This window comes from Arthrobacter sp. S2(2024) (genome assembly GCF_036662515.1).
Classification (GTDB): domain Bacteria; phylum Actinomycetota; class Actinomycetes; order Actinomycetales; family Micrococcaceae; genus Arthrobacter.
On record NZ_JAYKZI010000003.1, the window covers coordinates 287,036 to 344,706 of the forward strand.

The following is a 57,671-nucleotide window of genomic DNA, read 5'->3' on the forward strand; positions in this document are numbered from 1 at the left end:
TTCGATCGCATCAGCCGCATCGCCTACGCCGAAGAAAAAGCCTTCCTGCGCACCATCGCCTCTGGCACCGCGCGCCTCGAGGAGGCCGTGGTGCTCTCCAAGGCCGCCGGGAAGCCGCTGTCCGGCGAGGATGCCTTCGCCCTTCACGACACCTACGGATTCCCGATCGACCTCACCCTCGAAATGGCCGAGGAGGCCGGCTTGAAGGTTGACGAAACCGAATTCCGCAGCCTCATGCTGGAGCAGCGCCAGCGCGCCCAGGCGGATGCCAAGGCCAAGAAGGGTGGACACGCCGACGTCTCGGCCTTCCAGGAGCTCCTGGCCGAGGGCGAGACGGTCTTCACCGGCTACACCGAACTGGAAGGCGAGGCCCGGGTCCGCGGCATCGTGAGCTCGGGCCGGCGTGTTGCCCACGCCTCCACGGGCGACGAAATCGAGCTCGTGCTCAACGAGACCCCGTTTTACGCAGAGGCGGGTGGCCAGTCGGCCGACAAGGGCCTCATCACCGGTGACGGCTTCGTCGTCGAGGTCCTCGACGTCCAGCGCCCCGTGAAGGGCCTGAGCGTCCACAAGGCTATCGTCCGCGAAGGCGAGATCGCCTCGGACGCTTTGGTGCGTGCCGCCGTCGACCGCGAACGCCGCCACGCCGCCGAGCAGGCCCACACGGGCACCCACATCGTGCACGCCGCCCTGCACCAGATCCTCGGCCCGGAAGCCACCCAGCGTGGCTCTTTCAACAAGGCCGGTTACCTGCGCTTCGACTTCGCCTGGGGCGAGGGATTGAGCGCGGCCACGAAGTCCGAGATCGAAGAGGTCTCGAACATCGCCATCCGCAATAACTTCCGGGTGGACACCAAGGTGATGGGCCTCGCCGAGGCAAAGGCCCTGGGCGCCATGGCCCTCTTCGGCGAAAACTACGGCAGCGAAGTCCGGGTCGTGGAGATCGACGGCGCGTGGTCCCGTGAGCTTTGCGGTGGCACCCATGTGGCCAACACCTCCCTCATCGGGAGCCTGTCGCTGCTCGGCGAGCAATCCGTGGGTTCGGGAAACCGCCGCGTAGAAGCCTTCGTCGGCCTCGACGCCTTCCGGCACCTCGCAGCTGAGCGAGCCTTGGTCACCGAGCTTACGGAGATGCTCAAGGTCCCGTCGGGCCAGTTGGCGGACCGGATCTCCAGCACCTTGGCCAAGCTCAAGGCAACGGAAAAGGAACTCGACCGCCTCCGCAAGGAACAGCTGACCGCAGCCGCTGCGAACCTCGTTGCCACGGCCCAGGATGCCGCAGGCGTCCGGGTAGTGGCGCACGACGCCGGCCAAGTCGGGGGAGCGGACGACCTCCGCAGCCTCGCCATGAACCTGCGAAACCGGCTCGGCTCCGAAGCTTCCACGGTTGCCGTGGCCGGTGTCAGCAACGATCGTCCGGTCATCATCATCGCCACCAACGAGGCAGCGCGTGAAGCGGGCGTCAAGGCAGGCGCCCTTGTCCGCGTGGCCGCAGGAATCCTCGGTGGCGGCGGTGGCGGCAAGGACGACGTCGCCCAAGGCGGCGGAACCGACGCCGCGAAGATCGCACCGGCCCTTGCGGCCGTTGTGGACGCGATCGCCAAGCGCTGATTTTGGAGGCCATTGCGAGCAACGACGACTACCCCCGGGGCATCAAACTGGGGGTAGACGTCGGGACCGTCCGTGTGGGAGTCGCCATCTGCGACCCGGACGGGATCCTGGCCACGCCGTTCAAGACGGTAAGCCGGGACGCCAAGAAGAATTCCGATATCGGGGTCATTGTCCGGCATGCCGATGAGCTCGGCGTAGTCCAGATCTTCGTCGGCCTGCCGCGGACGATGAAGGGCGAAGAACACGCTTCTGCGGCCATGGCCACGGACTACGCGGACTTGCTGGCAGCCCACTTGCAGCGCCGTGGACTCGATGTTCCAGTCAACATGGTGGACGAGAGGCTCAGTACTGTGACGGCCCACCGCAATCTCCATGAAGCTGGCATGAGCAGCAAGGATCATCGTAAAGTGGTGGATCAGGTTGCCGCTGCCGGAATTCTGCAGCACGCGATCGACATGCAAAAAGCCAGAGGTGCGGATGTGGGCAGGCGCGTGCAGGCGCCGATGCCACCCCAACACATTGACGGTGCCAGTGCGCCGCTGCCGGCCTCCGGCATTGATCCACACTCTCCAACGAGGGGAAGACAATAGTGAGCCCGGTCAACAACGACCCCTCCAACGACGCAGCAGAAGACCGTACCCGGCCTCTGACGCGTCGTGAAATCCGTGCCAGGGAACGATTCCTGGAGACGCAGAACCAGGAGGTGTTGCCACCACCTGTGCCTGTCCACTTTGAACCTGTCGCAGTCCCGAAACCGCAGCCTGCATACGTCCCGGACTATGCGCCGGCGGCCCCGGAAGCGACCACGCACGCCGCTGACCTCCACGACGACGGTATCCATGGCGACGGTAACCATGGAGAAGCAGTCCGGTCCCAAGAGGACCTGCAGGAGCACCCTGACCCGGCGCAGCCTGAAGTTCCCCTGCAGCCCGTTGACGCCGTGCACCCCATCGACGACACAGTGCAGCCAGAGGTCGAGCACTACGACGTGGCGCACCCCGACGACGTCAGGCACGATACTCTCCACCCCGATGTCGTCGAGCACGACGCTGTTCACAGCTACGACGTTGCACACGATGACGAGTTTCACGACCTGCAGGCCCATGACGAAGGTTATGCGCACCACGACCCCCAGTTCGACTACGGGGTCCACGAGGAGCACGGTGCGCACGACCTCATGGCAGCTGCGACTCCTGCGCCGAAGGTCCCCTCGAAGAAAGTCCGCAGGCGCCGTCGGCTTGTCGCGCTCCTGCTCACCCTCACGGTGTTCGTCGCAGCGGTTGCCGTTGGTGCACAGTTCCTGAAGCCATTGCTCGGGATGGACAAGGTCAGCGACTACCCAGGCCCGGGCACCGGCTCGGTCACCATCACGGTTGCCCCGGGCTCCGGCCCCAAGCTGGTCGCGAGCAACCTCCAGAGCCAGCACGTCATTGCCGACGCCGATTCTTTCGTGGCAGCCTTCACTGCCGCCGGTGGTGAGCTCTCACCCGGTGATTTCACTTTCAAAACGGAAATGAAGAACTCCGATGCGGTGAATGTGCTCCTCGGCAAGGATTCTTCCAAGGTCATGTACTTCGCATTGAGTGCCGGATTGCGCATCGGTGAATCCCTTGACGCGATCTCCAAGGGTTCGGGCATACCTCTCTCCGAATTGAAGGCGCTCAGCGACTCGCCGGCCCAGTTTGGCGTCCCTGCCCAGGCAAAGAACCTGGAAGGCTTCCTGGCACCGGGGGAGTACCGTTTCCCCGTTGGAACCTCTGCCAAGGACATCCTCCAGAAGCTGGTCACGGCCACTACCGACGAGCTCAAGGCCCAGGGTGTCACGGATCCCGCCAAGCAGTACCAGACCATCACGGTGGCCAGCATCGTGCAGGCTGAAGGCGGGCAGGCCGATTACGGCAACGTGGCCGGCGCCATTTACAACAGGCTCAAGCCGGGCAACACCGAGACGAACGGGCTCATCCAGTCCGACGCCACCGTTACGTACGGCCTGGGTACCAAGACCTTCCACCTGACCGACGCCCAGAAGGCCGACAAGGGCAACCCCTACAACACCTACGCCAACGTGGGCCTGCCGGTCGGCCCCATCGGTTCACCCGGCAAGACGGCGATCGATGCCGCCGCCAAGCCGACAGCCAACAACTACCTTTACTGGGTGACGATCAATCTCGACACCAAGGAAACCAAGTTCTCCAGCACCCTGGCGGAACACCTCAAATACGTTGACCAATACAACGCCTGGTGTGCTGCCAACGCCGGACGGTGCGTGTGAGTAGACGTGCTGCCGTCCTGGGGCACCCCATCAGCCACTCGAAGTCACCAGCGCTCCACCGAGCGGCCTACGCGAAGCTCGGGCTCGACATCGAATACTCGGCGATCGATGTAACGGTGGAGCGGCTCCCGGCCTTCATGGCGGGCCTCGTGGACGGGGATGACTGGTGCGGTTTGTCCGTCACCATGCCCCTCAAGACCGCCATGGTGGACGAAGTCGACGAGGTCCGGGGGGCCGGTGCGTACTTGGGCGTCATCAACACGGTGGCTTTCGAAGCGACTGAGTACGGCGTGCGGCGGGTCGGCCACAACACGGATGTGGCGGGCATAGTCGACGCCGTCAGGAATGCAGGAGTCAAGGAGCAGCCGGGCTCAGCGGTCCTTGGCGGCGGAGGGACCTCGGCAGCGGCTATTGCGGCGCTCCGGGAGCTCGGCTCGAAACACGTTGACGTCTTTGTGCGCGACGCCGGGCGGGCCGCCGAGGCGAAAGCCGCGGCAGCCGCCGTCGGGCTTTCCATCCACCTCCGGCCGATGACCGAAGCGGCTGTTGGCATGGCAGGAGCGGATCTGGTGATCTCCACGCTTCCGCCGCGGGCGGCGGACGGCATTGCGGCGCAGCTTGGGCAGCTTCCCGTCGGCACGCTTCCCGACGTCGGCACAGGTGTGCTGCTCGATGTGGCCTACGATCCTTGGCCCAGCCGTATTGCCGAAGCATGGCGTTCGCGGGGCGGAGTGGTGGTTCCGGGCCTCGAGATGTTGCTCTATCAGGCCGTGGAGCAAATCCGCTTGTTTTCAGGAGCCGACGTCACCGCCGATGTCATAGATGTGATGTGTGACTCAGTCGGGCTTCCCCGGCGGGTCTAGTAAGGGCCTTACATGGCAGGATTGGATATATGTTGCGTTGGTTGACTGCCGGTGAATCCCATGGCCCGGCACTGCTCGGAATTGTTGAAGGCGTCCCCGCCGGTGTTGAACTCACCAGCGAGGAAATACGTGACGCCTTGGCGCGTCGCCGTCTCGGCTATGGCCGCGGCGCCCGGATGAAGTTCGAGCAGGACGAAGTGACCATCCTTGGCGGCGTCAGGCACGGCGTGACGCAGGGTGGCCCCGTCGCGATCCAGATCGGCAACACCGAATGGCCCAAATGGGAGCAGATCATGTCTGCCGACCCGGTGGACCCCGCAGTCCTCGCGGACCAAGCCCGCAATGCGCCGTTGACACGTCCGCGGCCCGGCCATGCGGACTTCACAGGCATGCAGAAGTACGGATTCCCTGAGGCCCGCCCTGTGTTGGAACGCGCCAGCGCCCGCGAGACCGCCACGCGTGTCGCCTTGGGTACCGTCGCTTCGCAATTCCTGAAGCAGCTTGGCATCGAGCTCGTGAGCCACACCGTATCCATCGCGAGCGTGACCGTGCCCGAGGGCCGCCCCCTGCCCGTGCCGTCCGACGTCCTGGCCCTCGACGCCGATCCTCTGCGTTGTTTCGACCGGGAGACCTCCGACGCCATGGTGGCCGAGGTCGACGCAGCACACAAGGAAGGCGAGACCCTCGGCGGTGTTGTCGAAGTCCTGGCCTACGGCCTTCCGCCGGGACTCGGAAGCTACGTGCACTGGGACCGTCGCCTCGACTCCCGCCTGGCCGCTGCCCTGATGGGCATCCAGGCAATCAAGGGCGTCGAAGTCGGCGATGGCTTCCTGACAGCGGCCCGCCGTGGCTCCGCCGCGCACGATGAAATCGTGAAGGACGAGACCGGCCGGATCGTCCGCAAGACCAACCGGGCCGGTGGCATCGAAGGCGGCATGAGCATCGGCGAAGTCCTGCGTGTCCGTGCCGCCATGAAGCCCATCGCCACCGTCCCGCGTGCGTTGAAGACCATTGACGTGAGCACCGGTGAGGCAGCCAAGGCGCACCACCAGCGCTCCGACGTCTGTGCCGTTCCGGCGGCGGGTGTCGTGGCCGAGGCCATGGTTGCCCTGGTGTTGGCCGAGGCCGTTGCCGAGAAGTTCGGCGGTGACTCGGTCGCTGAGACCGCCCGGAACCTTCGGGGTTACCTGGACAGCATCCCGGCAACCCTGGACTCGGTCGGCCACTAGTGGTCCGCGGTAACCCGGGCGCCGGTTATGGGCGCGCGATCGTTTTGGTTGGGCCAATGGCCGTCGGCAAGTCGGTCATCGGCCAGCAACTCGCCCAACAATTGGGCGTGCCCTTCGTGGACACGGACGCCGTCATCGTTGAGCACCACGGCACGATTGCGGATATTTTCGCCGGTCGCGGAGAACACGCATTCCGGGAGATCGAGGCCAGGACGGTGGCACGCGCCGTCGACGCTGCGAACATCAACCGTGCCGTAGTCTCGCTGGGTGGCGGCGCAGTGCTCGATTCGGGCACGCAGCAGCTGCTGGGCGACTGCACCGTGATCTACCTTGAGTGCGACGCCGAGACTGTCGCCGAGCGCATTGCCCGCAACACAGGCCGGCCACTCCTGGCCGGCGACGCCATGGCCCGCTGGGAGACCCTTTTTGCCGCCCGGCGTCCAGTCTATGAACGCCTTGCAGACATCATCGTCGACGTCCGGTCCGGGACAGTGGCGGAAATCGCCCTCCACGTGGAGGAAAGACTGCGTGAATACGCGGCCTTGAAAGAGGAAGTGCAAAAGTGAGCAACGAAGCAACTGTCATCAAGGTCACTGGCCAGTCCGCCAACGAGAACTATGACGTCGTTGTCGGGCGCGGGCTCCTGGAGACCCTTCCCGCGAAGCTGGGCGAGCGGGTCCGGCGGGTTCTCGTGATCCACCCTCGTGCCCTGCGCCTCACGGGCGATACGGTCCGCGCCGAACTCGAGGCTGCCGGGTTCACGGCCCTCACAGCCGAGATCCCCGACGCCGAAGAAGGCAAGCACATCCAGGTTGCCGCCTTCTGCTGGCAAGTGCTTGGCCAGAACGACTTCACCCGCTCCGACGCCATCGTGGCGGTCGGCGGCGGCGCCGTCACCGACCTCGCCGGATTCGTCGCCGCAACGTGGCTGCGCGGCGTCAAGGTCATCCACATGCCCACGAGCCTCCTCGGTATGGTGGACGCATCGGTTGGCGGCAAGACCGGCATCAACACGGCCGAAGGCAAGAACCTGGTAGGTTCCTTCCATCCGCCCGCGGCTGTCCTCGCGGACCTGGACACACTCCAGACGCTGCCCAAGAACGAGTTGATCTCCGGAATGGCGGAGGTCATCAAGTGCGGATTCATTGCCGATCCCGCCATCCTGGAACTCGTCGAAAACAAGCCGGAGGAAGTCACCGATCCAGGCTCGGCGGTGCTCCGCGAGCTCATCGAACGCGCCATCGCGGTCAAAGCGAAGGTGGTTTCCGAAGACCTCAAGGAATCCGGCCTGCGTGAAATCCTCAACTACGGGCACACCCTTGGCCATGCGATCGAACTCGTGGAACGCTACTCGTGGCGCCACGGCGCAGCGGTTTCGGTCGGCATGATGTTTGCCGCCGAGCTCGCCCGCAGCGTCGGCCGGCTTTCCGACGTCGACGCCGACAGGCACCGCACCATCCTGGAGGGACTCGGGTTGCCGGTCACCTACCGCCGGGACCGCTGGCAGGGCCTGCTGGACGGCATGCGCCGTGACAAGAAATCCCGCGGAGACCTCTTGCGCTTCGTGGTGCTCGACGGCGTCGCAAAGCCCGGAATCCTTGACGTCCCGGACACCTCGTTGCTCTTCGCTGCCTACCAGGAGATCGCATCATGACCACCGAGACCTTCAGCAGCATCAGCGATTGGCCCACGGGCGGATTCCCCGGGGTGCGCACCAACCCTGACACCCTCCTGCCGGCCATCGTCAACGAGGAAGCCATGCAGTCCGCACTGGCCGAGTCGAGCGATCCGGCCGACCGCATCATGGCCCTCATGCTCGAAGGCCACCCGGGTGAAGCCGCCGAGTTGTTGGCCGAGGCGCGCTACAACGATCCCGAGTCGTTCAAATTACGGATCTTCGAGGCCGAACTGCACCGTGCCACCAACCGCTTTGACCGGGCCGTGGAGCTCTTCCGCCAACTCCTGGGCGAAGTCCACGGCACCGCCAAGGAACCTGTCGTCCACCAATACTTGGGGCGGGCTTATTTTGTTGCCGGCAATCACGTCGCCGCTGCAGAATCGTTTACCAAGGCCTTGGACCTGCGGGTCGCCTTGGCGGCCGACGCTTCGCTGATCTACTCCTCTGCTGTGGCCCTGCAGCGCGCCCGGAACGTCCTCGAGTTCGCCTCCTGACATGGGCGCGGGCAGGCGCGGCGCATTTTGCCGGTAGAATGGACTTTGGATTTTTGATAAATACGCGCTGGCGGCCGTCACGGCATGCCTGCTTGGCATAGTCGGCTGGAAGCTAAACCAGTAGCTAGCACCAGTGAGAGAAACCAGAGGATACTAGTGGCAACCACAAATGACATCAAGAATGGAACCGTGCTGAAGCTCGAGGGCCAGCTCTGGAACATCATTGAGTTCCAGCACGTCAAGCCGGGCAAGGGCGGCGCGTTCGTGCGCACGAAGATGCGCAACGTCATGTCGGGCAAAGTGGTCGACAAGACCTTCAACGCCGGCCTCAAGATCGAAACCGCCACGGTTGACCGCCGCGACTACCAGTACCTGTACCAGGACGGCGCGGACTTCGTGTTCATGGACACCCAGGACTTCGACCAGATCACGGTTTCCGGTGCCACGGTAGGCGACGCCACCAACTTCATGCTGGAAAACCAGATGGTCAACATCGCCATCCACGAGGGCACCCCGCTCTACATCGAGCTGCCCCCGAGCGTTGTCCTCGAAATCACCTACACCGAGCCGGGCCTGCAGGGCGACCGCTCCTCGGCCGGAACCAAGCCGGCTACCCTCGAGACCGGCTACGAGATCCAGGTGCCCCTCTTCGTTGAGAACAACACCAAGGTCAAGGTCGACACCCGCGACGGCAGCTACCTGGGCCGGGTCAACGACTAGTGAGCGCCCGTGGTAAGGCCCGTAACAGGGCCCTCGAAGTACTGTTCGAGGCGGAGCAGCGTTCCGCCTCCGCTTTCGAGGTCTTGAAGGCCCGCCGGGAAATGACCGACCTCGTCGTCAACCCGTACACGGTGGACATCGTGGAAGGCGTGGTTGCCATGCAGCCCACCATCGACGAGTTCCTGCAGACCTACGCCCAGGGCTGGACCTTGGAGCGGATGCCGGCGGTAGACCGCATCATCCTGCGGATCGGCGCCTGGGAACTCCTCTACAACGACGACGTGCCTGACGGCGTAGCAGTCAGCGAAGCGGTAGCCCTGGCCAAGGTCATGTCCACCGACGAATCTCCTGCGTTCATCAACGGCCTCCTCGGCCGCTTGCAGACGCTGAAGCCTTCACTGCTCGCATAAGCGGCATTGGAAGCAGACGAAGGGCCGGAGCCACGGGAAACCGCGGGCACCGGCCCTTCGTCGTACCCGCAACTGTGAGCTAAAACGCAGCGCCCTGGCCCCGGGCGCGTCCGGCGGGCCTGAGCCCTGTGGTAATTTTGAAGAGCAAATGTTCCTTTTTTAATTCCGTCCCGTGAGGCGGGGAAAGGGGAGACGAGCGATGACTGAAGTCACTGCGCCGGTGCCGTCCCGGGTTGTTCTCAACCACGCGGATATCGATCGTGCGCTCACTCGTATCGCCCACGAGATCCTCGAAGCCAACAAAGGCTCCCAGGACCTGGTTCTTTTGGGCATCCCGCGCCGCGGTTATCCGCTGGCAGTGCGGCTGGCAGAGAAAATCGCCGCCGCGGATCCGTCCGTCAACGCTTCCGCGATTGTCGGTCAGCTGGACGTCACCATGTTCCGTGACGATCTTTCGCACCAGCCCGCCAGGCCTCCATACCCCACCAAGCTGCCGTTGTCCGGCATCGACAACAAGGTTGTTGTCCTCATCGATGACGTCCTGTACTCGGGCCGCACCATCCGGGCAGCCCTTGACGCCATCATCGACCTCGGCAGGCCACGCATCGTCCGCCTTGCCGTCCTCGTGGACCGCGGGCACCGCGAACTGCCGATCCGCGCGGACCACGTCGGCAAGAACCTGCCCACGTCTTCTTCGGAAAAGGTCCGGGTCCACCTCGAGGAACTCGATTCCGTTGATGGCCAGCCCATCAATGAAGTAGTGATCGAGGCGGGCGCATGAAACACCTGCTCTCCACCGAGAACCTGAGCGCCGAGAACGCCATCCGGATCCTGGACACCGCCGAAGAGATGGCTGCAGTGGGGGACAGGGAGGTCAAGAAGCTGCCCGCCCTGCGCGGCCGCACCGTGGTCAACCTCTTCTTCGAGGACTCCACCCGCACCCGCATTTCCTTCGAGGCCGCGGCGAAGCGGCTGTCCGCCGACGTCATCAACTTCGCGGCCAAGGGTTCCTCGGTTTCGAAGGGCGAGTCCCTCAAGGACACCGCGCAGACGCTCGCCGCCATGGGGGCCGATGCGGTAGTCATCCGCCACTGGGCTTCCGGGGCTCCGCACCGCCTGGCTGCCACCGACTGGATCGACGCGGCCGTCATCAACGCCGGGGACGGCACCCACGAACACCCCACGCAGGCACTCCTGGACGCCTTCACGATGCGTCGCCACTGGTCCTCGTTGCACGGCTCGGCGTCCACAGGCGCCGACCTCACGGGCATGCGCGTCGCCATCGCCGGCGATGTCCTGCACTCCCGCGTCGCCCGCTCCAACGTGTGGCTCCTGCGCACGCTTGGTGCGGAAGTAACCCTGGTGGCCCCGCCCACTTTGCTGCCGATCGGCGTCGAACACTGGTCTTGCAAGGTCAGCTACAACCTCGACGAGACCCTCGAGGCCGGAGTGGACGCCATGATGATGCTGCGCGTCCAAGGTGAGCGCATGAACGCTTCCTTCTTCCCTTCCACCCGCGAGTATTCGCGGCGCTGGGGCTTCGACGATGCCCGCCTCCGCGCCCTCGACGACCTCGGGCTCAAGGACACCATCATCATGCACCCCGGCCCCATGAACCGCGGGCTGGAGATTTCTTCCGCCGCCGCCGATTCGCCGCGCTCCACCGTCCTGGCCCAGGTCCGCAATGGCGTGTCGGTCCGGATGGCCGCCCTGTACTTGCTGCTCTCGGGGGATTCCCGTGAAGCCGCCCCCATGCCGGGCACCGCCCGTTCCGATAAGGAGAGCAACTGATGACCCAGACCTCAACAGGGACAGCAACGGGTACCTATTTGATCCGAGGTGCGGCCATCCTGGGTGGCGACGCCGAGGACCTGCTGATCCGCGACGGCGTCATCGCTGAGCGCGGCACCGGCCTTACCGCCGACGGTGCCACCGTGATCGAGGCCGCGGGCCTCGTGGCGCTTCCGGGCATGGTAGACATCCACACGCACTTGCGCGAACCTGGCCGCGAAGACGCGGAAACCGTGGAGACGGGTACCCGCGCCGCGGCCCTTGGCGGCTACACCGCGGTCCACGCCATGGCCAACAGCAACCCGGTGGCGGACACGGCCGGCGTCGTCGAGCAGGTCCACAGCCTGGGCCGCGCCTCCGGTTGGGTGGACGTCCGCCCGGTGGGCGCCGTTACGGTCGGGCTCGCCGGCGAGCAGCTCGCCGAACTCGGCGCCATGGCGGACTCCCGCGCGCAGGTCCGGGTCTTCTCCGACGACGGCATCTGCGTCCACGATCCCGTGCTGATGCGCCGCGCCCTGGAGTACGTCAAGGCGTTCGACGGCGTCGTAGCCCAGCACGCGCAGGAACCCCGCCTCACCGCGGGTGCCCAGATGAACGAGGGCACCGTGTCCGCGGTCCTCGGCCTGGCCGGTTGGCCGGCAGTCGCCGAGGAAAGCATCATCGCCCGGGACGTCCTCCTGGCCCAGCACGTCGGTTCGCGCCTCCACGTCTGCCACGTATCCACCGCCGGCTCGGTGGAGATCGTCCGTTGGGCCAAGGAACGCGGGATCAACGTCACCGCGGAGGTCACACCCCACCACTTGCTGCTCACCGACGAACTGGTCCGCAGCTACGACCCCGTCTACAAAGTCAACCCGCCCCTGCGCACCGACGCGGATGTCCAGGCGCTCCGTGCCGGGCTCGCGGACGGCACCATCGACGTCGTCGGCACGGACCACGCCCCGCACCCGAGCGAGCACAAAGAGTGCGAGTGGGCACAGGCGGCCATGGGCATGACGGGACTGGAGACTGCTTTGTCGGTAGTCCAGGAAACCATGATCGAAACGGGGCTCATGACGTGGGCCGACTTCGCCCGGGTCACGTCCACGGTTCCCGCGGCCATTGGCCGCGTGGCGGATCAGGGACGTCCGCTCGAGGCCGGCGAGCCCGCGAACGTCATCCTCGTGGATCCGGCTGCCCGGTGGACCGTGGATCCGCATAAGATGGCGACCATGGGCCGGAACTCACCCTTTGCGGGCAAAGAGCTGCCGGGCGCCGTCGTCGCCACCTTCTTCAAGGGCCACCCGACCGTGCTGGACGGAAAGCTCAACACGCCGTACCGCCACGAAGCGGAGCCGGCCGGCGCCGGCAGCAACTGATGGACACCAAGATTGCTTCGCTGCTCCTCGTTGTGGTTCTCGCCGCGGTCGCGGCCGGACTCATTGCGATAGGTTGGCGCGGCAGGCTCAAGCGGCAGGCCGGCCTCGGGCAGCTTCCGGATGTACCTGAACCGCTCGGCCCGGCAGGCATTGTGGCTGAAGGGCAGTATGTGGCCACGACGACGGCGGGAGACTGGCTCGACCGGGTGGCCGTCCACGGGCTTGGCTTCCGCGGCAACGCGGAAATGAGCATCCATCCGGAAGGCATCCTCTTCGACCGGAAGGGGACCTCACCATTGTTCGTTCCGGCGGAAGCGGTGACCGATTGCGGCAGCGCCAACGGAATGGCAGGCAAGTTCGTGGAAAAGGATGGACTCGTGGTCTTGAGCTGGATGCTTGGAGAACACGAACTCGATACCGGATTCAGGCCCAGGCGCGCCGCTGACAAGCAACCGCTCCTCGAAGCACTTCAAGAATTGATCTCTGCAGCCCCCCAGGCAGATGCCGATAGTGGAAAGTAACAAAGTGACGGACACCAACGCAGTGACAGGCAATACCAACCCAGCAGAGTCCTCCGCGGCAGTGCTGGTCCTCGAAGACGGCCGCACGTTCCGCGGCCGCAGCTACGGCGCCACAGGCGTGGCCCTGGGCGAGGCGGTCTTCGCCACCGGTATGACCGGCTACCAGGAAACCATTACGGACCCCTCCTACGCCCGCCAACTGGTGGTCCAGACGGCTCCGCATATCGGGAACACCGGTGTGAACAAAGAAGACGCCGAGTCCCGCCGCATCTGGGTGGCCGGCTACGTGGTCCGCGACGCCGCGCGCCGCCCATCGAACTGGCGCTCGGAGCGCAGCCTCGACGCAGAGCTCGTCGAACAGGGCATCGTCGGCATCCAGGCCGTGGACACCCGCGCCATCACCCGGCACCTGCGTGAGCACAAGACCATGCGGGCCGGAATCTTCTCCGGCGAGGCAGCCCAGGCCACCGACAAGGAGCTCCTGGACACCGTCCTGGCCAGCGCACCCATGGAAGGTGCCCGCTTGGCCGAAGAAGTGAGCATCGACGAAGCATACGTCGTCGAGCCCGCGGACCATGGCTGGGACGGCGAGCCGAAATTCAGCATCGCCGCGATCGACCTTGGCATCAAGGCCATGACCCCGGTCCGCTTCGCCGAACGCGGCGTACGTGTCCATGTCCTGCCGGCCACCGCAACACTGGAAGACGTCAAGGCAGTCAACCCTGACGGCTTCTTCATGTCCAACGGCCCCGGCGACCCCGCCACGGCGGATGCCCAGGTGAAACTGCTCCGGTCCGTGCTCGATGAGAAGCTGCCGTACTTCGGAATCTGCTTCGGCAACCAGATCCTGGGCCGCGCCCTCGGATTCGGTACCTACAAGCTCAAGTACGGCCACCGCGGAATCAACCAGCCGGTGATGGACCGCCGCACGGGCAAAGTCGAAATCACCTCGCAGAACCACGGCTTCGCCGTCGACGCTCCCATGGACGGTGCCACCATGGCTCCCGAAGAGCGCTTCGGCCGGGTCGAGGTCAGCCACGTGAGCCTCAACGACGACGTCGTCGAAGGACTCGCCTGCCTCGACATTCCGGCCTTCTCGGTCCAGTACCACCCCGAAGCCGCGGCCGGACCGCACGACGCCGCCTACCTCTTCGACCGCTTCATCGAGCTGATGGAGAGCACGAAGAACGGCCAGGACGCCGCACAGGGCACCGACACTCAGACATCGAACTCCGCGAAGAACGAGGACACCAAGTAATGCCAAAGCGTACAGATCTCAAGAGCGTCCTCGTTATCGGGTCCGGCCCGATCGTCATCGGCCAGGCGGCCGAATTCGACTACTCCGGAACCCAGGCCCTGCGGGTGCTCAAAGAGGAGGGCCTGCGCGTCATCCTCGTGAACTCCAACCCGGCCACCATCATGACGGACCCCGAGTTCGCCGATGCCACCTACGTGGAGCCCATCACCCCGGAGGTAGTGGAAAAGATCATCGCCAAGGAGCGCCCGGACGCCGTCCTGCCTACCTTGGGTGGACAGACGGCCCTCAACACGGCCATCGCGCTCGACAAGAACGGCGTGCTCGAGAAGTACAACGTCGAACTCATCGGTGCCAACATTGCCGCGATCGAACTCGGCGAGGACCGCGAAAAGTTCAAGGGCGTCGTGGAACGCTGCGGCGCCGAGTCGGCGCGCAGCCACATCATCCACACCATGGATGAAGCACTGACTGCGGCGGAAGACCTCGGCTACCCGATGGTTGTCCGCCCATCCTTCACCATGGGCGGCCTGGGCTCGGGCCTGGCGTACAACGAGGACGACCTGCGCCGCATCGTGGGCCAGGGCCTGCAGTACAGCCCCACCTCCGAGGTCCTGCTCGAAGAGAGCATCCTTGGCTGGAAAGAGTACGAGCTGGAGATGATGCGCGACAAGAACGACAACGTCGTTGTTGTCTGCTCCATCGAGAACTTCGATCCGGTGGGTGTCCACACGGGCGACTCCATCACGGTTGCCCCGGCCCTGACCCTGACGGACCGCGAGTACCAGAGGCTGCGCGACATCTCCATCGCCGTCATCCGCGAAGTCGGCGTCGACACGGGTGGCTGCAACATCCAGTTCGCCATTGAGCCGGACACAGGACGCGTCGTCGTCATCGAAATGAACCCGCGGGTTTCGCGATCCTCGGCGCTGGCTTCCAAGGCCACCGGCTTCGCGATCGCCAAGATCGCCACCAAGCTCTCCCTGGGCTACACCCTGGACGAGATCCCCAACGACATCACGCAGAAGACTCCGGCATCGTTCGAGCCGACGCTCGACTACGTCGTCGTCAAGGTTCCGCGATTCGCGTTCGAGAAGTTCCCGGCCGCGGACAACACGCTGACCACCACCATGAAGTCCGTCGGTGAAGCCATGGCCATGGGCCGCAACTTCACGGAAGCCCTGCAGAAGGCCCTTCGCTCCCTCGAGCAGAAGGGCTCGCAGCTGGACTTCAGCCACGTTCCCGAATGGGAAGTTCCGGAACTCATCGAGAAGTCCAAGCGCCCGACGACGGACCGCCTCCACCAGGTCCAGCGCGCCCTGCTCGGCGGCGCCTCGGTTGAGGAACTCTACGCCGCAACCAAGATCGATCCGTGGTTCCTCGACCAGCTGCAGTTGCTCAACGAAATGTCCCACGAGATCCGCAAGGCCGGCGCCCTGACGGAAGACATGCTCCGCAACGCCAAGCGCCACGGTTTCTCGGACGAGCAGATCGGCGCCCTGACGCACAACCCGGAGGCCGTTGTCCGCGGCGTCCGGCAGGCCCTGGGCATCCGTCCGGTTTACAAGACGGTGGACACCTGTGCCGCTGAATTTGCCGCCTACACCCCGTACCACTACTCGTCATATGACGAGGAGGACGAGGTCGGCCTGCACTCCAAGCCTTCCGTCATCATCCTGGGTTCGGGACCGAACCGCATCGGCCAGGGCATCGAGTTCGATTACTCGTGCGTCCACGCCTCCATGGCGTTGCGCAAGGCCGGTTACGAGACCGTCATGGTCAACTGCAACCCGGAAACCGTCTCCACGGACTACGACGTCTCAACGCGCCTCTACTTCGAACCGTTGACTCTCGAGGATGTCCTCGAAGTCATCGCGGCCGAGGAGCGCACGGGCGGCGTCATGGGCGTGTTCGTGCAGCTCGGCGGACAGACCCCGCTCAAGCTCGCACAGCAGCTGGCGGACGCCGGTGTGCCGATCCTGGGTACCTCCCCGGAAGCGATCGACCTTGCCGAGCACCGCGGCATGTTCTCGCGCGTGCTTGACCAGGCCGGACTGATCGCCCCGAAGAACGGCACCGCTGTGTCCTTCGAGGACGCGAAGAAGATCGCCGACGAAATCGGCTACCCGGTCCTCGTCCGTCCGTCCTACGTGCTGGGCGGACGCGGCATGGAGATCGTCTACGACGAGGCCAACCTCTCGCGCTACATCGCCAACGCCACCGAAATCACCCCGGACCACCCGGTGCTGATCGACCGCTTCCTCGAGGACGCCGTCGAAATCGACGTCGACGCGCTCTTCGACGGCACGGACATGTACCTCGGCGGCATCATGGAGCACATCGAGGAAGCCGGCATCCACTCCGGTGACTCCGCGTGCGTCCTGCCCCCGATCACCCTGGGCAGCAACGTGATCGAACGCGTCCGCACGGCCACCCGGGCCATCGCTGAAGGCGTCGGCGTCCGTGGCCTCATCAACATCCAGTTCGCGCTGGCTTCAGACGTGCTCTACGTGCTCGAGGCCAACCCGCGCGCTTCCCGCACCGTTCCGTTCGTCTCAAAGGCAACGGGCGTGCAAATGGCCAAGGCTGCGGCCCTGATCGGCACCGGCGTCACCATCAACCAGCTCCGCAGCGCCTACAAGATGCTGCCGGAGACGGGCGACGGTTCAACCCTGCCCCTCGACGCGCCTGTCGCGGTGAAGGAGGCCGTGCTGCCGTTCAGCCGCTTCAGGACCCCGGAAGGCAAGGTAGTGGACTCGCTGCTCGGCCCGGAAATGCGCTCCACCGGTGAGGTCATGGGCATCGACAAGCACTTCGACACCGCTTTCGCCAAGAGCCAGGCCGCGGCCAACAACGCGTTGCCCACCGAAGGCAAGATCTTCGTCTCTGTGGCCAACCGGGACAAGCGATCGGTGATCATGGGCGTCAAGCGCCTGTCCGATCTCGGTTTCGAGATCGTCTCGACGGGTGGCACCGCGGATGTCCTGCGCCGCAACGGCATCCAGGCCACCCCGGTCCGCAAGGTCGCCGAAGGCAGCAGCGCCGAAGGCGAAGGAACCATCGCGGACCTCATCATCGCCGGCGAAATCGACATGGTCTTCAACACGCCTTCCGGCGGCGAGGCCCGCAGCGACGGCTACGAACTCCGGGCGGCCGCAACGTCCATCGGCATCCCCTGCATCACTACGGTTGCCGAGTTCAACGCCGCCGTGCAGGCCATCGAGGCACTGCGCACCTACGAGTGGTCGGTGACGAGCCTGCAGGAGCACGCAGCGGCACTGTCAGCTTCCCAGGCCGCGGCAGCCGAGGCCGTCAATGCCTGAGTCTGCCGCAGCCGGGCAGCGTTCACTTGCGCAGCCGGGAAGGGAGCCTTTCGGTTCCCGCCTGGCTGCCGCAATGGCAGCCCGCGGCCCCTTGTGCGTCGGCATTGACCCCCACCCGGGGCTCTTGGCGGACTGGGGATTGAACGACGACGTCGCCGGCCTGGAGCGCTTTTCGCTCACCGTCGTGGAGGCCGTGGCAACGCTCGCTGCCGCGGTCAAGCCGCAGGTGGCACTCTATGAGCGTCACGGCTCGGCAGGCATGGCGGTCCTGGAACGGACCCTCGCGGTCGCATCGGACGCCGGAGTATTGAGCATCGCCGACGCCAAGCGCGGAGACATCGGCTCCACGATGGCTGCCTACGCCGACGCCTGGCTACGGGATGGCTCCGCCTTGGCAGCAGACTCGGTGACGCTGAGCCCGTACCTCGGCTTCGAGTCGCTGCGCCCGGCGCTCGACCTCGCGGCGGAGTCCGGCCGTGGTGTTTTCGTGCTCGCCCTGACATCCAACCCGGAGGGCAAGTCCGTGCAGCATGTTGGCGGTACGGAATCGGTGGCCCGGCGGATCGCCGAGGCCGCGGCCGAGGAGAACCGCCGTTATCCCGGTGCCATGGGGTCTGTCGGTCTCGTGGTGGGTGCCACGATCGGCAGGGCGCTCGTGGAACTCGGGCTGGACCTCGACGCCGTCCACGGGCCCATCCTTGCGCCCGGGCTGGGCGCGCAAGGAGCCACGCCGGCGGATCTGCGTGCCACTTTCGGCGCGGCATACCCGGCGGTCCTCGGGACGTCGAGCCGCGGAATCCTGGCGGCTGGTCCAACGATTGCCGGACTACGATCCGCCACCGAGTCCACCCGCGACGGCTTGCTGGAAGCCTGAGCCTGATCTTCGTCGGTCCAATGCATTGCGCTCCGCACTGGGCACGCGATAGCTTCGGGATCAGTCCAATCCGCTACGCACTCGATGCCGGCCAAAGGGGGATGTGTCAGTGACCTTAAAGGCTCTGTCGCCAGAGGAACGTTCCGATGCCTTGGAAAAGGCAGCGAGAGCCCGGGCAAGACGCGCACTCGCGAAGGAACAGCTCAGGACGGGCGAACTCAGCATTGCCGGTCTGATCAAGTCGGCGCAGACTGACGAGGCCATCGCCCGAATGCGCGTTTCCGAGCTGATCGAGGCCGTACCGGGCATTGGCCCGGTACGGGCAGCGGCCATCATGGCGGAGATCGGGATCGCTCCTTCACGCAGGCTCAGGGGCCTGGGAATTCACCAATCCCGGTCGCTGATAGATTTTATGGAAGACAAATACAGGGTTTAAACGAATGCAGCGTTCAACAAATGCGGCGTTTAGAAGATACGCAGCATATATAGAATCTCCACGAAGGACGATGTGAGCAAGAATCCGGGACTGACCGTCCTCGCAGGCCCCACTGCCGTTGGCAAGGGAACAGTATCCACGTATATCCGGGACAATTACCCCGAGGTCTGGCTGTCGGTTTCAGCCACCACCCGCGCACCGCGTCCGGGGGAGAAGGACGGTGTCCACTACTACTTCAAGTCCGCCGAAGAATTCGACGCACTCGTTGCGGACGGCCAGTTGCTTGAGTGGGCCGTCGTCCACGGAAAGAACCGCTACGGCACGCTCCGCAGCACCGTGGACGCCGCCATCGCCGAAGGCAGGTCCGTGCTGTTGGAGATCGATCTGCAGGGCGCCCGCCAGGTCAAGGCGGCAGTTCCGGACGCCAACTTCGTGTTCCTCGCTCCGCCCAGCTGGGACGAAATGGTCCGCCGCTTGGTGGGCCGCGGCACCGAAACCCCGGAGGAACAGCAGCGACGGCTGGAAACCGCTAAACTGGAACTTGCCGCTGAACCGGAGTTTGACCACACCGTCATCAATGACGACGTACGCCGGGCAGCGGACGAGCTTGTTTCACTCATGGGGCTTACCCCGCACCAGCGCTAAGCGCTAGCACTTGTCAGCCCGTTAGAATTTGGAGAATTCGTGTCCACGAACCTTGAAGGCATCATCAACCCGCCGATCGACGAGCTGCTTGCTGCTGCCGATTCAAAGTACGGCCTGGTGATTTTCGGCGCCAAGCGCGCGCGCCAGATCAACGCGTACTACGCCCAGCTGCACGAGGGCCTCTTCGAGTACGTTGGCCCGCTGGTCGACACCAAGCTGAACGAGAAGTCGCTTTCCATCGCCCTGCGCGAGATCAACGAAGGCCTGCTGGTTTCCACGCCCATCGAGCCCGCAGAGTAAACAGACTGCCTGTTGACGGAGGTCACGTGCGCATAGTCCTCGGAGTCGGGGGAGGGATCGCAGCCTACAAGGTTGCATCGCTCCTCCGGCTTTTTACTGAAGCCGGACACAACGTCACGGTCATTCCCACGGAGGCCGCCATCCGCTTTGTCGGCGTGGCTACGTGGGAGGCCCTCTCGGGCAATCCGGTGAGCAACAGCGTCTTTGACGACGTCGACAAGGTCAACCACGTCCGCCTCGGCCATGAAGCAGATCTCATTGTGGTCGCGCCGGCAACTGCCGACCTGCTGGCCAAGGCGGCAACCGGCCAAGCGGGGGATCTGCTCACCAACACACTGCTCATGGCGCATGGTCCGGTGCTTTTCGCTCCGGCGATGCACACCGAAATGTGGCGCAACCAAGCCACCCAGGCGAATGTGGAAACACTGCGCAGCAGGGGTATCACCGTCCTGGAACCCGCGGTGGGCCGTCTGACAGGAGCGGATTCCGGGCCGGGCAGGCTGCCCGAGCCGGAAGCGATCTTCGCGGCCGCCATGGCTTTGGTCGACGCCTCCTCGCCCTCAACCCCGCTTGCTGGACCCAAACCCCTGGCAGGGCGCACCATCACGATTTCCGCAGGCGGCACCCGGGAAGCCCTGGATCCGGTCCGTTTCCTTGGGAACAGGTCTTCCGGCAAGCAGGGTGTTGCGCTGGCCGCCGCGGCCCTTGACGCAGGAGCCCACGTGAGGTTCCTCGCTGCCCACATGGACGTCCAGGCACCTGCCGGCGTCGAACTGGTCCAGGTTGAATCCGCACTGGAGCTCCGTGACGCCGCGCTGGAAGCCGCCGTCGGCTCCGACGTCGTGATCATGGCCGCGGCTGTCGCGGATTTCCGTCCTGCCGAGGTTTCAGACACGAAAATCAAGAAGGTCAACGGCAACGACGCCCCCGTGGTGCGCCTCGTGCAGAACCCGGACATCCTGCATGAACTGGTAGTGCGCCGCGACGCCGCGGCATCCACGCAGTTGATCATCGGATTTGCAGCCGAAACCGGGGACGAGGACGGCGACGTCCTGGAACACGCCACAGCCAAGCTCAAACGCAAAGGCTGTGACCTTTTGGTGGTCAACCAGGTCGGCGTCGGGCGAGTGTTCGGCCAGGACCAGAATTCTGTGATCATTCTCTCCGGCCATGGCGCGGCGCCGCAGTCGGCGGCGGGTTCCAAATCCGACGTCGCGGCCGCTGTCATTGACCGGATCAGCACTGAACTAAGCCGAGTACGCCCGGCGACGTAGGCGCCGGGCGAGGCTCATTTCCTGGCTGGTCCATCCTTAGCATAGGGACATACGGCGGAAGCCGGCCGCCCCCAACCGAGTAAGGTAGTCGAGTGACTTTACCGCTGCACCATGAATCCCACGGCACCCCGTCCAAGCTCCGGCTCTTCACCTCGGAGTCGGTTACGGAAGGGCACCCGGACAAAATCTGCGACCAGATCAGCGACGCCATCCTTGATGCGCTCCTGGCGGCAGACCCTGAGTCGCGCGTGGCTGTTGAAACCATGGCCACCACGGGCTTGGTGCATGTAGCCGGTGAAGTCACGACGGACGCGTATGTTGAAATCCCGCAGATCGTCCGCGAGACCATCCTCGGAATAGGGTACGACTCGTCGGCCAATGGCTTTGACGGCGCCCGTTGCGGCGTGTCTGTCTCCATCGGACAGCAGTCCAACGACATCGCCGGTGGCGTCTTCAATTCGCTCGAAGCCCGCGAAGGCCGCCAGAAGGACGACTACGACCTTCAGGGCGCCGGTGACCAGGGCATCATGTTCGGCTACGCGAGCGATGAGACCCCGTCCTACATGCCGACGCCCATTTGGCTCGCACACCGCCTTTCGGAGCGCCTTACCGAAGTCCGCAAGAGCGGCGAACTGGCCTACTTGCGCCCCGACGGCAAGACCCAGGTGACGGTCGGCTACGACCGTGACCGTCCGGTTTCCGTTGAAACGGTGGTTATCTCCAGCCAGCACGCAGAGGGAACCCACCTCGATCTCTTGCGCGCCGATCTCGCCTCGCACGTGATCGACCCCGTCCTGGCTGCGGCCAACCTGGATATCTCCCACGTCGCGAATATCCTGAATCCCGCCGGCGCCTTCGTCATCGGCGGTCCCGTCGGCGATGCCGGGCTGACAGGCCGCAAGATCATCGTTGATACGTACGGCGGCATGGCCCGCCACGGTGGCGGTGCCTTCTCCGGCAAGGATCCGTCGAAGGTGGACCGCTCGGCGGCCTACGCGATGCGCTGGGTAGCAAAGAACGTTGTGGCAGCAGGCTTGGCCAAGCGGGCCGAAATCCAGATCGCCTACGCGATCGGCCAGGCACGTCCGGTGGGTACCTACGTGGAAACCTTTGGTACCGAGACTGTCGACCCGGCCAAGATCAGCGAAGCGATTGCGGAGATCTTCGACCTCCGTCCGCGCGCCATCATTGACGCCCTCGACCTCAAGCGCCCCATCTACGCCAAGACGGCGGCGCATGGCCACTTCGGCCGCGACGAGCCGGATTTCACGTGGGAACGATTGGACCGCGTGGACGAATTGAAGGAATTCTTCAACGCCTGAAACGGCTTGCCGTGCCGGCCGGAATCCGGAATTGTCGGTGGGGCCTGCTTGGATTGGACGAAGGCATCCGGCACTCCAGGGAGGTGACAAGCATGAGCGATGGTTCGTTGCTTCCGTTTGCCATGGTGTCGTCTTCGCCGGCCCGTCAGCCGTCCTTGCTCCAAGGCTTCCCCTCGCGCGGGAACGACGTCGGCGGACCGCCGCTCGCGGCGAGCAACCCGGTGGCGCGGGTCTTGATCGAATCATCCTTGCCGCATCTCGACAGGCCCTTTGACTACAGTGTCCCGGCCGAGTTGGAGGGGACGGCCCTGGCAGGCGTCCGGGTCAAAGTCCGCTTCAGCGGCCAGGAACTCAGCGGCTACGTCCTGGAGCGCATGGAATCGTCGGAAGCCGGGCATGCCCTGACTCCCCTTCTCAAGGTGGTTTCAGCCGTCCCGGTGCTGACTCCGGCGTTGCTGGACCTTGCCACGAGTGTCGCGGCCCGCTACGCCGGAACGCGCAGCGATGTCCTCCGGACCGCCATTCCGCCCCGCGTCGCGCGGCTGGAGAAGCTGCTCCTGTCCGGCGATTCCCTTTCGGACGAGCCGGCCACCCCTGCCGAACACACCGAGGCGCCCCAGGGCATCCCGTCCCAGGGCTCGGCCTCGCAGGCGCACGCGGCGTGGGCTTCCTACACCAACGGAGCGCCATACTTGCAACACCTGGCCGGGGGTGGCTCACCCCGCGCGGTCTTGACGGCAACGCAGGGTTTTGGAACCGCAGGCTGGCCCGAGCTCGTGGCATCCGCGGTGGCGGCAGTCCGCTCCTCAGGGCGGGGCGCCGTCGTCGTCGTTCCCGACTATCGTGATCTCGACCGCATGGAGGCGGCACTGCGCGCTGTCCTGCCACCAGGAGACGTCGCGCGGCTGACGGCCGACGACGGCCAGACGCCGCGGTACCGGAGCTACCTCCGGCTCCTCAGCGGCGCGGCACAGGTGGCTGTCGGCACCCGCTCCGCCGCGTACGCTCCGGTGCAGGACCTTGGCCTCGTGGTGTGCTGGGACGACGGCGACGACCTCCACATTGACCAGCGCGCTCCCTACGCCCACACCAGGGAAATCCTGCTCTTGCGTTCCGAACAGGAATCAGCGGCGTGCCTCATGGCTGCGCATAGCCGCAGCACCGAGCTTCAACGGCTCGTTGAGGGCGGGTGGGCCGTGCCGGTGGAAGCTCCCCGGCAAGTGGTCCGCGCCAGGACGCCCCGGGTGCTCAATACGGCTGACAGCTTCGAGCAGGAGCACGACCCCTTGGCGAAGATCGCACGATTGCCCGGCGCCGCCTGGCGGGCCGCCAAAGAGGGACTGGAACGCGGCCCCGTCCTGGTGCAGGTGGCCCGGGCCGGCTACGCCCCCTCCCTTGTCTGCGAGGAGTGCCGCGAAACCGCCAGGTGCAACAACTGCCAGGGACCCCTCGCAATCGCCGGACAATCGGCCCTGCCGCAGTGCCGCTGGTGCTCCACGCCGGCCCCGGAATGGCGTTGCCGGCATTGCGGCGCAGGCCGCCTTCGCAGAGGAGCAGCCGGTGTGCTGCGGACAGCGGAAGAACTGGGCAGGGCTTTTCCAGGCAAGGCTGTGGTGACATCGTCGGGAGACCAAGTCAAAGCCACAGTGTCCGATGCCCGCGCCCTGGTGGTGGCGACCGTGGGGGCTGAGCCGATCGCAGCCGGCGGCTACGCAGCGGCGCTGCTCCTGGATGGCAATTCGCTCCTGCGCAGGGAAAACCTGCGCGCCGGGGAGGACACCGTTCGGCGATGGTTCAATGCCGCGGCCCTCGTGCGGCCCGCGAACGAAGGCGGGCTCGTCGTTGTCACCGCAGACGACACCGCCGCGACAGGTGCCCTGCTGCGCTGGGACCCCGCTGGATATGCCTCCCGAGAACTGGCACTGCGGCAGGAACTCCAGTTACCGCCCGCCGTGCGGATCGCCTCAGTGACAGGCAAGCGGGCCGACGTCGTGCATTTCACCGAAAGCCTGGCCGACACCATCCAGCTCCGCACTGCGGGCCCAGCGCCGGTCTCCCTTGCACTATCGGCGCAGCGCGCTTCTGGGAGGGACGACGATCCGGACGTCCGGACGCTGATCTTCATTCCCTATGCACAAGCAGTTGTTGCCACCCGTTCCATGAGGGCCGTCAAAGCCGCCAGTGCGGCGAAGCGCACCTCAGGACCGGTGCAACTACGGCTCGACGGCGTCGACGTCCTCTAGCGTCCTTAGCGCCGTTTGCGGCTCCGCATCGCAACGATCTCTTCGGCCACCGCCAGCAGTTGGCGTGCCGACTCGTCCCAATTGAAATCAGCCGCGCGTTCCACGGAGCGGCGCGACCGTGCCTGCCACAATTCGCCGTCTTCAAGGGCCTTGACCGCTGCGGCGAACTCGCCGGGCGATTCGGGGTGTACGTAGCTCACGGCGTCCCCGCCGACCTCACGGAAGATGGGGGTGTCGCTGGCGATCACGGGAGTGCCAAGTGCCATCGCCTCGACCAGGGGCAGCCCGTAACCTTCTGCCTTGGACAGGCTGACGAGGGCGGTGGCCCGGAGCAGGAGGGAATCGTATTCGGCATCCGTGACGCCGTTGTGGAACTCGACCTGGGCGCCAGGCGGGACCCGGGGCTCCAGCTCCGCACGGCGCTGGGGGGTGATCCTGCTGAGCAGATGCAGCGTGAATCCTGGCAAATCGGCCATTCCCTGGATCATGGTCTCCACGTTTTTGTAGGGCATGAACGAGCCCATGTAGAGCAGGGATTTCTCGGCGCCGGCTGCGGGATCGCGCGGCTTCTGGCCCGGCTGTGGCGCGTTGCCCACGATCCGGACCGGGCGGCGCGTGAGATTGAACTTCGCCATGAGCGACTCGGTGGTGTGGCTGATGGTCGCCACGATGTCGGCCCGGTTGAGAAGCAATCGCTGCGGCCAGTAGGCCTTGTGGTAGAGCCGCCAGAGCAGCCGCACGGGTGCGGGCAGGAAGCCCGGAGGGGCAGGGTGCTCATAGTAGATGAGGTCGTGCAGGGTCAGGACCAGCCCGTATTTGCGGCCCCAGGTTCCCATGGTCTGCATGGGGCAGACCACGACGTCGGCGCCGAGCTTGTTGACTTCACGCGCCACGAACAGTTCGCGGGGGGACAGCGGGCTGCTGATGTGAACGTAGGGGACGTCCGGGAGGAGCGCCAATTGGCGCTTGTCACTGATGAGCATGGTGACATCCGCGATCTTGGACGTCGCCGCGATGAGGCTCGATCCGTAGCGGCTGATCCCGTCATGATGGTCCGTGCGGGTGAAGCGGGCATCTATGACGATTTTCACGCGGGGTGTTCCTCCAGGAAACTGCGGATGGCGGCGGCGGCCGGCGCCGGTGTCTCGTAATGAATCAAATGCCCGACGTCGGGAATCACTTCCAGCGCGCCGTCCGGGAGCATCTCCAGCAGCTTGTGCTGGTCCTTGAGCAGGGCGATCTCGTCTTTCTCGCCGGCCACCAACAACACAGGAAGGTCCAATTGCCCGGCGACCTCGGCCACATGGCTGGACACCGAAGCCCGGAAAGACTCCAGCAGGCTAGCGCGGTCGGCGAACGCGGAGAAGTACGCATCGTGCTGGCCATGGACAAAAGCCCGGAGTTCCTTGTCCCGGGTCTTGGCCATCGCGGCGCTCATGACGCGGACAATGAGGCGGCTGCGCAAGACCGCGAGTCCAAGCCGGCGCGGGAGCTTGGCGGAGACCTGGTAGTACAGGACCGCGAGCTTGGTCATGAGGCCTTTGGGGCCCTCAAGCGCGGGAGCGGCGATGGGATTGACCAGGATCAGCGGGCGGATGGCGCCCGGGTTCGCCGCGGCGAAGTGGCTGGCGACAATGGATCCGAAGGAGTGCCCCAAGAGAACCGTGTCCGCTCCGAGGCCCAAGGCCGCCATGAAACCGGTGATGAACTTCCCGTAGCGTTCCACGGTGTGGGTGTCTCCGGCGAAAGGCTCCGAGCTGCCAAAGCCGGGAAGGTCGGGCATGATGACGCGCATTTCCGGCAGGTGGTCCACTACGCGGAGCAGGCCGTGGTGGTCGCCGCGGAAACCGTGAATGACCAGTATGGTGCGCGTCGCCGGGGTCACCGTGACCGGTTCGTAGCACCAATAGGCGACGTTGCTGCCGTCGAGGTCGATGTCCGAGGCACTCGTCCTGGAGGCCAAGGCCTTGCTGAAGAACTCCCGTGGGGAGGCTGGTGCGGGTTCGGGGGAGTGGTTGGTGTCCACTTGTTCCATTCGGCAGGTCCTAGTTGACGTTGTCCGGGTGTGACCCGGTGCGGTGGTGGCGTTCGAGGGCGGCCAAGCCATCCATGTCGTCGGCATCAAGCTCGAAGCCGAAGACGTCGAAGTTCTCCTGGATGCGTGCCGCGGTACTGGCTTTGGGAATCACGATATTTCCGAGCTGGAGGTGCCAGCGGATGATGATTTGGGCAGGTGTCTTTCCATATTTATCCGCGAGCGCGCTGACTGCCGGATCCTGGAGGACCTGGCCGCGCCCCAACGGGCTCCACGCCTCCGTGCGGATGCGCAACTGCTCGTGGAGGGTCCGGAGCCTGGTCTGCTGCAACCAAGGGTGCAGCTCAATTTGGTTCACCGCAGGGACCACTTCGGCCTTTTGCATGAGCGCTTCGAGGTGGGCCGGCTGGAAGTTGGAGACGCCGATCGCGCGCACCCGGCCCTCACGGTACAGGGTTTCCATTGCCCGGTAGCTCTCCTGGAACAATCCGCGCCCAGCGCAAGGCCAATGGATCAGGTACAGGTCGACGTAGTCGAGGCCGAGATTGGCCATGGAGGTATCGAAGGCGCGCAGCGTGGAGTCGTACCCCTGGTCGTCATTCCAGAGCTTGGTGGTGACAAAGACGTCTTCGCGGGAGAGGCCGTGAGTTCCTTCCCCGGAGCCTCCCGTGTTGCTGTCGATGCCGGGCGGGGGTATGACCGCACTGCCGATGCCGCGTCCGACCCCGGTCTCGTTGCCGTACATGGACGCTGTATCGAAATGCCTGTAGCCGGCGCCCAGCGCAGTGGCGACCAAAGAAGTGGCATCCACCGGCGGCACCTTGTAGAGCCCGAACCCCAACTGGTCAATCAAGACACCATTGTTGAGACTGAGCCTAGGCGAGGGTTTCATAGCCAAGACTCTACCTACCTCGATGCCGGGAATGTTTCAGGGTCCTTCAATTATTCAGGAAGGGCTGCCGAAACTGACCAGGCGCTTCGCCGTGGCCTCGTCCAGGATCAGATCTGTTGCCAGTTTCGCTTCGAGTGCTCCACGAAGCCCGTTGATCTTGGATGCACCAGAGACGACGCAGATCCGGCGACGCACCTGCCGTAGTTGCTCGTGGCTTGGGCCTGTTGACCGCTCGTTGAGGGTGATGCCGTCGGAAGAGCCGTCGGCGCGGAAAAAGACGGTGGCAACGTCGCCCACGACGTCCGAGCTGGCCAACAAGTTCAAGTCCGTTTCATCGAGGTACCCACCTGCGTAGACGTGGCTGGGGTAGTCCGAATGCACCGAGCCGACACCGAAGATGGCGATGCTCATCCTGGCTTGCAGATCGAGCACGCGTTGGACGCTGCGCTCATTCCACATGGCGGTCTTCGTGGAGGCATGGTCGAAGAAGGCGGGCACCGGGAACTGTTCTACCCGCGCACCAAAGGCGATGCCGAAACGGCGCATGATGTCGCTGGCATAAGTAATGCCGGTGGTCTGCATGTTGCCGGCGCCGTTGAGCTGCACGATGGTGCTGCCGTGCGTGATCTTGCGTGTCAGGTGCCTGCTGACGGCACTGATGGTGGCACCCCAGGCCACGCCGATGATGGCGTTGGAATCCACCAGGGGACCAATGGTCTTTGCCGCCTGCGTCGCCACCCGGTCAAGGGTTTCCGCCTCGTTCAAGGTGTCCAGGACGGGCACCACGTGCACATCGACCCCGTAGTGGTTGCGGATCATGCGCTCCAGTTCCGGGGCGGAATCCAGGGGACTGCGGATCTGGATCTGGACCAGTCCCGACTCGCGGGCCGAAGACAGCAAGCGGGAAACGGTTGACCGCGAGGTCCGAAGCTCGCGGGCAATGGCGTCCATGGTGAGGTCCTGGAGGTAGTACATCTGTGCCGCCCGGAGGGCCTCTGAATGTCGTGATCGTGGCATCTCAATTCCGTTCTGCACGTTTGTGCAACTAGCTTGATTTCATTTTCCATTCCTTCGAAGAATAGTTGTGCAAGGTGCGACGTCAAGTGATGCAGCGCATACACCAAAGCCCAAGGGAGCAGTTTTGGGATACACGAGCAATTCCGGTTCCGCAGCAGGATCACCACGTCGGGCTTCGGTTTCGGCACTCCGCGAACGGCCGCAGGCCCAGGTGCTGATCATCGGAGGCGGCATCAACGGCGTCGGAACCTTCCGCGATTTGGCACTCCAAGGCGTGGACGTCGCCCTCGTGGAACGCGGCGATTACTGCCAGGGCGCCAGCGGAGCCTCATCCCACATGATCCACGGCGGCATCCGCTACCTCGAGAACGGGGAATTCCGCCTCGTCCAGGAATCGGTGGTCGAGCGCAACCGACTTTTGAAGATCGCTCCCCACTACGTCAAGCCCCTGCAGACGACCATCCCGATCTTCAGCACTTTCTCCGGGATACTTTCCGCCCCCACCCGCTTCCTCACGCACAAGCAAGGCAAGCCGAAGGAGCGCGGCGCCTTCCTCATCAAGCTCGGCTTGAGCATGTACGACTTCTTCTCCCGCGACGGCGGCAGCGTCCCCCGCCATCAGTTCCGTGGCAAGGAGAAGGCCCTGGCTGAGTTGCCCCGGTTGCACCCCGGCATCAAATACGCAGCCACCTACTTCGACGCGTCCGTGCACAACCCGGAGCGCCTGACGCTCGATGTGCTGCAGGACGGCGAAAAGGCGGGCATCGGAAGCGGCTTGCCGGGCGGCAGCGCCCGGGCCAGCAACTACGTCTCCCTTGTTTCGATGGCCTCCGCGGACGACTCAGCCGGCGCTGTTTTGCTGCGCGATGAGCTCACTGGCGAGGAATTCAGCTTCCAGGCCGACGTGATCGTCAACACCACCGGCGCCTGGGTTGACCTCACCAACGCGGCGATGGGTGCCGCGAGCCGCTTCATGGGCGGAACCAAGGGATCCCATATCGTCCTGGACCACCCGGAATTGCTCGCAGCGTGCGGCGGCCGTGAGATCTTCTTCGAACACACCGACGGGCGGATCGTCCTGATCTACCCCATGGGTGACCGCGTCCTGGTGGGCACCACCGACGTCGAGGCGGACATGGCGCAGGATGCCGTGTGCACCGAAGCCGAGATCGACTACTTCTTCGACCTGGTCGGCCACGTCTTCCCCTCCATCAAGGTTGAGCGCAGCCACATCGTCTACAGCTTCGCCGGCGTTCGGCCGCTTCCCCGTCACGATGACACGCAGCCGGGCTTCGTATCCCGCGACTACCGCATCGAGCGAAGCGGACGGGAAGCCTCCGGTGCCGCGGCCGCCCAAGGCGGCAAGGCCGCCGTCGTACTCTCATTGATCGGCGGCAAGTGGACCACTTTCCGGGCCCTCGCCGAACACCTGAGCAACGACGTCCTCCGCGAGCTGGGCTTGGAGCGGAAGGTCTCGACGGCGAAACTCGCCATCGGAGGCGGCTTGGATTTCCCGGACAGCGAAGACGGAATCCAGGACTGGGTCAAGAAGCACATGGCTCCCGGGCTCGACGCCGACCGGGTCAGCGGCCTGTTGACTCGCTACGGCACGCGCGCCGAGGACGTCATCGCCTACCTAGGGGCAGGCGAAGACCGGAAGCTCCGCTCGACGAACGAGCTCAGCGTCCGGGAACTCGAGTTCATGGCCGCCAACGAACAGATCGGGCACCTCGTGGATGTCCTCATCCGCCGCACCTCGCTGGCCTTCCGGGGACTCGTGACCGGAGAGCTCCTGAACGAAATCGCCGAAGTCCTCGCCACGCAGCTTGGCTGGGATTCGGCGAAGCGTCAAGCGGAAATCCAGCATGCCCAGGAGGTGCTTCTACGTTTTCATGGCGTGACTGTTCACAGCCTCGTCGCATGAACGTAATGTACGTCACATCAGCTTGATTGTTCCGGCCAAGAAGCCTGGACACAAGGGTTGCGGTCTTCCGCTCCGGAAGGGGGGACCGCAACCGGGACGGCGCTAACAGACGCCGGCCCAACGGCCCCCACAAAACCTGCAGGGCTGACAACAGAAGAAAATGAGGAGTCAAAGATGTCTCTCGGAATTGTTTTCCTTTCCGAAGTGTTCGGAACCGGAATGCTTACCCTCCTTGGCTGCGGCGTTGTGGCAAACGTCGCGCTCAAGGGCACAAAGGGCAACAGCGGCGGGTTCCTGATGGTGAATTTTGGCTGGGGCATCGCAGTATTTGCCGGCGTTTACGTAGCGGCCATGTCCGGTGCGCACCTGAATCCGGCGGTCACGCTTGGTCTCCTGGTTGACGGTAAGGCCGAGTTCGCCCCCGGTGTGGCCGTAAGTGCGGCATCCACGTTCACCTACTTCGGTGGAGAACTGCTCGGCGCCTTCCTAGGCGCTGTCTTCGCCTGGCTCGCGCACAAGCAGCACTTCGACGCCGAGCCCTTGGCAGCCAGCAAGCTCGCCGTATTCTCCACGGGACCGGCCATCCGCTCGTACCCCTGGAACCTCGTCACCGAAATCATCGCCACGTTTGTACTGGTCTTCGTGATCCTGACCTTCGGCGGCACTCCCTCCGGCCTAGGGCCGCTCGCGGTGGCATTGCTCGTCGTCGGCATCGGCGCGTCCCTTGGCGGCCCGACGGGCTATGCAATCAACCCCGCCCGTGACCTCGGTCCGCGTATCGCCCACGCACTTCTGCCGATCAAGGGCAAGGGCTCCAGCGACTGGGCCTACTCCTGGGTTCCGATTGTCGGCCCGCTCCTGGGTGGAACCATCGCCGGACTCGTCGCCCACTCCATACCGATCATGGCCACTGTCGCCAAGTAGCAAACCGCTCAGTACCTAGACCGCATCCACACCAAAGCAAGCAGACAAGGACGTCAAAATGTCGCAATACGTCATCGCCATTGACCAGGGAACCACCAGCTCGCGTGCCATCGTGTTCGATCACTCAGGCAACATTGTCTCCACCGGCCAGATGGAGCACGAGCAGATCTTCCCCCAAGCCGGTTGGGTAGAGCACAACCCGGTGGAGATCTGGGACAACGTCAGGGAGGTCGTCGGCTCTGCGTTGTCGAAGGCCAACCTGACCCGGCACGACATCGCAGCCGTCGGCATCACCAACCAGCGCGAAACCGCCGTCGTGTGGGACAAGAACACGGGCGAGCCCATCTACAACGCGATCGTCTGGCAGGACACCCGCACGCAGTCCATCGTGGACGAGCTGGCCCAGGACGGCGGCCCAGAGCGCTTCAAGCAAAAGGTCGGCCTTCCCCTGGCCACCTACTTCTCCGGAACCAAGATCAAGTGGATCCTGGACAACGTTGAAGGAGCGCGGGCCAAGGCCGAAGCCGGGGACCTCATCTTCGGCAACACCGACTGCTGGGTCCTGTGGAACCTGACAGGCGGCGTGGACGGCGGCGTACACGCCACAGACGTCACCAACGCCTCGCGCACCATGTTCATGGACCTGGACACCTTGCAATGGGACCAGGACATCCTCGACGCGTTCGGCGTGCCGGCGTCAATGATGCCCGCCATCAAGTCCTCCTCCGAGGTCTACGGCACGGTGCACACCTCGCAGTTGCTGCGCGAAGTGCCCGTCGCAGGCATCCTGGGCGACCAGCAGGCGGCAACCTTCGGCCAGGCGGCGTTCCAGGCGGGCGAAGCCAAGAACACCTACGGCACCGGTTGCTTCCTGATCTTCAACACGGGCGAGGAGATCGTCCACTCGAAGAACGGCCTGCTGACCACGCTGGGCTACAAGCTGGGCGACGCGAAACCGCACTACGCATTGGAAGGCTCCATCGCCGTCACGGGATCACTGATCCAATGGCTCCGCGACAACCTCGGCCTGATCAGCTCCGCTCCCGAAGTGGAGACGCTAGCGGGAGGCGTCGAGGACAACGGCGGTGTCTACATCGTGCCCGCGTTCTCCGGACTGTTCGCCCCGTACTGGCGCGCCGACGCCCGCGGTGCCATCGTTGGCCTGACCCGTTTTGCCAACAAGGGCCACATCGCCCGCGCGGCACTCGAGGCCACCGCATTCCAGACCCGCGAGGTGCTCGACGCCGTCAACGCGGACTCGGGCGTTCCGCTGACTGAGTTGAAGGTCGACGGCGGAATGGTCGCCAATGAGGCGCTCATGCAATTCCAAGCCGACATCCTGGGCGTGCCTGTGGTCCGTCCGAAGGTCGTGGAAACCACGGCCTTGGGTGCCGCTTACGCGGCGGGCCTCGCCGTCGGCTTCTGGAAAGACCTCGGCGAACTCAGCTCAAACTGGGGCGAGGACAAGCGCTGGGAGCCGCAGCTCCCGGCCGAAGAGCAGGAGCGCCAGATGCGCCTGTGGAAGAAGGCTGTTACCAAGTCCATGGATTGGGTGGACGAGGACGTTAAGTAGGTCTCACCTCGGTTGAGGGAGGCCGCACTTGCCCCGCCCGCTTCGCGGTGCCCACCACACCCGGGCGAAGTGCGGCCTCCCTCAACCTTCACCTACGCGCAGCCGTTGAAACCACGCCAAGGGTTTGGTGCGGTAAGGTGGCTTTATGCGTGCGATCCTTCTGCTTAGCTAGCCGCCCGGTATACGTCGATCTAAAGCATCGCGAACCGAGCGGCCGCCCCTCCTTGCCGAGGGGCTTTTGTGTGTCCGGGACCTTCCGGGGCCCGGAGCAGGAGGCAAAACCGTCATGGAAGAACAGAAGAGGGCAGCAGTGAGCGTTCAGCCGGAGACAGAAACCGGAGCACAGTCAACAGTGGCAGGCGAGACGCCCGAGGAGGGTGTCTACAGCTTCGCCTCGATGGAGGCCAAGTGGCCGCAGGTCTGGGAAGACCTCAAAGTCTTCACTCCTGTCGACGACGGCTCCCGCGAGCGGCGCTACGTCCTGGACATGTTCCCGTACCCTTCAGGCGACCTCCACATGGGCCACGCTGAGGCCTTCGCGATGGGCGACGTCGTGGCGCGATACCTCCGCCAGAAGGGTTTCGACGTCCTGCACCCCATCGGCTGGGACTCCTTCGGCCTGCCCGCGGAGAACGCCGCCATCAAGCGCAACGCACACCCCAGCGAGTGGACGTACGCAAACATCGACACGCAGGCCGCGTCGTTCAAGCGTTACGCGATCTCTGCCGACTGGTCCCGCCGGCTGCACACTTCGGACCCGGAGTACTACCGCTGGACGCAGTGGCTGTTCAAGCGGTTCTACGAGCGCGGGCTGGCCTACCGCAAGGATTCCCCGGTTAACTGGTGCCCGAAGGACCTGACCGTCCTGGCGAACGAGCAGGTAGTCAACGGCGCGTGCGAACGCTGCGGGACCCCTGTCACGAAGAAGTCCCTGAATCAGTGGTACTTCAAGATCACCGATTATGCCGACCGTTTGCTCGACGACATGTCCGAGCTCCAGGGACACTGGCCCGAGCGGGTGCTGGCAATGCAGCGCAACTGGATTGGCCGCTCTGAGGGTGCCCACGTCCGGTTCGCGATCGAAGCCACGGACGGCCGCCCCGAACGCGAAGTCACTGTCTTCACCACGCGCCCGGACACCCTGTACGGGGCAACGTTCTTCGTCGTCGCCGCGGACGCGCACCTGGCGCTGGACTTGGTCACGCCCGAACAACACGATGCCCTCATGGCGTACCGCGAAAAGGTCAAGGCCCTGTCGGACATCGAGCGCCAGTCCACTGAGCGCGAGAAGACCGGCGTGTTCACCGGCCGCTACGCCATCAACCCGCTCAACGGCGAAAAACTGCCCGTGTGGGCAGCCGACTACGTGCTCGCCGACTACGGCACGGGCGCCATCATGGCAGTGCCTGCGCACGACCAGCGCGACCTCGACTTCGCCCGCGCGTTTGACCTGCCGGTGCGTCCGGTCCTCAACACCGGCGGGGAAGATCCGGCGGAGACCGGCATTGCGACCGCCGGCGAGGGCACCCTGATGAACTCCGGCGAACTGGACGGTTTGTCCAAGGCCGATGCCATCCCCGCAGCCATCGACATCCTGGAGAAGTTGGGTACAGGGGAGAAGTTCGTCAACTTCCGCCTGCGCGACTGGCTCCTGAGCCGCCAGCGTTTCTGGGGTACCCCGATCCCCATCATCCATTGCGCCGAATGCGGCGAAGTGCCGGTGCCGGACGATCAGCTGCCTGTCACGCTGCCCGAAAACCTGCGCGGCGAGGCGCTGTCGCCGAGGGGCACGTCACCCCTGGCCGCGGCGCTGGAATGGGTCAACGTCGAGTGCCCGAACTGCGGACGCGCCGCCCAGCGCGACACGGACACGATGGACACGTTCGTGGACTCTTCCTGGTACTTCCTGCGCTTCGTGTCCCCGCACTACACCGAGGGACCGTTCGATCCTGCCAAGATCAACGACTGGATGCCGGTCGGCCAGTACGTGGGCGGCGTCGAGCACGCCATCCTCCACTTGCTGTACGCGCGATTCTTCACCAAGGTCATCCACGACATGGGCATGCTCGACGCGGACGAACCCTTTAGCGCCTTGCTCAACCAGGGGCAGGTCCTCAACGGCGGCAAGGCCATGAGCAAGTCCCTCGGCAACGGCGTGGACCTTGGCGAGCAACTGGATAAGTTCGGCGTCGACGCCGTCCGCCTGACCATGGTCTTCGCGTCGCCGCCGGAGGACGACGTCGACTGGGCGGACGTCTCGCCGTCGGGCTCCGCGAAGTTCCTCGCCCGCGCCTGGCGCCTTGGCCAGGATGTCGCAAGCGAGCCCGGCGTCGATGTCTCCACTGGTGACCGCACGCTGCGCACCGTCACCCACAGGACCATTGCCGACGCCGCTGAGCTGTTGGACAACAACAAGTTCAACGTCGTGGTCGCCAAGCTGATGGAGCTCGTCAACGCGACCCGCAAGACCATCGACTCCGGTGCCGGTGGCGCAGACCCCGCCGTCCGTGAAGCCGCCGAGGCCGTGGCGGTCATCCTGAGCCTCTTCGCGCCATACACGGCCGAGGACCTGTGGAACCAGTTGGGCCACCCGGCCTCCGTGGCGAACGCCGGCTGGCCTTCCCACGATCCTTCGCTTCTGGTCCAGGACACCGTGACGGCCGTCGTGCAGGTCCAGGGCAAGGTCCGCGACCGTTTGGACGTCTCGCCGGACATCAGTGAGGATGAGCTGCGAGAGCTCGCTCTCGCAAGCGAAAACGTACAGCGTGCACTCGATGGCCGCGGCATCCGCACGGTGATCGTGCGCGCGCCTAAACTGGTGAACATCGTCCCGGCCTAGTCGGGAAACGGCCGCCGGCGCTTGCCGGCGGCCGGCCACCAGCTCCAGGAGGCTCCCTTGACGGACCGCGAACCACCCGCTTGGTTGTGGCTCAAGGAACGTTTGGCCCGCCTGCGCCAGTCCACGACGCCGGGACGCGCCGGAGCAGAGCCGGCGCGCGTCGTGCGCATCGCCGTCGTCACCGACTCGGCTGCCGCTCTGCCGGCCGAGTGGGTCAAGGCTTTCGTCGCGGACGGCCGCCTCGCCGTCGTGCCGATGCCCGTCATGGTGGGCGAAGAGATCTACGGCGAGGGGGAGGACGACATCACCCAGACGCTCGCGCTGGCCCTGGCCGCGGGATCGTCCGTAAAGACTTCACGTCCTTCACCCGGCCAGTTCGAACAGGCTTATCTAGCCGCACGGGACCGCGGTTTCGAAGCCGTCGTCTCCATCCACATTTCCGCCGGGTTGTCCGGCACCGCGGACGCCGCCAGGCTGGCTGCGCAACGCGTCTCCATTCCGGTCGAAGTCATTGACTCCCGCACCGTAGGAATGGCTCAAGGCATGGGCGTCCAAAGCGCGCTGGTTGCCGCCGCGGACGGCCGTTCGGCAGCCGAAGTCCGGCACTTTGCCGAGGAGCGATTGGGCCGCACCAAGGTCTACTTCTATGTGCCGAGCCTTGAGCAGCTTAGGCGCGGGGGTCGTATCGGCACTGCTGCGTCTTGGCTCGGGACAATGCTGTCCATCAAGCCGATCCTCGCGGTCGCCGACGGCAAGATCGTACCGCTCGAGAAGGTGCGCTCGGCTGCGAAGGCCGTTGCCCGGCTGGAAGAAATCGTTGCCGCCGATGTCAATTCCCGGCCGCCAGGACAATCGCGGCTCGCCGTGCATCACTTTGGAAACCTGGCAGAGGCAGAGAGGCTCGCGGCCCGGCTGGGCGAGGGGTGCCCCGATTGCCCGCCTGCACAGATCAGCGCCCTGCCGGCCGTTCTCGCGGCCCACGCCGGGCTCGGCGTATTGGCCGTGGTTGTGGGGGAAAGCAGTACGCCTGGCGCCGCGACGCTTTTGGGTGACAGCGCGAAAGCCGCAACGGATCCGGCGAACACTATGCGGAGCAAACCGTAACCGCGGTCAAGTTTCGCGGGCAGAGGTCCTGAGTTTTTTGCCGGTCCGTCGTTAGCTCCATGAAAATGGGCATAACCCCTAACTGCCGCCACACTTTCGAATGGCGGCGCTAGGCGTAAGTTTTAAAATGAGTTGATCGGCCGCCTACCCCGCCCCACGGATGGAGGAAGATTCCGGGGTCGCCCGGTGACCCCGCGTTGACTTGGTGCGGTTGGAGCCCGCAAGTGAGTTTGGCGACCGGAGGCCGCTGACAGGAACTTCGGTTTGTTGCTTCGAGCACGTGAGTCAGACTCTTTCGTCCTGCTGGCCAGCCAGGAGGCCGGCGAAACGGCAACAAAGCACTCAGAGCTGCCCTGGGCAACGTGGCGATGGGCGCGGCCCGGACCAAAAACATCTACCTCCGCGAACGCTACTACCGCCTCGCTGCCAGACGAGGCAAACAACGAGCCATCGTCGCGATCGAGCATTCTCTCCTCACCGCGATCTGGCACGTGCTCATGAACAACCTCGACTACCTTGAACTCGGACCCGACCACTTCACCCGACGCGAGCCCACCCATGTCATGCGCCGCATCACCAAACACGCCAACGCACTCGGCCTGACCGTCCGTTTCGATCCCATCCATCAGACCGCAGCGGCAACCTGAAGCGACTCACCATCCATTTTCGAGTCAGGCAATGCGCATCCTGAGCGACGGACCTATTTTGTCGTAGCCTCCTGGCAGAGTGTTTCCATGGAAGCGATCGGATGCGTCGACACCCGGCAGGGCCTTGGGTCCCGCGGGTATTTCGGAGTGTCCCGTCATGCCCGTCGTCCGCGTCTGGCCGCGTCCCTTGCCGCGGTCCCGGGCGGGCTGGTGTTGGTGGATCCGCCGGATGGTGGCGGCCGGCTGGCCGTTTTGGACGGGGCCGTGGCGGCGGTGAGGTCTTTGGCGGGCAAAGCCGCGGACGACGTCGGAGTCCTGGGTTTCGAGGAGGCTGTTGCGTTCGCGTCCGGGGTGGAGGAGCTCTCCCGGACCCTGGACTATCTCCAGGTGGCCGCCGCTGCCGGGCTGGACAGGGCCCGGAACGATGAACCCGCCAGCCGGCAGGGCTGGACCACGGGCTGGGCCGCCGGCGCGGATCCAGGCGCCGGCGCGGGCTGGACGTCCGGAACCACCGCGGCCCACGCGGACGCGCAGGCCGGTGCGGCTCCTTCCCCGGGAACGGGCAGCGCCCGGGGCGGGGAGTTCAGGTCCACGGCCGAGCACCTGCGGTCCTTGCTGCGGATCAGTGCCGCCGAGGCCAGGCACCGGCTCGCCCTCGCCCTCGCCCGGGAGCTGCTGCCCGGCCGGAGCCTCACCGGGCAAACGGTCCCTGCCCGGCACGTGGAAACGGCCGCGGCGCTGGCGTCCGGGGTGATCGGGTCCCGCTCGGCCGGGATCATCACGATGGCCGTGGCGAAGGTGCGTCCGTTGTGCAGCCCGGAGAAGGCCACGGAGATGGAACACGCCCTGGCCCGCACCGCGGAGGAAAACGACCAGGACTTCCTGGCCAGGGTGGCCCGGCGCTGGATCGAGGCGATCGACCAGGACGGCCCGGAACCGTCCGAAGAATCCCTGCGCCACCACCAAGGAGCGTTCCTGCGCCGCCCCAAACACGGCCTGGCGCATGTGGAGATCTTCGCCACCACCGAGCAATACGAACACCTGCTCACGGTCATGAACACCGCCACCAACCCCCGGAACCGCACACCCCACGGCACGGCAACCCAGGGCACAGCTCAGGTCTGCGCGGAGCCTTCCGGCGATTCGTCCGGGGGACCATCCGGCGATTCCTCAGGCGATTCGTCCGGCGAGGCATCCGGCGAGTCGTCCGGGAGTGCCGGGGCGCCGGACCGGCGGTCGCGGGCGCAGAAGCTCCTGGACGGTCTGGTCGGTGCCTGCAAGATCGCCCTGGCCACGGGATCCCTGCCTGCCACGGGCGGCCACCGCCCGCAGATCCTGGCCACCATCGACCACCGCGACCTCTTCCCCCAGGACCACCGGGATCCGCAGACCGGGCAAGCTTCGCAAGACGGGCAGCCTTCCCGGCCCGGCCACCCCGCACTCTTTGGCGTACCCGCCCGGCCCGGGCAACCCGGGCGAGGTCTGGGCACCGGGTCCTTCACGTTCACCGGGCCCGTTCCGGCCGCCACGGTGCGCAAACTGGCCTGCGACGCCGACATCATCCCCGTGGTCCTGGGCGGCGAGGGCCAGGTCCTGGACATCGGACGGGCCTCACGGATCTTCCCGCCGCACATCCGCAAAGCCATCACTGCGCGGGACAAGGGCTGCGCTTTCCCCGGGTGCACCATGCCGGCCCCTTGGTGCGAGGCCCACCATATCGAGTACTGGTCCCGCGGCGGAGTCACGAGCGCCGCGAACGGGACGCTGCTCTGCAGCCATCACCACCACCTGATCCACAAGGAAGACTGGCACATCCAGGTCCAAGCGGGCGTGCCCTGGTTCATCCCGCCACCGCACATCGACCCGCACCGCAAACCCCGGAGAAACCACTACTTCCAGTTATGAGTCCCGCGATGGGCTTTCTCCCGTGCCCACTTATCCTCCACAAGCACTCTGCGGCGGGCCTGTCCACATAGCACCGGTCCGGGCTGCTGCTGCGGGCTCGGACCTTCTAGTCTCGTGGATATGCCACGTAGGAACCGAGCCTCACCCGCGGATGATGCTGCGAGTGCCGCCCGGCTCCGATTCGTTGCTCGTCTTGCGTCACCGACGGACCACGAGGCCGAGGCTCAGCCTGGCCACGTCAACAAAACGGAGCCTCTGCTTCCATTGCAGGCCTTGATGACATCCGGACCTGGTATGGCCGATGTGGGGGAGCAGTCAGGCACCGAAGGGGTGTCCGAGGAGGCAGGACCTTCCTCGAGGCTTCGGTGGCGCACTCCATGGCGGGTAGCCGTGTTGTTGGCTTTGCCTTGTTTGTTGCTGGTGATTTGGTTCTTCTGGCAGTCCTGGTCCGGGCAGCCGATGGCTGAGCCCCTCGTTCGAAGTTCACATGCGGGAGGAAATCCCGAAGCGGGCGCGGGAAGTAGAAATGGCGGTGTCGATGGGGGCTTGGAATCACCCGATGGAGCTCAACTCCTCATAGTCCACGTTGCGGGTGCCGTGAAGAACCCCGGGATTGTCAGGGTGCCCGCCGGTGCGCGGGTATTCGACGCGATCGCCGCAGCTGGTGGTGCGGATACAACTGCCCAGCTTGACAGCCTCAACCTTGCCGCCATCGTGGAGGACTCGGCGAAGATTCATGTTCCGCGGCTGGGTGAGGCTGTTCCGTCACAGCTTGCGGGGCCAATTGGCGGTGCGCCCACAGCCGGTGGCGCGGGAACCGGGACTTCTGGCGGTGGAAAAGTCAACCTCAATACCGCGACGGCCGAGGAGCTCGACGCCTTGCCCAAGGTCGGCCCCGTCCTGGCCAAACGCATTGTCGAATGGCGGCAGCAGCACGGCCCGTTCGCTGCCGTGGAGGACCTCGATGCCGTGGATGGTGTTGGTCCCAAGATGATGGAATCGCTTCTGCCCTTGGTGACGGTCTAGGGTGAGCGGAGTCAAGCTGAGCCCCGGCCGCGTAGACCTTCGGCTGGCCCCGTCTGCCGTTCTCACGTGGGCTGTCTCCCTTGCGGCCGCCTATCTACCTTCCCTCTGGACGGGAGTTGTGTGCGTGGCTTTGGCCCTCGCCGCGTGTCTTCTTCTCGCCACTCGGGCCAGGGCTCCTCGTAGCCTGAGGACGTTTCCTGCCACGTTGGCCGTTGCGTGTTTGTTCGGCGCGGCCGTGGCCGCCCACGCCGCAATGCAAGCCGGACAGCGCGACGACGGACCGGTTGCCGACGTTGCAGCGGCGCGCGATTCGGTGGTCATTCATGTGTTGATCGTGGGTGATCCTCGCGAGTTAGGCACGGATTCCCGTGGATCGGGACGGTGGGCCGTGCCGGCCGAAGTGATTGATATTGCGGCCGACGGCATGCTGATCCGCTCCCGCACCAGAATTCTGCTGACCGGAGGCGAAGGCTGGGGGCAGGTTGTCACGGGACAGGAGGTAAGAACAGCCGGAAAACTGAAGCCTGCAAAGCCAGGACAAGTCGAGGCTGGTGTTCTTGCCGCCGCCACCCCACCCATGCGGCCGGACTCACAGCGGAAGCCAGACACACAGAACAAGCCAGACACACAGAACAAGCCAGACACACAGAACAAGCCAGAAGCAAGGCACCCGACGCAAGGACCTGCCGACATTCCCCACGGTCCCGCCCAATTGAAAAGGCAATTCAGTTCCGCCGCCGAGTGGTTGCAGGGCGACGCCGCCGGTCTCCTGCCTGGAATGGTCACGGGCGACACCACGGGCTTGGACGAAAGCCTGGAGACGGCGATGAAAACCACCGGCACCACCCATCTCACCGCGGTCAGCGGCGCAAATTGCAGCCTCATTCTTGGCGGCCTGGTGCTACTGGCAAGGAGCTTTAGGCTTGCCAGGGGAGTCGCGGCAATCGTGGCCCTTGGTGGCCTGGCGGCCTTTGTCATGATGGTGGGGCCGGACGCAAGCGTCCTGAGGGCAGCGGTCATGGGTGCTATCGGCCTCACCGCGCTAAGTAGCGGCCGGCAGGGCAGGAGCCTGGGCTTTCTGTGCCTCGCGGTCACTGGGCTGCTCACCCTGGATCCCTCACTTGGTACGAGTGTGGGGTTCCTCTTGTCCGTCCTCGCTACCCTGGGAATTGTCCTGTTGGCACGGCCTATCGCTTCCTGGGCTCCGTCTTGGGTACCTTCCTGGCTAGCGTCCGCCGTCGCCGTCCCCTTGGCGGCGCAGCTTCTGTGCAGCCCGGTCATCGTAGCCTTGCAACCGCAGTTCTCCAGTTACTCATTGCTGACGAATATCGCAGTTGCTCCGTTTGTCGCACCCGTGACGATCCTGGGAACCATTGCTGTCCCCCTTGTCCCGCTGCTTCCCTGGCTTGCAATTGTTCCGATAGCCGTTGCCGGGGCCAGCGCGGGAATGGTGGCGGCAATCGCCAGGTTCTTCGCCGGGCTTCCCGGAGCGTCCTTGCCGTGGCCGGAAGGTCCCGCTGGAATCGCCACCATGAGTCTCTGGTCTGTTGGGACAGTCCTGCTTGTGTGGCTGGTCTTGCATCCGACGCGGGTGGTCTCCGCCGTACTGTGGTTGCACGGCCGCTTGGTGCTCCTCATAGCCGCAGGGGAGTCGTCTCTTCGTCGCCGATAGACCCGCTGAACGTGGGAGACTGGAATTCTGCAAAACCCTTCTGGAAGGAAGCAACATTGGCTGCTGCCCAGGTCTCCAAGGCTAAAACTTCCGCGGCGAACACCGCCAGCTGGCGGGACGTTACCCCATCCGCGGTAGTGCTCATCACCGGCCCTGAGGAATACCTCGGAATCCGGGCCATGGATCGGATCCGATCGCAAGTGCGTGCCGCAGCACCGGAAGTGGAAATCAGCAAGCTCAATGCCGGAAGCTACGAGTCCGGTTCCCTCGCAATGGCGGTCACGCCGTCACTGTTCGATGAGGCAAAACTCATCGAGATCGAGGGCCTCGAGTCCATGACCGATGCCTTCCTTGCCGATGCCTTGAAATACGTAGCCCAACCGGAGAACGACGTCGTGTTGGTCCTTCGCCACGGTGGCGGGGTGCGCGGAAAGAAACTCCTGGACGCCATCAAGTCCTCCGGATGGCCGGTGGTGGACTGCCAACCCTTGAAAAAGGACGCCGAGAAAACAGCATTCGTCGTCTCGGAATTCAAGGCAGGCGGCCGCCGCATCGAAGCGGAAGCCGTCCAAGCCCTCGTCAATGCAGTCGGAGCCAGCCTCTCCGAACTCGCTGCGGCATGCAACCAGCTCATCGCGGACGCCACCACCACGGTGGACGCAGCCACCGTCGAACGCTACTACGGTGGCCGCGTGGAAGCCACGGCATTCAAGGTTGCTGACGCCGCCATGGCCGGCAACGGGCCGCAAGCGCTGTCCAGCCTCAGGCATGCCCTCGCCACCGGGGTTGACCCGGTGCCACTGGTAGCCGCCCTCGCCGCGAAGCTCCGCACCCTGGCCAAGGTAGCCGGCGCCCAGGGATCGTCGGCACAGATCGCCAAGCAGCTTGGCATGCAGCCATGGCTCGTGGAACAGGCCCAACGCGACGTTCGCCGTTGGACTCCCGAGGGCCTGATCCGTTCCATTCAGGTCACGGCTGAAGCGGACGCCCAAGTGAAGGGCCTCTCGCGGGATCCTGTGTACGCGGTGGAGCACGCTGTCACCGTCATTGCCACCTCGGCCCGCGGACGCTAGGTCCGCGCGACACCCAGACTGTCGGGCGCTACGCGCAATGCTTGGCGACGCCCGAATACCTGGGTCGATAGGCATTTTCCGCGTCGTCAGTAAGCCCCGCCCGTCCGCCGGCGTGCCTCGAATCTTAAAGACGCGAGGCCGGCACCCAAATGGGTGCCGGCCTCACGTTCAGCTCAGTCGAACTGGATAAACCTTAGAGTGCGTTGACCTTTTTGGAGATCGCCGACTTGCGGTTTGCAGCGTTGTTCTTGTGAATAACGCCCTTGCTGACAGCCTTATCCAGCTTACGGCTAGCAGCAACAAGAGCCTTTGCAGCGGCATCCTTGTCCGTGGACTCAACGGCGGTGGCAACGGCGCGGATGGCCGTCTTCAGCTCAGACTTGACGGCGTTGTTACGCAGGCGAGCCTTCTCGTTGGTGAGGATGCGCTTCTTCTGGGACTTGATATTAGCCACGTGTGTGAACTCTCTTTTTAATGCGGAAAATGGTCTAGAGGGTTTTCAGGTTGGCCATCGACTGAGCGGCGTGGGGATGCCTATGGCAGCCAACCATGAGTGGCCGTCGACCTGCACGGACACACAGCCATAAATATTATCAGACTCGGCCCTTTTCCGGGGATTTCGGGTCTACGCCGAATCGTGTTGCCCGTTGAGCCGACGCGCCACAACTTGGAAAGCGCGCTTGTCGAGGACAGCACCCTCGCGCCGGACGTCCGCCGGATTGATGCGAACCACCCGGTCTACCTTGACCTCGCTGGGCCGGCCTTGGGGGTCCCAGGACCCAGTTCCGATGTCGACGTAGTCATCTGAACGGCGGCCGTTGTCGTGGTCTTTGCTGGTCAGCATCAGCCCGAGCAGCCACGCGCCGTCGTGCCCTATCAACAGGACCGGGCGATCCTTGCCCTGGGAATAATCCTCTTCGTACGGAACCCAAGACCACGCGATCTCTCCGGGGTCCGGTTTGCCGTCCGGATTGGGGCAGTACCGCGGAGTCACGGCGCCGCGGAAGTCGCCCGGGTAGGAGCGGGAGAGCTGCCCGACGCCGGTGCTTGCGCTCCGGGCTTGGCCCGCCTTCGCCGGGGCCCCGGCCTTCGGGGACCGGTGAGGGGGTGTGCCAGCCGGGGATCCGATGATCCGTCGGAGGTAGCCCAGGGAGCCTCTGAGTAGTCTGCCAAGCAAATGTGTATCCGGTGCCATGGAACTACCGTACTTTCCCTTGCCGTGCCGGGTCGCACAAAACGCCTCGCACACAAGTCGTGCACATACGTCTCCCACATTGCGACGGCGCCCGATCACAGTGCACAAGCCGCGTCATGTTCATGGGAGACTATTAGTTCAGATATGCGGCTTCGGCCGGAATGGTCCAGACCAGTCCGGAGTCCGGCCGTGTGAGTATCGACAGTAAGGACCCTGCGTGTCTCCCATGGCCCGCACCGCACCGGTGCCCGCCGCGACAGATCCGGCCATCATCCGGAACTTCTGCATCATCGCCCACATCGACCACGGTAAATCCACCCTGGCCGACCGCATGTTGCAGTACACCGGCGTCGTTAAGTCCCGCGACATGAAGGCCCAGTATCTGGACCGCATGGATATCGAACGCGAACGTGGCATCACCATCAAGTCCCAGGCTGTGCGCATGCCTTGGGAACTCGACGGCACCAGCTACGCCCTGAACATGATCGATACCCCCGGCCACGTTGACTTCACCTATGAGGTTTCCCGTTCCCTTGCGGCCTGTGAAGGCGCGGTCCTCTTGGTGGATGCCGCCCAGGGCATCGAGGCCCAGACCCTGGCCAACCTCTACCTGGCGATGGAAAACAACCTCACCATCATTCCGGTGCTCAACAAGATCGACCTCCCGGCCGCCCAGCCCGAAAAGTATGCCGCGGAACTCGCCAACCTGATCGGCGGCGATCCCGAGGACGTGCTGCGCGTGTCCGGCAAGACCGGCGTCGGCGTGGAGGCCCTCCTGGACAAGATCGTCCGCGATCTTCCAGCCCCTGTCGGCGACCCGGACGCTCCGGCCCGCGCCATGATCTTCGACTCCGTGTATGACACCTACCGCGGCGTGGTCACCTACGTCCGTGTCGTGGACGGCATGCTGCACCCACGCGAGCGGATCCAGATGATGTCCACCCGCGCCACCCACGAGCTCCTGGAAATCGGTGTCAGCTCTCCGGAACCCACTCCCTCCAAGGGGCTGGGCGTCGGCGAGGTAGGCTACCTCATCACCGGCGTGAAGGACGTCCGCCAGTCGAAGGTCGGCGACACCGTGACCAACCTGGCCAAGCCCGCTTCGGAATCCCTGGCCGGTTACGCCGATGCCAAGCCCATGGTCTTCTCCGGCTTGTACCCCTTGGACGGCACGGACTATCCCGTTCTGCGGGATGCCCTCGAGAAGCTGATGCTCAACGACGCCGCGCTCGTCTACGAGCCGGAGACGTCCGCCGCCCTGGGCTTCGGTTTCCGCGTGGGCTTCCTGGGCCTGCTGCACTTGGAAATCACCCGTGAACGCCTCGAGCGAGAATACAACCTCGACCTCATCTCCACCGCTCCCAACGTTGAGTACGAGGTCACGCTGGAGGACAAACGCGTCCTGCACGTCACCAACCCCAGCGAATACCCCACGGGCAAAATCGCCGAGGTGCGCGAACCAATGGTGTCTGCCACCATCCTGGCTCCCAACGAGTTTGTGGGCGCCATCATGGAGCTGTGCCAGAGCCGCCGCGGGGTCATGGGCGGCATGGACTACCTCTCGGAAGACCGGGTGGAAATCCGGTATCGCCTGCCGCTGGCCGAGATCGTCTTCGACTTCTTCGACATCCTCAAGTCCAAGACCCGCGGCTATGGATCGCTGGACTGGAAGGCCGACGGCGAGCAGGTTGCCGACCTGGTCAAGGTGGACATCATGCTCCAGGGTGAGCAGGTTGACGCTTTCAGCGCTATCACCCACCGGGACAAGGCCTACGCCTACGGCGTCATGATGACAGGCAAGCTGCGCGAGCTCATTCCCCGCCAGCAGTTCGAGGTCCCCATCCAGGCCGCCATCGGCTCCCGGATCATCGCCCGCGAGAGTATCCGCGCCATCCGCAAGGACGTCCTTGCCAAGTGCTACGGCGGTGACATCACCCGTAAGCGCAAACTTCTGGAAAAGCAGAAGGAAGGCAAGAAGCGCATGAAGATGGTGGGCCGCGTGGAAGTTCCACAGGAAGCATTCATCGCAGCGCTGACCACCGACGAATCCAAGGACAAGGCCAAGAAGTAATGCGGCTGTCCGCCCGGAACACTGCGGTACAGGCGGGCACAGAACGGCCCCGGAGGGAGTTCCGTGCCTAGCGTTCTTCCCCTTGGGGATCCTGCACCTGCGGACGGCATCTTGCCTCCGCAGGTGCTCGACGGTGTCGATTCGCGCAAGTTTGGACTGTACGTCCACATACCTTTCTGTGCCGTGCGTTGCGGATACTGCGATTTCAACACCTACACCGCCACTGAGCTTGGCGGCGGCGCCTCCCAGGACGCCTACGCGTCCACTGCCATTTCGGAAGTGGAGTTCGCCGTCCGGGCCATGGAAGCCTCCGGGCTGCCGCAGCGGCCCCTGAGCACGGTGTTCTTCGGCGGCGGCACGCCGACCCTCCTGCCTGCTGAAGATCTCGCACGCATCCTGACGGCCGCCGTCGGGCACTGGGGACTGGAAGCCGGAGCCGAAGTCACCACTGAAGCGAATCCGGACTCCGTGACGCCGGAGTCCCTCCAGCTGCTCGCGGATGCCGGCTTTTCGCGGATTTCCTTCGGCATGCAGTCGGCAGTCCCTCACGTGCTCAAGGTCCTGGACCGTACACACACACCCAGCCGCGTCCCCTTGGTGGTCCAATGGGCGCGCGACGCCGGTCTTGCCGTGAGCCTCGACCTCATCTACGGCACTCCCGGCGAGTCGATGGCTGATTGGCAGATCTCCCTGGAGACTGCCTTGTCCTACAGTCCGGACCACATCAGCGCCTACGCGCTGATTGTGGAAGAAGGCACCAAGCTGGCGGCACAGATCCGGCGCGGCGAGGTTCCCGGGATCGACGACGACGACCACGCCGCGAAGTACGAACTCGCCGATCAGCTGATCAGCGCCGCCGGTCTGGACTGGTACGAGGTCAGCAATTGGTCCCGTACGCCCGAACAGGCGTGCAAACACAACCTTGCCTACTGGCGGGGAGACGACTGGTGGGGCATCGGACCCGGTGCGCATTCCCACATGGGCGGCGTCCGCTGGTGGAACGTCAAGCACCCCACCGCCTATGCCAACAGGCTCGGTAGCGGGGCCTCGCCGGCCGCTGGACGGGAAACGCTCGACGCCGGAACCCGGGAAGTGGAACGCATCATGCTGGAGGCGCGCCTCGGCACCGGGCTTCAAGTCGACGCGCTCGACAGGGTGGGCCGCCACGCCGTTGCAGGCCTCATTGCCGACGGCCTGGTTGAACCCGCAGCGGCCTTCCAAGGACGGCTGGTCCTGACCCTCAAGGGCCGGCTACTCGCCGATGCCGTGGTCCGCCGGATCCTTCCGGACTAGCGGCAGGCGTCAGCGCCCGGAGCGGGAGGCTACATAGGCGCCCGCCGCGAGGACCGGCTACTTGATCCAGCGCAGGTTGAAGCGGTAGCGGTGCGGCTGACCGTGGTTGACGCGGATTCCGGCCGACACCGAGAAGCAGGTCACTGCGACCCAAATCGCCGTGGCCAAAACCGCGAACAGGTTTCCCACCACCGGGAGCAGGACCAGGATGTTTGCGAGCACTGCGGCAATCGTCGGAGGCAAAGTGAAGTTGAGCGCTTCCTTGGATTCCTGGGCCGTGAACGGGCCACGCTCGCGGAAGATCAGGTAGATCAGGAGCGAAGGCACGCAGCCGAGGATTCCTCCAAAGTGCGCCAGGGTTGCCCACTGCCGGTCTTCCGAGGCGGTCAAGGGCAGCGCGTTGGCAGGAACGCCGTGGTACTGGGACTGGCCCGAGGTGCCGTCCCGATCGTCAGGAGCGTTGTCTGCCACAGTTTCTTCCTTCGAGTGTCTATCGGTGCAGTGTTGCTGTCCCAGAATACTTGCTTGGCACGCGGTCAGCCGACCAACTGCTGTCCCCTACGCAGGTAATTCATCACGGAACGGTCAGGAAATCGATCACTTCCTCCACGCGACCCAGCAGAGACGCCTCCAAATCGGCATAGCTGTGGACGGCGCCCAGCAGCTTCTGCCAACCCAGTCCGACGTCCTCGGCCGTTTCATGCGGCCAGCCGAACGCCTTCAGGATCCCGGTCTTCCAATCCGTGCCCCGCGCGATGGTCGGCCATTGCTCGATCCCCAACACCTTGGGCCGGATTGCCTGCCAGACGTCCACGTAGGGGTGTCCCACGATCAAGACGTTTCCCGCGGCGCCCGGCAGGGTCATGGCGTCGGCAGCAATCCGCGACTCCTTCGAATCCGGGACCAAGTGGTCCACAAGGATCCCGAGACGGCGGCCCGGGCCAGGGGAGAATGCGGCTATTGCCGCCTTGAGATCGTCCACGCCGTGCAACGGCTCGACGACGATACCCTCCACCCGGAGATCATCTCCCCACACCTTTTCCACAAGTTCGGCGTCGTGCTTACCTTCCACCCATATCCGGCTCGCCTTGGCGACTTGGGCCCGCTGGCCGGCGACTCGGACGGATCCTGATGCTGTCCTGCCTGCTGGCGCCGCCCTCTTGGCGGCGGCCGGGCGTGGGGCAGGCGGCAGGAGCTTCACGGCTTGTCCCTCCAGCAGGAATCCGAAGCCAAGCCGGAACGACTTGGCCTTTCCCCGTCGATCCTCCAGCACCACAATGTGCATGCCTCCGGACTTCTCCACCCTGGTCACGGCCCCGACCCAGCCGGACTGGACGTCTTCGAGAACCATTCCGCGTTCAACAGGAACCTCAGGCAGTTGCCGTTTGGCAGGCGAGGAGAGGTCTTGTGGGCCCCAATTGTCGTAAGACACGGTCTTCACACCACTTTGCGCTAGGGGATCGGTCACGGTCCGTGGCATTGCGTGGGACCGCGCGGGAATCATGTTCGCCGCGAGCGGTACCAATGCTAACAACGAGGTGGCTCATACTAGACTTGTTAGCACTTGGGCATGTTGAGTGCTAACTGTTGAAATGTTGATTGGAGGTGGGCAGTGAGCGAACCACGCAAGCTTGAAGTGTTACGCGCCATCGTGGAGGACTACGTTCACTCCCGCGAGCCGGTCGGTTCCAAAGCCTTGGTTGAACGGCACCATCTGGGAGTGTCGAGCGCAACCATCCGCAATGACATGGCCCTCTTGGAAGAAGAAGGCCTCATTGCCGCACCGCACACGAGCGCCGGCCGCATTCCCACGGACAAGGGTTATCGCCTGTTCGTCGACCGTATTTCCGAGGTCAAACCACTTTCGGCCGCCGAGCGCCGGGCCATCCACTCCTTGCTTGAGGGACCTGACGACGTCGAGGACATCCTTGAGCGCACCGTCCGGCTCCTCTCCCAACTGACCAACCAGGTCGCCGTCGTGCAGTATCCGCACCTGAGCCGCGCGCGCGTCCGGCACATTGAGTTTGTCCTTTTGGCACCGCGCCAGGTCCTGGCGGTGTTGATCGCCGATTCGGGCAAGGTGGAACAGGGCGTTGTGCACGCAGCGACGGACACCACCGACGACGAACTCATGGCCTTGCGGGCGCGATTCCTTGGAAGCATCGCCGGCTCCCAGCTCGACCTCATGCCGCAAGTGCTGCCATCGGTGGTTGCCCTGTGCCCGCCGGGGCTTCGGAACCTTGCCGGCGCCCTTGCCCACGGCCTGGAAAGGCTTGCCGAGCGGAGCCGCGACGAACGCATGGTCATGGCAGGCACGGCAAACCTGGCCCGCTCCAACGTGGACTTCCCGCTGAGCATCGGTCCGGTCCTCGAAGCGCTTGAGGAACAGGTTGTCATGTTGCGGCTTTTGTCCGACATGGCGGAAGACCCCCGGGGCGTCACGGTGAGTATCGGCCGCGAAAACCCCTACGACGGCCTCTCCGAGGCTTCGGTGGTTGCCACGGGCTACGGTCCGGGCAGCAGTGCCAAGATCGGCATTCTTGGACCCACCCGCATGGACTATCCCAACACCATGGCGGCCGTCCGTGCCGTCGCTCGCTACCTTTCCCGCATTCTGGGCGGCTGACGGCCTCGGCTGGAAACCGCCCCGCAAGAAACGCAGTGGAACCGTAAACAAGGAAGAGATACCGACTTTGAGCAGTCACTATGACGTTCTGGGCGTCTCGCCGGAAGCAACCGGCGAGGAGATCAAGAAGGCCTACCGCAAACTCGCACGTAAGCTGCACCCCGATGTGAACCCCGGGGCCGGCGCTGCAGAGGAATTCAAGGCGGTGACTCACGCTTACGAGGTCCTCTCCGACCCACAGAAGCGCCGCGTCTACGACGCCACCGGCAACGAGAACGGGACCGACAACGGTTTCGGCGGCGGCTACGCGGGCCAGGGATTCGCCTTCCAGGACATCTTCGACACCTTCTTCGGCGGAGGAGGTGGCGGCATGCAAGGCCCCGCATCACGCATGCGCCGCGGGCAGGACGCCTTGATCAGTGTCCGCATCGACCTGCGCGAAGCCGTCTTCGGTGTCAACAAAAAGCTCGAAGTGGACACTGCAGTCATCTGTCCCACGTGCGAAGGCTCATGCTGCCGACCGGGCACCCACCCGGAACGCTGCGACATCTGTGGCGGCTCGGGCCAGGTCCAGCGGGCCGTGCGCTCGATCCTCGGCCAGGTCATGACCGCCGCGCCGTGTGGATCGTGCGAAGGTTTCGGCTCGATCATCAAGGATCCCTGCAATGAGTGCAACGGCCAGGGCCGCATCCGCAGCCGCCGTTCACTGACCGTCAAGGTGCCTGGCGGCGTCGCTACCGGGACCCGCATCCAGCTGTCGTCGCAAGGCGAAGCAGGCCCCGCAGGCGGGCCTCCAGGCGACCTCTACGTGGAGATCCGGGTCAACAGCGATTCCACCTACATCCGCGAAGGCGACGACCTCCACGCCACGCTGAGCGTCCCCATGACCGCCGCGGCGCTGGGTACCGAGCTCCAGCTTGAGACTTTCGACGGTCCCCAGGAAATCGACGTCAAGTCCGGCACGCAGTCCGGCGAAGTCATCACCCTGCGCGGGCTGGGCGTCACCCATCTCCGCGGCTACGGCAGGGGAGACCTCAAGGTGCACCTTCACGTTGAGACGCCCGGCAAGCTCGACGCCGCACAGGAAGACCTGCTTCGCCAACTGGCCAAGTTGCGCGGGGAGCAGTTCACCGAAGGCAAGCTTGTGGCCAGTGGAGGTATGTTCGCGAAGCTGCGGGACAAGCTCGGTAACCTGTAGCGGTGAGCAACCCCGTATTCTTCACAGCTGCCGGATCGCTTGATGGGCTAGGCCCTGGCGACTCTTTCATGCTTGACGGCGCCGAAGCCAGGCATGCAGTCACCGTCAAGCGCCTGGAAATCGGCGAAGCCGTCGATATCGCCGACGGCGCCGGCAAACGGCTCACGGGCACCGTGGCCGAATCCGGGCAGGGAACCCTGACGGTCCTTGCCTCCGCCGTCCAGGAGGAACACCAGCCAGCCGTACGGCTCGTGTTGGTCCAGGCCCTCGCGAAGGGCGACCGGGACGAGCTCGCCGTCGAAACGGCAACGGAACTCGGGATCGACGCCGTCGTGCCCTGGCAGGCGGAACGTTCCATCGTGCGCTGGAAGGGTGACCGGGCGGCCAAAGCCCACGCGAAATGGCAATCTGTCGCCACGGCAGCCGCCAAGCAGGCGCGGCGCGCGTGGATTCCCGAGGTGCGTGCCGCCGTCGACGGCTCCGGCCTGGCTGCGGCCGTTGCCGCCGCCGATCTGGCGATCATCCTGCACGAGGACGCGAAACGTCCGCTGCGGGAGGTCCTGGAGAAGTGGCACGGCGGGGTTTCCGACGCCGATGCCGGGGCTGGGCGGGAAGTGCTGCTCATTGTCGGCCCGGAGGGCGGCATTTCACCGCGCGAAGTGACGAAACTCAGCGACGTCGGCGCCGTCACCGCGCTCTTGGGCCACCACGTGCTTCGCTCGTCGACGGCGGGTCCTGCCGCCGTCGTGCTCGCCAGTGACATCCTGGGGCGCTGGTAGCCCGCAGCACGTCCTAGATCAGCGGACGTCCTCAGCGAACGGTGAAAGTACGGGTATCAGTCGCGATGTCCGCGTCGTTGGGTCCCATCAAGGAGACCCGCAATTCGTAGCGGCCCGCTCCGAGCCCCACTGTGAAGCTGAAGGTTCCACCCTGTCCCGGAACGGTCGAGGCAGTGACCTGCCCGGCGAGGTACGAGGACTTGTCGCCGTTTGAGTTCTCGCGAAGGATTTGCCAATGCAGCTTCTTCGAGGGGTCCGTGCTTCGGCCGTTGAACTTGACCGGACCGGAAGGCAAGGTCAGGTCCTCCTGCGGGTCGATGATCCACACCGGCGCCACCATGGAGGCGTCGCGCACCATCGGATCGCCGAGTTTGACCTGGCCGAATGCCATGTAGTCCGTGTGCCCGTCAACCAGGATGGTCACCTTGATCTGCTGTCCTGAATCGATCAGGCCCGAACTTGCGGCCGCAGCGGTAGCGGTATAGACGAGTTCCTGGACCGCCCGCTGTGCCATCCCGGCATCGAGATTGGAGTTGAACGCGTCGCGGGAAACATCGACCGTGACCACGTTCTTACCGGAAATCGAGGTCGCCAGGCTGCCAGGGTTCTGCCAGGGAGTGAAGAAATCGTGATCCAGAGGCTTCTGGGACATCATGATCCGCAGCGCCGTGGTGATGGGGTTCTCGTTGCCTGGGTTGTCACGGAATTCGCGGTACAGGAAGGTGTCCGTGTCGCTGCGCCCGATCCAGTACACGGGGATCTTGTTGGAGGCCTGGGTCGTTTCGAGCGGAGCATTGCTGTCGGGGGCCGTCTGCAGGGCAGCGGTCGGGGTGGGGACCGGCGTCGTGGATCCCTGTCCAGTGCGATCGGCAATGCATCCCGAAAGGAACAAGGCAGCCGTCAAGGCGGTCACAAGCATCGCGGAACGTTTCCGGATGCGTGTGCCGTGAGGGGTGACGGCTGGCCTGGTGATTTTGGATTCCTGATCGTGTTCGGCCGCTGTAGCGCGGGGGAGTCATGCGCCCGGCGGCCGGGCACAGGGGCATTTTTGCCCATGAATCAGCTTGTCATAGTCTCCGGGGCCCCGGCTGGCGTTTCGATACCCGGGCGGACAACTGCAATCCGATTGATACGAGGTCGATGCCGAGTTGATACCAAAGCGGCACGAATCCGCCGTCCGCAGCCCCGCCGGGCACGGTCCGGACCCATCCCGGAGACTGGCTGGCGTAGGATTGAAAGCAATCCGAGGCCCACGATCCTGCGCCCATCCAGCAGACGGACATCGGAGAAAATCGATGGACATCACCAAGCCGGAGGAGCACAGGCCGCGAGGCCAGCACTATGACAGAATCATTGAACGGGCGGCCCAAGGCCGGCAGCGTTGAGACAGGTCCGGCCGAGTTTCCCCACTCTGTCCCGGGCGCCCGGACGGAAGTTGTCATCTTCGACAACTCGGATCAGATGGTTCAGACCCTTGGCAGCCATGACGAGGCCTTGCGCTACATCGAAGCCCAGTTCCCCGGCGTCGACTTCCACGTGCGCGGCAACGAGCTCTCCTTCAGCGGACCGTCAAGCGACGTTCCCAGGATCATGCGGCTTCTGGAGGAAGTCCGTGGCCTGGTCGGCAAGGGGACAGTCATCACCCCGGACGTGCTCCAGCAGCTTGTTTCCTTGTTGCGGAGCCAATCGCTGCAAAACCCCGTGGAAATCCTGACCCACAACATCCTTTCGAGCCGCGGGCGCACCATTCGGCCCAAGACGCTCAACCAGAAGAACTATGTCGATGCCATTGATGACAACACCGTCATCTTCGGGATCGGCCCTGCGGGCACCGGCAAGACGTACCTGGCGATGGCCAAAGCCGTCCAGGCACTGCAGCTCAAGGAAGTCAGCCGCATCATCCTCACGAGGCCCGCCGTCGAGGCAGGTGAGCGCCTCGGGTTCCTGCCGGGAACGTTGAGCGACAAGATCGACCCCTACCTGCGTCCTTTGTACGATGCTTTGCACGACATGATGGATCCGGAATCGATTCCGCGGCTCATGGCTGCCGGGACCATTGAGGTAGCACCGCTTGCGTACATGCGCGGCCGCACGCTCAACGACGCGTTCATCATCCTCGATGAGGCGCAAAACACCACGGCGGAACAGATGAAGATGTTCCTGACCCGTTTGGGCTTCGGATCCAAGATGGTTGTCACGGGGGATATCACCCAGGTGGATTTGCCCTTCGGCGCCACTTCCGGGCTGCGCATCGTCCAGGAGATCCTCAGCGGGATCGACGGCGTGAACTTCACGATGCTGGACGCTTCCGACGTCGTCAGGCACCGGCTCGTCGCTGACATTGTGTCCGCCTACAGCAAGTGGGACGAAAAGCACCGGGTGCGTGCCCAGCACACGCCCATCCATGACAAACGGGGAGAACACCGATGAGCATCGAGGTCAACAACGAGTCCGGCGTCCAGGTGGACGAGGCACAATTGGTGACGCTTTCGCGCTTCATCTTCGAGCGGCTCTACATTCACCCGCAGGCCGAACTTTCCATCCTCCTGGTGGATGAGCCCGCCATGGAAAAGCTCCACATCGAGCTCATGGACGAACCCGGCGCCACGGACGTCCTGTCTGTTCCGATGGATGAGCTGACTCCAGGTACTCCCGGCAAGCCGGCTCCACAGGGCATGCTGGGCGACATCGCCATCTGCCCGCAGGTAGCCGAGGTTCAAGCGCGCAACGCCGGTCATTCAACGCAGGATGAAATGCTCCTGCTTTGCACGCACGGAATCCTTCACCTCCTCGGTTTCGACCACGCGGAGCCGGAGGAAAAGGAAGAGATGTTCGGTCTGCAGCGTGAGCTGCTGTCCGCGTTCCTCGGCAAGGACGCCCCCATGGAGACCATGCTGTGACCTCGCTCATCCTGGTCGGGATGGCGTTGGTATTCCTCAGTTTCGTCGCCCTGCTGACCGCGGCTGAAGCTGCCTTCACCTTCCTGCCGCGGCACGACGCGGAGCAAGCCATCGTCAAGAGCAGGGGAAATTCGCTTCGCAGTATCCTCGCCCAGCCCGTTGCGCACATTCGCGCACTGCGGTTCTGGCGTGTCTGGTTCGAGATGGCGGCAGCAGTGGCCGTCGCCGTCGTCATGCACAGCCTCCTAGAGAACGTTTGGCTTGCCGGATTGGCGGCTACAGGCATCATGGCCGTCATTGGATTCGTTCTGGTGGGCGTCTCGCCCCGTCAACTCGGACGCGCCCACTCGGGCGGGGTGGTTCGCTACTCGGCACCACTCATCAGGTTCCTGTGCTGGATCCTGGGTCCCATCCCTGGTTGGCTCGTGGCGATCGGCAGTACGGTAGCGCCCGGCGCGCCCACCGGCGACGAAGCATTCTTCAGCGAGGAAGAATTCCGTGAACTCGTGGACAGGGCCACGGAATCCGACATGATCGAGGACAGCGAGGCCGAACTGATCCAATCGGTCTTCGACTTCGGCGACACCTTGGTGCGCTCGGTGATGGTTCCTCGAACGGACATTGTGAGCATCGAGTCCGGATCCAGCCTGGAGCAGGCCATGGCCTTGTTCCTCCGTTCCGGGTACTCAAGGATCCCCGTCATCGGCGAGAACGCGGACCAGATCCGCGGCATTCTCTATTTGAAGGACGTCGCTGCCGCATTGCATCGCCCCGAACAACCATCAGTCCGCCAAGACGTTGACACCATAGCCCGCGAGGCACGCTTCGTTCCCGAATCGAAGCCTGTCAGCGACCTCCTGAGCGAGCTTCAGCAAGAGTCCACGCACGTCGCCGTCGTCATAGACGAATACGGCGGCACGGCCGGACTGGTGACGCTGGAGGACCTGATTGAGGAAATTGTCGGGGAGATCGTCGATGAGTACGATTCGAACGATGCCGAGGTCACTGACCTTGGTGACGGCACGTACCGCGTCAGTTCGCGGATGAGCATCGACGACCTCGGCGAACTTTTCCACATTGACCTCGACGACGACGAAGTGGACACCGTAGGCGGCCTCCTGGCCAAGACCCTGGGCAAGGTGCCCATCGTCGGCAGCGCGGTGCACGTGGATGGGATCTCCTTGAAAGCCGATAGGCTGGAAGGCCGGCGAAACCGGGTCAGCCATATCATTGCGGCAGCCATTCCAAAAGAAGACACTGACCTTGAAGACCTTCTCGACGAGGCCGACACAACGCAACAGGGAGTTCCACGTGAGCAAGCACAATAAGAAGTTCGACGCCGATCAGGACTTCGGCGGCTTCCACGCAGGATTCTCGGTTCTTGTGGGGCGTCCCAACGCCGGCAAGTCCACCCTCACCAACGCTTTGGTCGGCCAGAAGGTGGCCATCACCTCGGCAAAACCGCAGACCACGAGGCACACGATCCGCGGCATTGTCCATCGGGACGACGCGCAGCTGATCCTTGTCGACACCCCGGGACTCCACCGCCCGCGCACCCTCCTTGGCAAGAGGCTCAACGATCTCGTCGCGGACACCCTCTCCGAGGTGGACGCCATTGGCTTTTGCTTGCCCGCCAACGAGAAGATCGGACCGGGCGACAAGTACATCGCAGCCCAGCTCGCCGCGGTGGGACGCAAGCCCATCATCGCCCTGGTCACCAAGACCGACCTTGTTGACCGCCAGGCCCTGACCGAGCAACTCCTGGCTGTAGCCGCATTGGGCCGCGAAGTCCTCGGCGAGCAAGGCTGGGCCGATATCGTTCCGGTTTCAGCAACCGACGGTTTCCAGGTCAATACGGTCGCCGACGTCCTCATCGGCCACATGCCGCCTTCTCCGCCGCTCTACCCGGACGGTGAACTCACCGATGAACCGGAGGCCGTCATGGTCGCCGAACTTATCCGGGAAGCAGCGCTGGAAGGCGTCCGCGACGAGCTTCCGCACTCCCTGGCCGTGGTGGTGGAGGAAATCCTGCCCCGCGAGGGCCGCTCCGAAGACAATCCGCTCCTCGACGTGCGGGTCAATTTGTATGTTGAGCGCCCGTCCCAGAAGGCCATCATCATCGGCAAGGCCGGAAGCCGGCTGCGCGAAGTCGGAACGAACGCCCGCAAGGGCATTGAGGCCCTCCTGGGAACCAAGATCTACCTCGACCTGCACGTGAAAGTGGCCAAGGACTGGCAGCGCGACCCGAAGCAACTCGTGAAGCTGGGGTTCTAACCGCTGGGGAATTTCCCAGTTTGGGCCCGTAAAATGGTCCGAATCCCATTTTCCGAGGAAAGGTTGAGCGAGTCGTGCGACGTCG

General features: G+C 64.6%; 52 protein-coding genes (2 of these 52 running past the window's edge). 43 read left to right on the forward strand and 9 right to left on the reverse strand.

Going from position 1 to position 57,671, the window contains the following annotated elements:
• The 23 genes from alaS to VLA65_RS07970 all read left to right on the forward strand — a co-directional run.
• Positions 1-1,611 carry the 3' portion of an alanine--tRNA ligase gene (gene alaS / locus VLA65_RS07860; protein WP_332602176.1) on the forward strand. Its footprint begins 1,068 nt before the window's first position, so 1,611 of the gene's 2,679 nt are visible here — the last part of the coding sequence; its start codon lies beyond the left edge, outside the window; its stop codon occupies positions 1,609-1,611.
• Between the two features lie 2 nt (positions 1,612-1,613).
• Positions 1,614-2,201, forward strand: coding sequence for a Holliday junction resolvase RuvX (gene ruvX, locus VLA65_RS07865; RefSeq protein WP_059389199.1), 588 nt, complete (start codon positions 1,614-1,616; stop codon positions 2,199-2,201).
• Positions 2,201-3,883, forward strand: a complete 1,683-nt coding sequence (gene mltG / locus VLA65_RS07870) for an endolytic transglycosylase MltG (protein ID WP_307053989.1) — start codon at positions 2,201-2,203, stop codon at positions 3,881-3,883. The genes ruvX and mltG overlap by 1 nt, the downstream gene beginning before the upstream one ends.
• Positions 3,880-4,746 (forward strand): shikimate dehydrogenase, encoded by an 867-nt coding sequence (locus VLA65_RS07875; protein WP_332602177.1) that lies wholly within the window; start codon positions 3,880-3,882, stop codon positions 4,744-4,746. The genes mltG and VLA65_RS07875 overlap by 4 nt, the downstream gene beginning before the upstream one ends.
• A 29-nt stretch (positions 4,747-4,775) precedes the next feature.
• Complete coding sequence (aroC, locus tag VLA65_RS07880; protein WP_059389196.1) at positions 4,776-5,975, forward strand: chorismate synthase; 1,200 nt, start codon at positions 4,776-4,778, stop codon at positions 5,973-5,975.
• Positions 5,975-6,541: a shikimate kinase gene (locus VLA65_RS07885; protein ID WP_306959780.1), complete on the forward strand. Its 567-nt coding sequence runs from the start codon at positions 5,975-5,977 to the stop codon at positions 6,539-6,541. Before aroC ends, VLA65_RS07885 begins: the two co-directional genes overlap by 1 nt.
• Positions 6,538-7,629 (forward strand): 3-dehydroquinate synthase, encoded by a 1,092-nt coding sequence (aroB, locus tag VLA65_RS07890; protein WP_284989274.1) that lies wholly within the window; start codon positions 6,538-6,540, stop codon positions 7,627-7,629. Before VLA65_RS07885 ends, aroB begins: the two co-directional genes overlap by 4 nt.
• Positions 7,626-8,147, forward strand: coding sequence for a tetratricopeptide repeat protein (locus tag VLA65_RS07895; protein WP_059389193.1), 522 nt, complete (start codon positions 7,626-7,628; stop codon positions 8,145-8,147). The genes aroB and VLA65_RS07895 overlap by 4 nt, the downstream gene beginning before the upstream one ends.
• 156 nt (positions 8,148-8,303) lie before the next feature.
• Positions 8,304-8,867: an elongation factor P gene (gene efp / locus VLA65_RS07900; RefSeq protein WP_028267136.1), complete on the forward strand. Its 564-nt coding sequence runs from the start codon at positions 8,304-8,306 to the stop codon at positions 8,865-8,867.
• A complete protein-coding gene (nusB, locus tag VLA65_RS07905) occupies positions 8,867-9,277 on the forward strand; it encodes a transcription antitermination factor NusB (protein WP_059389192.1) in 411 nt (136 codons plus the stop codon). Before efp ends, nusB begins: the two co-directional genes overlap by 1 nt.
• A 199-nt stretch (positions 9,278-9,476) precedes the next feature.
• On the forward strand, positions 9,477-10,058 hold the full coding sequence (gene pyrR, locus VLA65_RS07910; protein ID WP_059389191.1) for a bifunctional pyr operon transcriptional regulator/uracil phosphoribosyltransferase PyrR: 582 nt from the start codon (positions 9,477-9,479) through the stop codon (positions 10,056-10,058).
• The gene (locus VLA65_RS07915; protein WP_332602178.1) at positions 10,055-11,068 is read left to right on the forward strand and encodes an aspartate carbamoyltransferase catalytic subunit; all 1,014 of its coding nucleotides are present in this window, start codon (positions 10,055-10,057) and stop codon (positions 11,066-11,068) included. The genes pyrR and VLA65_RS07915 overlap by 4 nt, the downstream gene beginning before the upstream one ends.
• The gene (locus tag VLA65_RS07920) at positions 11,068-12,426 is read left to right on the forward strand and encodes a dihydroorotase (protein WP_306959784.1); all 1,359 of its coding nucleotides are present in this window, start codon (positions 11,068-11,070) and stop codon (positions 12,424-12,426) included. The genes VLA65_RS07915 and VLA65_RS07920 overlap by 1 nt, the downstream gene beginning before the upstream one ends.
• Positions 12,426-12,947, forward strand: a complete 522-nt coding sequence (locus VLA65_RS07925; protein ID WP_332602179.1) for a PH-like domain-containing protein — start codon at positions 12,426-12,428, stop codon at positions 12,945-12,947. Before VLA65_RS07920 ends, VLA65_RS07925 begins: the two co-directional genes overlap by 1 nt.
• Positions 12,928-14,205: a glutamine-hydrolyzing carbamoyl-phosphate synthase small subunit gene (gene carA, locus VLA65_RS07930; protein ID WP_306959788.1), complete on the forward strand. Its 1,278-nt coding sequence runs from the start codon at positions 12,928-12,930 to the stop codon at positions 14,203-14,205. The genes VLA65_RS07925 and carA overlap by 20 nt, the downstream gene beginning before the upstream one ends.
• Positions 14,205-17,525, forward strand: a complete 3,321-nt coding sequence (gene carB / locus VLA65_RS07935; protein ID WP_284989279.1) for a carbamoyl-phosphate synthase large subunit — start codon at positions 14,205-14,207, stop codon at positions 17,523-17,525. Before carA ends, carB begins: the two co-directional genes overlap by 1 nt.
• Positions 17,518-18,399 (forward strand): orotidine-5'-phosphate decarboxylase, encoded by an 882-nt coding sequence (gene pyrF / locus VLA65_RS07940; RefSeq protein ID WP_332602180.1) that lies wholly within the window; start codon positions 17,518-17,520, stop codon positions 18,397-18,399. Before carB ends, pyrF begins: the two co-directional genes overlap by 8 nt.
• A 109-nt stretch (positions 18,400-18,508) precedes the next feature.
• On the forward strand, positions 18,509-18,835 hold the full coding sequence (gene mihF, locus VLA65_RS07945; protein ID WP_084784535.1) for an integration host factor, actinobacterial type: 327 nt from the start codon (positions 18,509-18,511) through the stop codon (positions 18,833-18,835).
• 72 nt (positions 18,836-18,907) lie between these two features.
• Positions 18,908-19,480, forward strand: a complete 573-nt coding sequence (gene gmk / locus VLA65_RS07950; RefSeq protein WP_059389188.1) for a guanylate kinase — start codon at positions 18,908-18,910, stop codon at positions 19,478-19,480.
• A 39-nt stretch (positions 19,481-19,519) separates the two neighbouring features.
• Positions 19,520-19,780, forward strand: a complete 261-nt coding sequence (rpoZ, locus tag VLA65_RS07955) for a DNA-directed RNA polymerase subunit omega (protein WP_028267125.1) — start codon at positions 19,520-19,522, stop codon at positions 19,778-19,780.
• Between the two features lie 26 nt (positions 19,781-19,806).
• Positions 19,807-21,054 (forward strand): bifunctional phosphopantothenoylcysteine decarboxylase/phosphopantothenate--cysteine ligase CoaBC, encoded by a 1,248-nt coding sequence (coaBC, locus tag VLA65_RS07960; RefSeq protein WP_284989281.1) that lies wholly within the window; start codon positions 19,807-19,809, stop codon positions 21,052-21,054.
• Between the two features lie 92 nt (positions 21,055-21,146).
• Positions 21,147-22,376 (forward strand): methionine adenosyltransferase, encoded by a 1,230-nt coding sequence (gene metK / locus VLA65_RS07965; protein ID WP_332602181.1) that lies wholly within the window; start codon positions 21,147-21,149, stop codon positions 22,374-22,376.
• Between the two features lie 122 nt (positions 22,377-22,498).
• Positions 22,499-24,619 carry a primosomal protein N' gene (locus tag VLA65_RS07970; protein WP_332602340.1) on the forward strand — a complete coding sequence of 707 codons (2,121 nt, stop codon included), beginning with the start codon at positions 22,499-22,501 and terminating at the stop codon, positions 24,617-24,619.
• A 5-nt stretch (positions 24,620-24,624) separates the two neighbouring features.
• Here VLA65_RS07970 and VLA65_RS07975 read toward each other — a convergent pair whose 3' ends face one another.
• The 4 genes from VLA65_RS07975 to VLA65_RS07990 are packed head-to-tail and all read right to left on the reverse strand — an operon-like array spanning position 24,625 to position 28,563.
• Positions 24,625-25,710, reverse strand: coding sequence for a glycosyltransferase family 4 protein (locus VLA65_RS07975; protein WP_332602182.1), 1,086 nt, complete (start codon positions 25,708-25,710; stop codon positions 24,625-24,627).
• The gene (locus VLA65_RS07980; RefSeq protein WP_284989284.1) at positions 25,707-26,654 is read right to left on the reverse strand and encodes an alpha/beta fold hydrolase; all 948 of its coding nucleotides are present in this window, start codon (positions 26,652-26,654) and stop codon (positions 25,707-25,709) included. The genes VLA65_RS07975 and VLA65_RS07980 overlap by 4 nt, the downstream gene beginning before the upstream one ends.
• A 10-nt stretch (positions 26,655-26,664) precedes the next feature.
• Positions 26,665-27,546 carry an aldo/keto reductase gene (locus VLA65_RS07985; RefSeq protein WP_332602183.1) on the reverse strand — a complete coding sequence of 294 codons (882 nt, stop codon included), beginning with the start codon at positions 27,544-27,546 and terminating at the stop codon, positions 26,665-26,667.
• 54 nt (positions 27,547-27,600) lie between these two features.
• A complete protein-coding gene (locus VLA65_RS07990) occupies positions 27,601-28,563 on the reverse strand; it encodes a sugar-binding transcriptional regulator (RefSeq protein ID WP_059389187.1) in 963 nt (320 codons plus the stop codon).
• Between the two features lie 124 nt (positions 28,564-28,687).
• Here VLA65_RS07990 and VLA65_RS07995 point away from each other — a divergent pair, with 124 nt between their 5' ends.
• The 10 genes from VLA65_RS07995 to holA all read left to right on the forward strand — a co-directional run bounded on the left by VLA65_RS07995 (position 28,688) and on the right by holA (position 43,250).
• Entirely contained in the window at positions 28,688-30,487 is a 1,800-nt protein-coding gene (locus VLA65_RS07995) for a glycerol-3-phosphate dehydrogenase/oxidase (protein ID WP_284989286.1), read from the forward strand.
• Positions 30,488-30,661: 174 nt separating this feature from the next.
• On the forward strand, positions 30,662-31,411 hold the full coding sequence (locus VLA65_RS08000; protein WP_284989287.1) for an MIP/aquaporin family protein: 750 nt from the start codon (positions 30,662-30,664) through the stop codon (positions 31,409-31,411).
• A gap of 58 nt (positions 31,412-31,469) precedes the next feature.
• Positions 31,470-32,984, forward strand: a complete 1,515-nt coding sequence (glpK, locus tag VLA65_RS08005) for a glycerol kinase GlpK (protein WP_332602184.1) — start codon at positions 31,470-31,472, stop codon at positions 32,982-32,984.
• A 310-nt stretch (positions 32,985-33,294) separates the two neighbouring features.
• Positions 33,295-35,823 carry a leucine--tRNA ligase gene (leuS, locus tag VLA65_RS08010; protein WP_332602341.1) on the forward strand — a complete coding sequence of 843 codons (2,529 nt, stop codon included), beginning with the start codon at positions 33,295-33,297 and terminating at the stop codon, positions 35,821-35,823.
• Positions 35,824-35,880: 57 nt separating this feature from the next.
• Complete coding sequence (locus tag VLA65_RS08015) at positions 35,881-36,927, forward strand: DegV family protein (RefSeq protein WP_332602185.1); 1,047 nt, start codon at positions 35,881-35,883, stop codon at positions 36,925-36,927.
• A gap of 362 nt (positions 36,928-37,289) precedes the next feature.
• The gene (locus VLA65_RS08020) at positions 37,290-37,574 is read left to right on the forward strand and encodes a hypothetical protein (protein WP_332602186.1); all 285 of its coding nucleotides are present in this window, start codon (positions 37,290-37,292) and stop codon (positions 37,572-37,574) included.
• Positions 37,575-37,661: 87 nt separating this feature from the next.
• Positions 37,662-39,479, forward strand: coding sequence for an HNH endonuclease signature motif containing protein (locus tag VLA65_RS08025; protein ID WP_332602187.1), 1,818 nt, complete (start codon positions 37,662-37,664; stop codon positions 39,477-39,479).
• 546 nt (positions 39,480-40,025) lie between these two features.
• A complete protein-coding gene (locus tag VLA65_RS08030) occupies positions 40,026-40,505 on the forward strand; it encodes a helix-hairpin-helix domain-containing protein (protein ID WP_275937076.1) in 480 nt (159 codons plus the stop codon).
• Positions 40,506-40,710: 205 nt separating this feature from the next.
• Positions 40,711-42,177, forward strand: coding sequence for a ComEC/Rec2 family competence protein (locus VLA65_RS08035; RefSeq protein ID WP_332602188.1), 1,467 nt, complete (start codon positions 40,711-40,713; stop codon positions 42,175-42,177).
• Positions 42,178-42,233: 56 nt separating this feature from the next.
• Positions 42,234-43,250, forward strand: coding sequence for a DNA polymerase III subunit delta (gene holA, locus VLA65_RS08040; protein WP_284988997.1), 1,017 nt, complete (start codon positions 42,234-42,236; stop codon positions 43,248-43,250).
• Between the two features lie 193 nt (positions 43,251-43,443).
• Here the strand turns inward: holA and rpsT are convergent, their stop codons facing one another.
• Together rpsT and VLA65_RS08050 are read right to left on the reverse strand one after the other, a co-directional pair.
• The gene (gene rpsT / locus VLA65_RS08045) at positions 43,444-43,704 is read right to left on the reverse strand and encodes a 30S ribosomal protein S20 (RefSeq protein WP_028267110.1); all 261 of its coding nucleotides are present in this window, start codon (positions 43,702-43,704) and stop codon (positions 43,444-43,446) included.
• 171 nt (positions 43,705-43,875) lie between these two features.
• The gene (locus VLA65_RS08050; RefSeq protein WP_332602189.1) at positions 43,876-44,445 is read right to left on the reverse strand and encodes a type II toxin-antitoxin system PemK/MazF family toxin; all 570 of its coding nucleotides are present in this window, start codon (positions 44,443-44,445) and stop codon (positions 43,876-43,878) included.
• A gap of 217 nt (positions 44,446-44,662) precedes the next feature.
• Between VLA65_RS08050 and lepA the strand changes: the two genes are divergently transcribed.
• The gene (gene lepA, locus VLA65_RS08055) at positions 44,663-46,516 is read left to right on the forward strand and encodes a translation elongation factor 4 (RefSeq protein ID WP_284988999.1); all 1,854 of its coding nucleotides are present in this window, start codon (positions 44,663-44,665) and stop codon (positions 46,514-46,516) included.
• 63 nt (positions 46,517-46,579) lie between these two features.
• Positions 46,580-47,809 carry a radical SAM family heme chaperone HemW gene (hemW, locus tag VLA65_RS08060; protein ID WP_332602190.1) on the forward strand — a complete coding sequence of 410 codons (1,230 nt, stop codon included), beginning with the start codon at positions 46,580-46,582 and terminating at the stop codon, positions 47,807-47,809.
• A 57-nt stretch (positions 47,810-47,866) separates the two neighbouring features.
• Here the strand turns inward: hemW and VLA65_RS08065 are convergent, their stop codons facing one another.
• Both VLA65_RS08065 and VLA65_RS08070 read right to left on the reverse strand, forming a co-directional pair.
• Complete coding sequence (locus tag VLA65_RS08065; RefSeq protein ID WP_059390016.1) at positions 47,867-48,280, reverse strand: DUF4870 domain-containing protein; 414 nt, start codon at positions 48,278-48,280, stop codon at positions 47,867-47,869.
• Between the two features lie 103 nt (positions 48,281-48,383).
• Complete coding sequence (locus tag VLA65_RS08070) at positions 48,384-49,241, reverse strand: DUF3097 domain-containing protein (RefSeq protein ID WP_332602191.1); 858 nt, start codon at positions 49,239-49,241, stop codon at positions 48,384-48,386.
• Between the two features lie 180 nt (positions 49,242-49,421).
• Here VLA65_RS08070 and hrcA point away from each other — a divergent pair, with 180 nt between their 5' ends.
• From hrcA to VLA65_RS08085, 3 genes are all read left to right on the forward strand, one after another.
• Positions 49,422-50,435, forward strand: a complete 1,014-nt coding sequence (hrcA, locus tag VLA65_RS08075; RefSeq protein WP_332602192.1) for a heat-inducible transcriptional repressor HrcA — start codon at positions 49,422-49,424, stop codon at positions 50,433-50,435.
• A gap of 67 nt (positions 50,436-50,502) precedes the next feature.
• Positions 50,503-51,633 carry a molecular chaperone DnaJ gene (dnaJ, locus tag VLA65_RS08080; RefSeq protein WP_059390014.1) on the forward strand — a complete coding sequence of 377 codons (1,131 nt, stop codon included), beginning with the start codon at positions 50,503-50,505 and terminating at the stop codon, positions 51,631-51,633.
• Between the two features lie 2 nt (positions 51,634-51,635).
• Entirely contained in the window at positions 51,636-52,412 is a 777-nt protein-coding gene (locus VLA65_RS08085; protein ID WP_284989003.1) for a 16S rRNA (uracil(1498)-N(3))-methyltransferase, read from the forward strand.
• Positions 52,413-52,443: 31 nt separating this feature from the next.
• Here the strand turns inward: VLA65_RS08085 and VLA65_RS08090 are convergent, their stop codons facing one another.
• A complete protein-coding gene (locus VLA65_RS08090) occupies positions 52,444-53,331 on the reverse strand; it encodes a GerMN domain-containing protein (RefSeq protein ID WP_059390012.1) in 888 nt (295 codons plus the stop codon).
• Between the two features lie 422 nt (positions 53,332-53,753).
• Between VLA65_RS08090 and VLA65_RS08095 the strand changes: the two genes are divergently transcribed.
• The 5 genes from VLA65_RS08095 to VLA65_RS08115 form a co-directional block, all read left to right on the forward strand.
• Positions 53,754-54,842: a PhoH family protein gene (locus VLA65_RS08095; protein ID WP_059390011.1), complete on the forward strand. Its 1,089-nt coding sequence runs from the start codon at positions 53,754-53,756 to the stop codon at positions 54,840-54,842.
• Positions 54,839-55,312 carry an rRNA maturation RNase YbeY gene (gene ybeY, locus VLA65_RS08100; RefSeq protein WP_059390010.1) on the forward strand — a complete coding sequence of 158 codons (474 nt, stop codon included), beginning with the start codon at positions 54,839-54,841 and terminating at the stop codon, positions 55,310-55,312. The genes VLA65_RS08095 and ybeY overlap by 4 nt, the downstream gene beginning before the upstream one ends.
• The gene (locus tag VLA65_RS08105; RefSeq protein WP_332602193.1) at positions 55,309-56,640 is read left to right on the forward strand and encodes a hemolysin family protein; all 1,332 of its coding nucleotides are present in this window, start codon (positions 55,309-55,311) and stop codon (positions 56,638-56,640) included. The genes ybeY and VLA65_RS08105 overlap by 4 nt, the downstream gene beginning before the upstream one ends.
• The gene (gene era, locus VLA65_RS08110) at positions 56,624-57,586 is read left to right on the forward strand and encodes a GTPase Era (protein WP_059390009.1); all 963 of its coding nucleotides are present in this window, start codon (positions 56,624-56,626) and stop codon (positions 57,584-57,586) included. The genes VLA65_RS08105 and era overlap by 17 nt, the downstream gene beginning before the upstream one ends.
• A 74-nt stretch (positions 57,587-57,660) precedes the next feature.
• Positions 57,661-57,671 carry the 5' portion of an LCP family protein gene (locus VLA65_RS08115; RefSeq protein WP_332602194.1) on the forward strand. 1,567 nt of this gene lie beyond the right edge of the window, so 11 of the gene's 1,578 nt are visible here — the first part of the coding sequence; its start codon is at positions 57,661-57,663; its stop codon lies beyond the right edge, outside the window.

What these genes read in the sequence shown, in the direction of transcription:
- VLA65_RS07980 (WP_284989284.1), bottom strand. Translation starts at nt 26,654, where the DNA reads ATGGAACAAGTGGACACCAACCACTCCCCCGAACCCGCACCAGCCTCC.
- VLA65_RS07985 (WP_332602183.1), bottom strand. Translation starts at nt 27,546, where the DNA reads ATGAAACCCTCGCCTAGGCTCAGTCTCAACAATGGTGTCTTGATTGAC.
- VLA65_RS08090 (WP_059390012.1), bottom strand. Translation starts at nt 53,331, where the DNA reads ATGCTTGTGACCGCCTTGACGGCTGCCTTGTTCCTTTCGGGATGCATT.
- pyrF (WP_332602180.1), top strand. Translation starts at nt 17,518, where the DNA reads ATGCCTGAGTCTGCCGCAGCCGGGCAGCGTTCACTTGCGCAGCCGGGA.
- VLA65_RS08095 (WP_059390011.1), top strand. Translation starts at nt 53,754, where the DNA reads ATGACAGAATCATTGAACGGGCGGCCCAAGGCCGGCAGCGTTGAGACA.
- VLA65_RS07920 (WP_306959784.1), top strand. Translation starts at nt 11,068, where the DNA reads ATGACCCAGACCTCAACAGGGACAGCAACGGGTACCTATTTGATCCGA.
- carA (WP_306959788.1), top strand. Translation starts at nt 12,928, where the DNA reads ATGCCGATAGTGGAAAGTAACAAAGTGACGGACACCAACGCAGTGACA.
- ybeY (WP_059390010.1), top strand. Translation starts at nt 54,839, where the DNA reads ATGAGCATCGAGGTCAACAACGAGTCCGGCGTCCAGGTGGACGAGGCA.
- aroC (WP_059389196.1), top strand. Translation starts at nt 4,776, where the DNA reads ATGTTGCGTTGGTTGACTGCCGGTGAATCCCATGGCCCGGCACTGCTC.
- VLA65_RS07915 (WP_332602178.1), top strand. Translation starts at nt 10,055, where the DNA reads ATGAAACACCTGCTCTCCACCGAGAACCTGAGCGCCGAGAACGCCATC.
- glpK (WP_332602184.1), top strand. Translation starts at nt 31,470, where the DNA reads ATGTCGCAATACGTCATCGCCATTGACCAGGGAACCACCAGCTCGCGT.
- VLA65_RS08000 (WP_284989287.1), top strand. Translation starts at nt 30,662, where the DNA reads ATGTCTCTCGGAATTGTTTTCCTTTCCGAAGTGTTCGGAACCGGAATG.
- VLA65_RS08050 (WP_332602189.1), bottom strand. Translation starts at nt 44,445, where the DNA reads ATGGCACCGGATACACATTTGCTTGGCAGACTACTCAGAGGCTCCCTG.
- VLA65_RS07925 (WP_332602179.1), top strand. Translation starts at nt 12,426, where the DNA reads ATGGACACCAAGATTGCTTCGCTGCTCCTCGTTGTGGTTCTCGCCGCG.
- pyrR (WP_059389191.1), top strand. Translation starts at nt 9,477, where the DNA reads ATGACTGAAGTCACTGCGCCGGTGCCGTCCCGGGTTGTTCTCAACCAC.
- VLA65_RS08025 (WP_332602187.1), top strand. Translation starts at nt 37,662, where the DNA reads ATGGAAGCGATCGGATGCGTCGACACCCGGCAGGGCCTTGGGTCCCGC.
- VLA65_RS07990 (WP_059389187.1), bottom strand. Translation starts at nt 28,563, where the DNA reads ATGCCACGATCACGACATTCAGAGGCCCTCCGGGCGGCACAGATGTAC.
- VLA65_RS07970 (WP_332602340.1), top strand. Translation starts at nt 22,499, where the DNA reads ATGGTGTCGTCTTCGCCGGCCCGTCAGCCGTCCTTGCTCCAAGGCTTC.
- carB (WP_284989279.1), top strand. Translation starts at nt 14,205, where the DNA reads ATGCCAAAGCGTACAGATCTCAAGAGCGTCCTCGTTATCGGGTCCGGC.
- VLA65_RS07895 (WP_059389193.1), top strand. Translation starts at nt 7,626, where the DNA reads ATGACCACCGAGACCTTCAGCAGCATCAGCGATTGGCCCACGGGCGGA.